Genomic DNA, 57671 nt, shown 5'->3' on the forward strand with positions numbered 1-57671 from the left:
TGGGCCGACTTCACCGCATCGCCGCGCGCCTGCGACAGCTTTTCCTCGCCGGCCTGCACCAGGCCGCGGTACAGCTGATCGAACTGCTGCGACACCACGGCGGAGGCGTCGAAACCGGTGCCCTGGTCAGCCGACAGCGTGGCGCCCCAGACGCGGGAGCGCGCCTCTTCGCCAGCCTCGTTGAAGAACTGGGCAAAACCACCCAGCAGATCAAGCTTGGTGAACACCAGGTAGATGGGCACCATCAGGCCAAAGGTGTTGCACACCTCGTGGATGCGCTCGCGCACCTGGCGGGCGTACAGGACGAAGCCCTCGCTATTGTGCTGCGCCAGCTCCGGCAGGCTGATCGCCACCATGATGCCGTTGACCGGCGCCTTGGAACGGTATTGCTTGAGCAGCTTGAGGAAGGCCAGCCATTCGCCGCGGTCTTCGCTCTCGGTGGCATAGCGGCCTGCGGTGTCCAGCAGCACGCCCTCGGTGGAGAAGAACCAGTCGCAGTTGCGGGTGCCGCCCACGCCCTGGATGCCGCTCTTGTCGCTGAAGGGGAAGCTCAGGCCGGATTGCAGAATGGCGGAACTTTTGCCCGCCGCCGGATGCCCGATGATCATGTACCAAGGCAACTCGTACAGCGCCGCGCTGCCGCGCGCGGTGCCGATATTGGATTTCTTCAGGGTGTCGATCGCGCCCAGCATGCGCTGGCGCAGCAGGGTGACCTCGGCGCGCTTGTCAGCGCTGGCGTTGATCACCGCCTCGTCCGCCTGGCGCCGCAGCATCCCCTCCAGCAAGCCGCCGGCGCGGCGCGCCAGCACCTGGCCGATCAGCAAGGCCAGCACCCATACGATCATCACCACGACGATCCATCCCAAGCGCGCTTCCAGCGACTTGAGCCCCAGCCAGGGCCCTAGCCACCAGATCAGGGCGATCAGGATCAAGAACCCGATGGCGGACGCCACCTTGGCATTGCGTAGCCAACCTTTGTTAAACACCGAATTCACCTTCCCTTAAAAGCCAAAAGACAATTATTTGTTCTTGTGCGCCAGCAAGGCTCGCAAGGAGCCTGCGCGTTCGACGTGGCCGTAGTCGCGGAAGCTCCACACCCCGCCCCATCCCAAGCCGGCGGCCTTCGACTCCTCGCCCAGCGCGGTATAGGCCTGCATTGCCCACGGATCCCGTTCCGAGATCACCACCTTGCCGTTGCGGACCGGCGCCAGATCTGCGGCCAGTCCATATTGGTGCTTGCTCTCCCCACCCTTGGCCTGGGTAACCTTGACGCTGCCGCCGGCCAGCCGGTTCTGCCGTTCGGCGCTGCGGAATCCCTCCAGCAGCACCATCGGGAAGCCGCGCGCCTTCATTTTCTCCATCACCCGCAACACGTCCTGCACGAAAGCGGGGTCCATCTTGCTCCAGTCGCGGTCGGCCTTGTCCAAAGCCAGAGACGGCTTTTCCGCCACCGCGTCTATGAAAGCCTCGGGCGGCAACGGTGGAGGCGGAACCAGCTTTTCCTCAAGCAGCGCCTGCCTGATCTGATTGCCATGAGCATATTCATTCGGGATGAACTTCGAATCCTGATGGTAGCCGCCAAAGTGCAGCGTAATTGCCACAACTCCTCCCACCAGTGACAAGGACAGCAGCGGGACCATCCACAGCAACCAGCGGTTTTGCAACCATCCGCGCGCGGCGGATGCCGCGCCGGGCAAACGCGACGGAGCCGCATCGGACCGGATGTCCTCCACCGGAACGAAGGTCGGATTCGACGGGATCGCAATCGGTGCCTGCTCGACTTGGAGCCTTGCTCCGCCAAGGAAATATCGCCAACCAAGCCAAAACAAAAGCAATACGATGCAAGCCACCACCAGTGGCACGATTAACGTCATTGGAATTTTTGATACAAACGATTGATGAACCAGCAAATTACGCGATATGCTTGATTTGATTTGTAAAGAAGTCAAGTGCCGGCGTCTAATTTGACAAGGCGCTCACAAGCAGAGACAAGCAAAATCTTTAGAATTAACCGTTGGATGTCGTCTTATTTCAGGTGTCGATTATATGGATTTAACTAAGCACTGGCAAAAAACTTGCTTGATGATCGCAGCGCTGGCGCTGCCCTTGCTCAGCGGCTGCGCGGGTCCGAAGAATATCACGCTGAGCAGTGAGGCCAGCGCTGCGCTGAATCGCGACAAACATGGCAAATCATTGTCCGTCGTAGTACAGGTTTACCAGCTGAAGTCGGATCAAGGATTCAAATTACTCACACCTGACCTTTTGGCCAGTGGCAAACCAATTTCAGATGTGATCGGCGCTTCGGTATTATCCAGCAAGGAGTTGATATTTGTTCCGGGCGGTAAGCAGGAACTGGATATGACGGTTCTGGAAGATGCCAATTATGTTGGCGTGATCGGCTATTTCCGTCAGCCGAATCCCCATTTCTGGCGTCTGCTTTACGACGCCGGCAGAGTCCGCAGCAAGGATCTTAAATTCAAAGTCGACGACTGCTATTTAAAGGCGATCAAACCTGAAGCCATTCCATTGCCGGACCAACCCAATACCGGCGCAGTCGATTGTTCCGCCGCGCGCAACTAGAATAGCGGGCATCATTTCAAAACCAAGCCAAGGTTCAAGCAGCAATGCTTCATGCACAAAGAATATTATGGGGCGAAGGCATGTTTCTTCGCCCGCAGCATTTTCAGCAACAGGCGCTATTCCAGGAGCAGACTCAATCCAGCCTGTTGCAGCTGACGCATCGCCATGTCTGGGGCATTCAAAAGCTGACACTGGACGAGGCCGCGCTCAGAGGCGGCATCGTCCGCGTCGACGAGTTGACCGCGCTGTTCCGCGACGGCGCGCTGTACCAGGCGCCCAGCCACGCGCCGCTGCCGTTGAGCCGCGACCTGACCGCCATGCCGCAGCTCGGCATCAAGACCACGCTGTACGCCTGCCTGGCGCAACTGCAGCCCTATGGCGGCAATAGCCGCAGCGGCGAGGCCAGCGCCCGCCCCACCCGCTTCCACAGCGATCACAGCGAAGTGTCCGACCTGTACACCCAGGCGCTGGCAGCCGACCTCTCCACCCTGCAGCTGGACATCAAGCTGATGCTGGAAGAGGAAAACCGCGATGGCTACGATGCCATCCCGCTGTGCCGGCTGGAAAAAGACGCCACCGGCCAATGGGGCGTCGGCAAGGACTTCCTGCCGCCGCTGCTGGCGATCGAAGGCTCCAGCGAGATGATGCAGATGTTGCGCCGGTTGCTGGACATCCTGCTGGTGAAGAGCCAGGCGCTGTCCGGCGCCCACCGCGAACGCGCCAAGAGCGTGATGGAGTTCGGCTCGGCCGACATCAGCTCGTTCTGGCTGCTGCACACCGTCAACCGCAATTTCGCCCGCCTGCGCCACCTGTCGCAATGCCAGCCGCTGCACCCGGAAGAGCTGTACATGGCGCTGGCCGAGTTCTGCGGCGAGCTGCAAACCTTCGCCACCCTGTATACCTTGTCGGACATCCCGGCCTACCGCCACGAGCAGCTGCACCAGGTGTTCCCGCAGCTGGACCTGCAGATCCGCGAACTGCTGGAAACCGTGGTGTCGGCCCGCTACAAGGTGATCCCGCTGCATTCGCCGCGGCCGTCCTTCCATATCGGCCGGCTGGAGAGCGACCGGCTGCTGGACAACGTCGACTTCTACCTATCGGTGCAAAGCGACCAGCCGGCCAGCCATATCCTCGACAACGTGCCGCTCAAGCTCAAGATCGGCGCGCCGGACGACGTCGAGCGCATTCTCAACTCGGCGATGCGCGGCGTCGGCCTGGTCCATTCGGCGCAAACGCCGTCGGCCATTCCGGTGCGGGTGGGTAACCACTATTTCGCGCTGGAGCCGGGCAGCGAGATCTACAGCCGCATGCTGCAATCGCGCAGCGTCTGCATCTACGTGCCGCAAACCCTGGCCAATATTTCCATCGAACTGATCGCGGTCTTCCGCTAATACCGACATGAACCAAGCAAGCACCCAAACCGCGGAACGCGCCATGGCCGTCGCCGCCCCCGCCGCGCCCAGCCTGCGCGAGATGCTGGAGGACGGCATCTACCTGCTGTTCCTGCTGAAGGAAGGCAACGCCCCCAGCAGCGCGGTGGAGTTCAACCGCCGCGTCGACCACTTCCTCAGCCAGTTCGAACGCAACGCCCGCAACTTCGGCAAGGATGGCAACGCCATCTCCCACGCCAAATACGCTTTCTGCGCGCTGATGGACGAAATCATCCTGTCGTCCGACTTCGCGCTGCGCGACGAATGGGAACGGATGCCCTTGCAGTTGCGCCTGTTCGGCGAGCACCTGGCCGGCGAAGGCTTCTTCAATCGCCTCGAACAATTGCGCAATGCGCCCGCGGAAAACATCGAGGCGCTGGAAGTGTTCTACACCTGCCTGCTGCTGGGCTTCCAGGGCAAATACCTGCTGGAAGGCGAAGAGAAGCTGGGCTATCTGATCCACAAGCTGAGCCAGGAAATCCAGCAGATCCGGGGCGGCAAGGCCGAGTTCGCGCCCAACTGGCAGCTGCCGCAGCGCTTCCAGGCCTTTGTCCGCCATGAGTTGCCGCTGTGGCTGTACTTCGCGCTGCTGGCCATCGTCGGCGCCGGCATCTTCGTCGCCTTCCGCTGGATGCTGGCCCGCCAGGCTGCCTCCGTATTCGGGCTATGAGCGGCAACCGCCACGCGCAAATCCTGCCTTCGGTGCTGGACAGGCTGCTGGACGACGCGCCCGACCTGAGCCACACCGAAGCCATCAGCCTGTTTGAACTGTCGCAGTTCAAGCAGGCGTTGGCGCGCGATCTGGAAGCCTTGCTCAACACCCGGCTGATGCCGCAGGACGAACTGTTCGAATCCTTCCCGCTCTCGCGCGACAGCCTGCTCAGCTACGGCATTCCCGACTTGTCCGGCATCAGCCTGCTCAACCCCGACGACCGCGAAGTGCTGCGCGAGCAACTGCGCCGCTCGATAGAACTGCACGAACCCAGGTTGTCGCGGGTACGCGTCAATCTGGATGCCCCCCGCGAGATGGAACGCCATCTGCGCTTCCGCGTCGACGCCGTGCTCAAGGTGCACCCGCACCGCCCGCCGGTGACCTTTGACGCCACGCTGCAGCTGTCCTCCAACGTATACAAAGTACACGGCTGACTAACAGCCTCTTATCGGTTCGATCATGGACATATCCAGCCTGCTAGCCAGCTTCGCCTCCGCCTTCAGCCAGGACCACCGCCTGCTCACCCTCGGCCTGGGCGACGGCCACATCGCGGCCGAGCAGTTGCTGCCGCAAAGCCTGGACGGCGAGGAAGGGGTGTCCAAACCGTACCGCTTCACCCTGACCTGCCTGTCGCCCGATGGCGCCATCGAACTCAAGACCCTGCTCGGCCAGCCGGCCCGCATCGGCATCGCCGACGCCCAGGGCGTGGAGACGGTGCGCTGCGGCGTGGTCTCGCAAGCGCGGCTGCTAGGCTCGGACGGCGGTTTCGCCAAGTATGGCCTCACGGTGGAGCCGCCGTTCGCGCTGCTGCGCCACCGCCGCACTTCGCGGGTGTTCCAGGACCTGACGGTGCCGGACATCGTCCAGCAGATCCTGCGGGAACACCAGGCCGCCAACCCCGCCTTCGCCCGGGGGCAGGCGCTGCAGATCCAGGCGGGCCCGGCGTCGCCGCGCAGCTACTGCCTGCAATACCGCGAGAGCGACTACGACTTCATCGTCCGCCTGCTGCACGAGGAAGGCTACGCCTGGCGCTTCGAGCATATCGACGGCGACAGTCCCCAGGTCAAGCTGGTGGTGTTCGACGACGCCTACAGCCTGCCGCCCGCCCCGCTCGAACGCGTGCGCTTCCACCGCAGTGACGCCACCGAAGAGGAGGACGGCCTCACCGGCTGGAACAGCAGCCGCCAGATTGTGCCCGGCCAGGTGGCGCTGGCCAGCTTCGACTACCAGCCGGTGTCCACCCGGCACACCGGCGACAGCAGCCAGATCGACCAGGGCCAGGGCGGCGGCGCGCTGCAATCCAGCCTGCAGGACTACGACGCCCAGGGCCTGTATTACGCCGGCGACGCCGACCAGCTGTCCCGCTACGCCCAGCTGCGCCAGCAGGCGCACGATCTGCAGGCCAAACAATTCGAAGGCACAGGCTCGGTCCGCGGCCTGACCGCCGGCCAGTGGTTCCGCCTCGACGACCACCCGGCGCACCAGGCCGACAGTGCCGAACAGCGCGAATTCGTGGTCACCGGCCAGACCTTGCGCGCCCAGAACAACCTGCCGGCCGACCTCACCCGCCAGTTGAACCAGTCCGCGCCCGGGCTGCTGGCCCTGGGGCTGGAGAGCGACGCCGCCGTGACCGCCGGCGCCCAGGCCGCGCCGTTCGCCACCACGCTCCAGGCCCAGCGCCGAGGCATTCCGCTGACCCCGGCCTACGCCCACACCGCGCAGGCCAAGCCGACCAGCCTGGGCGTGCAGACCGCCACCGTGGTCGGTCCGCCGGGCGAAGACGTCCACACCGACCAACAGGGCCGCATCAAGGTGCAGTTCCACTGGCAGCGGCCGGACGAACACCCGACCATCGGCGCCGGACTCGACGACAAGTCGTCATGCTGGCTGCGCGTCGCCATGCCCAGCGCCGGCGCCGGCTGGGGCCACCAGTTCATCCCGCGCATTGGTCAGGAAGTGCTGGTCGACTTCATCGAAGGCGACATCGACCGGCCGGTGATCACCGGCGTGCTGTACAACGGCAGCCACCCGACGCCCGACTTCAGCGGCGCCGGCTCGCTCCCCGCCAACAAGACGCTGTCCGGCATCAAGAGCAAAGAACACCAGGGCGGCGGCTACAACGAGCTGCTGTTCGACGATACCCCCGGCGAAGTGCGCGCCAAACTCAGTTCCGAATCCGGCAAGACCCAACTGAACCAGGGCTTCCTGACCCAGCCGCGCAGCAACGGCAAGGCGACGCCGCGCGGCGAAGGCTTCGAGCTCAGAACCGACCAGCACGGCGCCATCCGCGCCGCGCACGGCCTGCTGCTGTCCACCGAAGCGCAGAACGGCGCTGGGGGCAAACAGCTGGCGCGCGAGCACGCCCAGAGCCAGCTCGACGCCGCCCTCTCCCTCAGCCAGGCGCTGGCCGAAACCGCCACTGGCCAGCTGGCGGATACGATGGAAACCGGCCCCGACGAAATCGGCCCGGACAACGCCAAAACCGGCAAAAAGCCGGACGGCCACCTGCAACACCACGTCGACGCGCTGAAGGCCTGGGAAGCCGGCAGCAATACCGACAAAGACGGCAAAACGGCGAAAGAGCAAGCCGGCCGACAGCCGCTGCTGGTGCTGTCCGGCCCGGCCGGCATCGCCTCCCTGACCGAGCAAAGCCAGACGCTATTCGCCGGCAGCAACCTGAACCTCGTCGCCCAGCGCGATGCCAACCACACGACGGGGCGACGCTGGCTGCACAACGTCGGCCAGCACATCAGCCTGTTCGTGGCCGGGGTGAAAGACAAGGTGGCGCTGAAGCTGATCGCGGCCAAGGGCAAGGTGCAGATCCAGGCGCAGAGCGACGCGATGGAGATCACGGCGGATCAGGATGTCGCCATCACCTCCTGCAAGGACAAGATAATTGTCAATGCTGGCGACGAAATCCTGCTGACCGCAGGTGGAGCCTATATCCGAATCAAGGGCGGCAATATCGAAGTCCATGCGCCGGGCCAGGTGACGGTGAAAGGCGCCAGCCACACGCTGGACGGACCTGCCCGCATGGACTGGGCACAACCGCAGTACAAAAAGATCGTCTGCACCGAGCAGATCGATGCCCAATTGCTTACCCAAGCGCACCCAGAACTCAGCGGCAAGAAATACGTTTACTACTCCGCCGACACTGGCAAAAAACTCGCGAGCGGCGCCCTGGACGGCAGCGGCCAAACCGAGCGCATCCACCTGCCAGGCATCAACAACATCAAGGCCCTGATCGGGTCGGGCGAATGGGAAATCCTTTAATGAATCAACGATATGCTCTTGTCCTGATTGGCGCGCTCGCGCTGCCCGCCTTTCGCGCCGGCGCGGCCAACCAGCCGGAAGACACCACCGCGGCGCTGGGCTGGAATACGCTGCAAATCCACTCCAGCCAGACGCTGGCCGGAGCGGCACCCAACCAGTATTCAGCGAAGAATCTTTTCGATCCGGATCCGGCCAAAGCCTGGGTGTTCCATGCCGAAGAACGATATCCTCGCTCCTCTGAAATCAAAAATCCCGCAGTCTTGACGCTGACGCTGGCTCAGCCGAGCTCGCTGTTCGCCATCGCCCTGACTCCCGGATACCTCAAGTCGGCCGCCACCCAGTTCCAGAACGCCTCGCCCAAGAGCGTGTTGGTCAGCCTGTACCGCCCGCATGAAGACAAGCCATTTGAAACGCGCCGCTTCTCGCTGGCCTACCACGCGCGGGAATACTCGTTTCCTCAGTTGCAAAAAGAACTGAAAACCGTGGCTTTCAACGATCCGTCTGAGGATAGAATCACCGGCAAGTCGGACAATGCCCTGAACACCTCCGAGCGCCTGCTGCTGCTCAACGCCAGCGGAGCCAAAGTCGCCAAGATCACTCTGGAGATCCCCTCCATCGAAGCCGGCGCCAAATATACCGACACCGCCATCAGCAAACTCAGGCTGCTGGATCGACAGGCCAGTCGGAATTCGCCTGAATATGGCTTATCGCAGTACATCGCTCACAATCTGGATGCCGCCGCACATAGTCTGAGCGAGAACCAATACTGTCTCTCCTACACCGACAAGAACGCCTGGCCCCGGCTGCAGAACCATCCATGCGCTGGCCCCGCGCCGAAACTGCAGCAAGGCCAGGCCGACCAGGGCATAGACGACATCATTTTCACCCGCAAGGACCCAGCCACGCAGGAATATCAGGTGCCGCTCACCACGGCCTTGCGCGACGCCCACTCCACCCGCCAGAACGGCATGAAACGCATGCGCCTGGCAGCCGCCGACGTGGCGAACAACGAACTGATCCTGAGCAAGAACTCGCGTGGCGAACTGCGGGCGCTATCCGGTCTGACGCTGACCCAGGCATTTCTGGCAAACCGCACCGATGGCCTCGGCAAGGCCTATCTGCAACCGCAGGACAGTGCCTATTTCTTTTTCGCCTACTCTCGGTTGCAGTTCACCCCGGCCAATAGCGGCTACCAGTTGAGCGTGTACGGGCCTACCGGCAGCCAGGAGGCACAATGGGCGATCCGCTAGAAAAATACCAGGATTTCGACTTCGGCAAATATACCGAAGAGCAGAAGTACGACATCCTGCAGCGTGTGTTCGAGCACCATGCCGCCGCCAACGGCAAAAACAACGTCGCCGGCTTCTCCTTTGAAACCGACAGCGGCAGGATCAACCTGATAGGCGCGCGGGGGTTCGCCAAAGGCAAGGTAGTCAAGGATAGCAACAAGGTATTCGACGACACGCTGTTCGTCGTCTATAAAAACGCGTCCGGCCAGAAGAAGGTGGCCGAATTCGACTTCAACACCGAGCCTTACAGCAAAAGCAACGGGCAACTGGCAGGCCGGGTGCTGATCAACGGCCTGTACCAGTACCGGCTGGGCAATCACAAGATGTCGTCCTATCACTCGCATGCCAGCCTGGAGGAAATGGAGCAGACGCATCGCTTTGCCCAACGCCACAACTATCGGGCGCTGCGCATCGTCAAAGGACTTGCCTTCCACGCCCAGAACACTGGCAGCGCCAAAGCGCCCGAGTACGACTTCAATCCGGACAAGCCGGATGCGCCCACCGCGACCAACGAGCACAACATCCATTACGGCGGAGAAGGCCCCAACAACCGCACCAGCAACTGGAGCGAAGGCTGCCAGACGGTAAAAGGCCTGGACAACTATATCCGGCTGTTGAAAATCCTCGAGCAGGACTACAGCCTGGCAGGCACCATCAACAACGAGCTTATCGCCAAGCCGTCGACCGATGGCAAGCGGCCCGTGGTCTATGCCTTGGTCGACGGCCACCAGATCGCCGATGAAACCAAGATCCAAGTCAAATTTCTGGATCGCATCCTGCAGCCTATGATCAATGTCTGGTATGAAATCCGCCATGGCGACCAGACTATCAGCGGCAAGACCGATCACGACGGCGACACCGGCGCGCTGTACGGCCACGATCCCAAAGACAAGATCAATGTCAAGCTGCAGGGCCCAGTGGGCGACAGCAAGCAACTGCCTCCGGTGCAGGCCAAGGAAAGCGCATTCCACAAATATATGTGCGTCATCAGTCCCAAAGTGCTGTGCGACGGCCTGGCGCGCCCGGACGCGGAGCAGAGCCAACCCGAAATAACGAACACCCAAGCCAAAAGCCACAAGCATCACAACAAACAACGCAAGCCGGTTTCCAAGATAGAGGTGCCCAAGAATCGCAACCCGCTGGAAACGCCGATACCGGATGATGAATTCGAGGACTGCAACGCGCTGACGCTGGAACAGATCACCAGCATCCTCAAGAACAACAATCCAGTGCTGGTGGATACCTACAAGGCTGATGAGCTGCTTTACAAGGCGGCTCAAAACTACAAGCTGAACCCCAAGGTGCTGCTGGCGACGATGAAGCAGGAACAGGGCTGGGCCAAGAACGGCCGCTACAACAAGCTGATGGGCGTCGGCCCCGGCGGCGATCCAACATCCATGGGCGTAGAGCAGTCGATCAACAAGTCGGCCCAGACCTATCGCAAACAGTTCGACGACGGCAAGAAAAAGCTCTCTTCGTTCAAAATCAACTTCGACCCCAATTCCCACGAAGTCGCAGCGGTGGGCAGCGGCGGGGCCTCAGTCAGCGAGGACGAGGTCGTGGCGATGAAGGAAGGCTATCGGTACACGCCGCGCACCGCCTCTGAATACGCCAAACTGCACTACACGCCGTGGACCTATTTTCCGCCTCAGCGCAGCCGTCCTTACGATACCTGGGTGAAAACTTTCCGGAGCTTCTGAGATGAGAATCAAATTCCTGATCGGCATAGGCGCGTTGCTGCTGACGCAGCACGCGCTGGCCGCCTGCGACAAGGATGACTGGCAGGCGCTGGTTCGCCAGGCAGGCGCGCAGGCTGTCGCCGACTATATCCACAGCAAGCACTGCGACCTCGAGCAGTCGCTTGACGACGTTTCCAAGACCCCGCTGGTCTACGCCATCGATGCGAAGAACCGCGCAGCTGTAGAGGCACTGCTGCAAGCCGGCGCCAACGCCAACGTCGACGGCTACGATGGCAACACCCCGCTGTTCTACGCGGTGTCCAGCAAGGATCTGGGCATAGTCCAAGATCTGGTAGCCAAGGGCGCCGACGTCAACGCCGCCACCCGCACCAGCGAAATCACCGTGCTGATGGCTGCGGTGCTGGACTCCACGCCCGCCATAGCCGCCTATCTGGTGGCCCAAGGCGCCTCGCTGACCGATACCGACAAATATGGCCATCAGGCCATCGACTATGTCGGCAAGCTGCCGGCCAAGCGCCAGGCCGCGATGCGCGCCGCGCTGAAGAAACCATGACCGGCAGGCCTGCCTAGCCGGCTTGCCGGCGGCCAAACAAAAACGGGGAGCAGCGCAAGCTGCTCCCCGTTTGGCATGGAACGGTATCGATCTAGCGGTAGCTGCCGGCGTCCGCGGTCATCACCACCCTGCCGCCCGGCTTGGGCGTCTGCCCGTCCAACGCCATCATCACGGAAAGAGACGTGATGGTGATGATGGAGAAGAAGAACACCTGCCGCGCCCAGGCGCGATCGTCGGTTTCCCGCCTGTAGCCCGACAGCGCCATCTTCAGCCACCACAGGCTGGTGGCGCAAGCCACCGCCAGGTAGCCGTAGCCGGCATAGCCGCCCAGCACCAGCATCACGGTCGCCACCGCGAAGGCCAGGATGTACAGCACGATCTGCTGCTTGGCCTTGGAGATGCCCTTGACCACCGGCAGCACCGGGATACCGGCCGCTTCATAGTCCTTGAAGCGGAAGATGGCGATGGCGTAGGAGTGCGGCATCTGCCACAGGCTGAACATCACCAGCAGGATCAAGGCGCCCATGTCGAAGCGGCCGGTGACGGCGCAGTAGCCGGCCACCGGCGGCACCGCGCCGGACAGGCTGCCCACCAGGGTGCCATACACCGAGTTGCGCTTCATGTACAGGCTATACACGCCCACATAGATGATGAAGCCGAACATCACACAGGCGAAGGCCAGCGGATTGGTCCAGCGCCACAGCGTGTAGAAGCCGGCCAGGCCGAGCACCAGGCCGTGCGTCAGCGCGGCCTTGGTGCTCATCGCGCCGGTGACCAGCACCCGTTTCTGGGTGCGGGCCATCTTGGCGTCGATGTCCTGGTCTATGCAGTTGTTGATGGCGCAGCCGGAGGCCACCACCAGCGACAAGCCGGCCACCGTGGCCAGCAGCAGCAGCCAGTCAACCGGACCCTGCGCCGCCAGCAGGAAACCGCCGGCGGCCGAGATCAGATTGCCGAAGATGATGCCCGGCTTGGTGACCTGAAAATAACGCTTGAGCTTCAAGGCGTTCTCACTCAGCGCATCATCAGCGCGTCGGCGGTGTAGATGATCCAGATCGACAGGCCCACCAGCAGCACGATCACCATGCCGGTGAACAGGAAGGAGATGCTGTTGAGCTTGCCTTCCTTGCTGAAGTCCAGATGCAGGAAATACTTCAGGTGCACGATGATCTGCACCACCGCGAACGCGAAGATGCCGATGAAAGTGGCCTGCTTGGTCAGCGCGCCGCTCATCACCATCCAGAACGGGATGGCGGTGAGGATCACCGACAGCAGGAAGCCGATGGCGTAGCTTTTCACGCTGCCGTGGCTGTTGTGCGCATGCGCTTGGCTCATCACATGGCTCCTTTCAGATACACAACGGTGAACACGCAGATCCACACGATGTCCAGGAAGTGCCAGAACAGCGACAGGCAGTTCAGGCGGGTCATGGCGCGGCCGGTCAGGCCGGTTTTGGCCACCTCCAGCATCATCACGCCCATCCACAGCAGGCCTGCGGTCACGTGCAGGCCATGCAGGCCCACCAGGCCGAAGAATGCCGACAGGAAGGCGCTGGTCTGCGGGCCGTGGCCCTCGGCGATCAGGTGGTGGAATTCATTGATTTCCAGGCCGATGAACGCGGCGCCGAACAGGAAAGTCACCGCCAGCCAGCCCAGCACTGCCGATTTGTTGCCCTTGTGGCCAGCGATCATCGCGAAACCGTAGGTGATGGAAGACAGCAGCAGCGCCGCAGTCTCCACCAGCACGTACGGCAGCTCGAAGATTTCCTTGCCGGAAATGCCGCCCGCCACATTGCGGAACAGCACTGCGTACGCCGCGAACGCCGTCGCGAACAGGATGCAGTCGGTCATCAGATAGAACCAGAAGCCCAGCACGGTCTGCGAACCGCTGTCGTGGTGCTCATGGTCGTCATGCGCGTCGTGCGCTTGCTCTACATAAGTCGTCATGTTTGATCCAGCCTCTTACACGGTGGTGGTCGGACGCGCAGCCTTCTTCGGCTTGGTCTGATCACGCTCGGTGTAGTTGTCCACATCTATGCCCAGCTTCTCGAAGCGGGCGCGCTCGATGGCTTCCACTTCTTCCGCCGGCACGTAGTAGTCCAGGTCGTTGTCGTAGGCGCGCACCAGCATGCAGCCGACGATGCCCACCAGGCCGACGATGGCCATCCACCAGATATGCCAGATCAGCGCGAAGCCCAGTACGGTGGTGAAACCGCCGATGTACAGGCCTACAGCGGTGTTGCGCGGCATATGGATCGGCTCGTACGACTTCGGCACGGCGTAAGCGATGCCCTTTTCCTTCATGTCGGTGAAGGCGTCGATGTCATGCACTTGCGGCAGCTTGGCGAAGTTGTAGAACGGCGCCGGCGAGGAAGTGGACCATTCCAGGGTATGGCCGTTCCACGGGTCGCCGGTCTCGTCCACCAGCTTCTTGCGGTCGCGGATGCTGACAGCGATCTGCAGCAGCTGGCAGCCGATGCCGATGGCGATCAGCACCGCGCCGAAGGCGGCGATGTACAGCCACGGCTCCCAGGCCGGGTTGTCGGTGTGGTTCAGTCGGCGGGTCATGCCCAGGAAGCCCAGCACGTACAGCGGCATGAAGGCGAACATGAAGCCGAGCTGCCAGAACCAGAACGAAGCCTTGCCCAGCTTGGCATTCAGCTTGAAGCCGAATACCTTCGGGAACCAGAACGACACGCCGGCGAGATAGCCGAACACCGCGCCGCCGATGATGGTGTTATGGAAGTGGGCGATCAGGAACAGGCTGTTGTGCAGCACATAGTCGGCGCCCGGCACAGCCAGCAGCACACCAGTCATCCCGCCGATGGAGAAGGTGACGATGAAGCCCAGCGTCCACAGGATCGGGGTTTCAAAGCGCAGGCGGCCCTTGTAGATGGTGAACAGCCAGTTGAACAGCTTCACGCCGGTCGGGATCGAGATGATCATGGTGGCGATGCCGAAGAAGGCGTTCACATTGGCGCCGGAGCCCATGGTGAAGAAGTGGTGCAGCCATACCATGAAGCCCAGCACCGAGATCGCGCCGCTGGCGTAGATCATCGACTTGTGGCCGAACAGGCGCTTACCGGAGAAGGTGGAAACCACTTCCGAGAAGATGCCGAATGCCGGCAGAACCAGGATGTAAACCTCGGGGTGGCCCCAAGCCCAGAACAAGTTCAGGTACATCATGGCGTTGCCGCCGGCTTCCGCGGTGAAGAAGTGGAAGCCCAGATAGCGGTCCAGGCTCAGCATCGCCAGCGCGCCGGTCAGAATCGGGAACGAGGTGGCGATCAGCACGTTGGCCCAGGTGCAGGTCCAGGTAAAGATCGGCATGTCCATCAGCTTCATGCCCGGGGCGCGCATCTTGATCACGGTCACCAGGAAGTTGATCGCGGTCAGCGTCGTCCCGATGCCCGATATCTGCAAGGCCCAGGTGTAGTAATCCACCCCGACGTCAGGACTGAAGCCCAGCTCGGCCAGCGGCGGATAGGCCACCCAGCCGGTGCGGGCGAAATTGCCCACGCCCAGCGACAGGTTGACCAGGATCACCGCCGAAACCAGCAGCCAGAAGCTCAGCGAGTTCAGGAAGGGGAAAGCCACGTCGCGCGCGCCGATCTGCAGCGGCACCACGATGTTCATCAGGCCAGTCATGAACGGCATGGCCATGAAGATGATCATGATCACGCCGTGGGCGGTGAAGATCTGGTCGTAGTGTTCCGGCGGAAAAATGCCGTGGCTGCCGCCAGTGGCCACCGCCAGCTGGGTACGCATCATCAGCGCGTCGGCGAAGCCGCGCAGCAGCATGATCATGGCGACGATGATATACATCACGCCGATTTTCTTGTGATCAACCGAAGTGATCCACTCTTTCCAGAGATAGCCCCACTTGCCGAACTTGGTGATCAACGCGAACAGCACGATGCCCATCAGGCCGGCGCCGGACAGCGCCCCCATGATGATGGGCTCGTGGTACGGAATCGCGTCCAGAGTCAGTTTACCTAACCACATCAATCGTTACTCCTTGACAACCGGCGGGGTGATGGCTGCGCACAGTTCTTTGGTCATTTTGGCCAGCTTGATGGCGTCATCGCTGTCGGCCAGCGACGGACGACCGGCCATGTACTTGTGCACGACGGCTTCAAACAGGTAAGGCGTGGTTGAAGCGTAGTGGGCCACCGGGTTGTTCTCGCTAGGCTTGAGCAACTGCAGGTAGGCCGGCGCGTCCAAGGTTTGGCCAGAAGCTTTCGCCTTGGCTACCCAAGCGTCGAACTCGGCCGGGGTCTTGGTGGCGATGGCATTGAACTTCATGCCGGAGAAGCCGGCGCCGCTATAGTTGGAGGAGAAACCCTTGTAGGTGCCCGGCTCGTTGGCGACCAGGTGCAACTGGGTCTGCATGCCGGCCATCGCGTAGATCTGGCCACCCAGCTGTGGGATGAAGAAAGCATTCATCGCCGCGTCGGAAGTGATCTTGAAATTCACCGGCACGTCGGTCGGGAACACCAGCTCGTTGACGGAAGCGATCTGCTGTTCCGGATAGATGAACAACCATTTCCAGTTGAGGGCCACCACCTGAACCTCGATCGCCTTCTTGTCCGATTGCAGCGGACGGTAGGGATCCAGCTCGTGCGTGCTCTTCCAGGTCAGCGTCGCCAGGAAGGCGATGATGACGCAGGGAATCAGCCAGACCACGATCTCGATCTTGGTCGAGTGCGACCATTTCGGTTCGTAAGCGGCGTCCTTGTTGCTGGCGCGGTACTTCCAGGCGAATACCAGGGTCATTACGATTACCGGGATCACCACCAGCAGCATCAGCGCGGTTGCCGTAATGATCAGGGACTTCTGCTCTGCGGCGATATGGCCCTTGGGATCGAGAATGCCGCCTTGGCATCCCGAAAGCAGGGCAACCACCACAGGAGAGAGCCCCCACATCAGGCGGGAGGGTCTATGGTTTCTCATCTTACGACTTTTCGGGTTAAAAATCCTTCAACGCGCCGATGCGCAACAGGCGTTGCGAGCCATGCTCCAACGCCAGCGAAATGTTCGCGCCGGGCCTCCTCCTCCTCCCTTGCGGGTCGAGGCCGGCGGAGCCGGGCAAAACAACAGACTTTCAGGGCTCGCGGATTCCACGAGTGAACGGCGCGCATCCGTTTCCACGGCGGATACACTCCGGATTGGAAGCGACTCCACAATCGCTTCCGGGCGATGACGTGACGGCAGAACGCTTACTGTCCGAGTGAAACGCCGGCGAAGGCGCGGGAAGACAGGGGTTCGGCAACACAACATCTGCCCGGCGACATGCACCGGGCGGGCGTATTAAAAACAGTTTTGCCTGATATTTCAAGAGCCTTGATCAGGATCAAACCCTCCCCCCACCGGATATGCAACACGATTGATCCTGGTCAATAACGAGGAATCGGCAAATCTGTAGCAGAGACAATGGTTTAGGACAATGTGCTTAACGTGATCCGCGCAAACCATGTGTTGCAAATTGTTACAAAAAATATCCTCACAAAAATGGATTTGCATACCACAGAACAATTCATTGCGCCGCCAGTAAAAATATCGCTGAAAAATTGCGCGAAATTCGCACAACTTTCCCATGAGAAGCCATGGAATGACGCAACAATATTCCAATAACAACCGAGTGGCTGTCCGCTCGATCATCGCCCATCCCGAGCAGACGCAAAAAAGCCGAATCGTTGTCGATTCGGCTTTTTTCTGAAACTTGGTTGCGGGGGCAGGATTCGAACCTACGACCTTCGGGTTATGAGCCCGACGAGCTACCAGACTGCTCCACCCCGCGTCAGAGAAATGCATCATAAATTAACTTTACATTTACGTCAATAGAAGAGCTTAAACTATTTTTACCAGCGGGCTCCAGGCAGACTCGCACTCATGCGGGAATACGACCCCAGCGCAGCCGCTCCCGCTTATGCAGATTTTGAAAATGCCAATCGAGTGAATAAACTCCGTCAACGCCGGCTAACGCTTCGACTCCCAGCCAGGGGTTGGCTCAGTGGCTTTACCCCCCCACCGCGGCCCTGGTTCATATCACGCCAATGCTGTGCCGAAAAGCAGCGGCAGAAAACGCTGGCATCATCCGCGACTATGCAGACCTTGAAGCTTACTCAACAAGATCATATGGCAGACCTATATAATTTTCAGCAATGGATTTAAGCCCCGCAGCCGAATTCATATAGTAATCAAATTCAGCCCGCTGCATCTTTCTCTCAAAAGCTGCATGATCCGGGGTGACGGACGTATGCAGCAGCGAGGTCATAAACCATGAAAAACGAGTGGCTTTCCATACCCGACGCAAGGCAATGTCGGAATATCGCCCAATCAGATCCACTCGGTTTTCGTGGTAAGCCTTTTTCAGAATACGGTATAGGGTGCAGACATCGCTGGCTGCCAGATTCAGTCCTTTGGCACCGGTGGGGGGGACGATATGCGCAGCATCGCCCACCAGGAACAATTTTCCATATTGCATCGGCTCCGCCACGTAGCTGCGCAGCGGAGTAATGCTTTTCTCTAATGATGCGCCAATAATCAGGCGCTCCGCCAAGCTTTGAGGCAACCGCCTTTTCAACTCGTCCCAAAACCTGGAGTCCGGCCAATCGTCCAACCTGTCGGTAAGCGGCACTTGCAAATAATAACGGCTGCGCGAGGCGGAGCGCTGGCTGCACAAGGCAAAGCCGCGCTCATGATTGACATAGACCAATTCGTGATGCACAGGCGGCGTATCCGACAACAAGCCTAGCCAGTTGAATGGATAGACGCGCTCATACTCGGTCAAGATTTCCTTTGGAATGCAATGACGCGACATGCCGTGATAGCCATCGCATCCCGCGATGTACTCGCACGCTAATCTAAATGGCTGGCCCTCATGCGTGAACGTCACGTATGGCTGCACTCCCGTGACATCATGCAATTGAACATGCTCGGCCTCATAAAAGCTCGCACCGCCGCTTGCGCGCCGAGCCTCCATCAGGTCTCGCGTCACTTCGGTTTGGCCATAGATCATCACCGAACCGTCACCAGTCAACCTCTTTAGATCGATACGATCGCGCGATGAGTCAAACACCAGCTCCAAACCTTCATGGACAATGCCCTCCATGTCGATGCGATGCCCTACCCCAGCCTCTCGCAACAGATCCACCGTCCCTTGCTCCAACACTCCGGCCCGGATGCGGCCTTGCACGTATTCTGCGCTTTTCTTTTCAAGAATGACGTTATCGATGCCGGCCTGCTGCAACAGCTGGCCAAGCAATAATCCAGATGGCCCGGCACCGATAATGGCCAGTTTGCACGTGATCTCTCGACAAGCCATTGCGTGGGAGTTTTCTAGCATCTCGCCATCAGCCTTCAGACATCATGATCTTGCCGGCTCCTCTACGCGCGTAATTGGCCTGCAGCACGGCCAAAGCCAACACAGCAATCATCGCGGGGATAGCCAGCAGACCAAAAAAACCGGAAAAACCCAATTGCCAGCTCATTAGCTCGGCGCCAATCAAAGCCCCGAAAATACCGCCAAATCGGCCAAATCCCAACATCCAGGACATGCCTGTGGCGCGGCAATGCGTAGGGTAGAAATCGGCAGCCAGGAAGCCCATGGAAGTTTGCCCGGCATTCATCGTGCCGCCAGCCAGGAAAATCAACAGGCTTAACAGCTCTAGATCATGCGCTCTTCCTACGGAGAACAGCAAAACCCCAGTCAATAGAAAGGTTGTCATCACGACACGCCGGGGATTGAGCTTGTCCATCAGCCAACCGGCAATCACCGTGCCAATGGCGCCGCCCAATGGGAAAAGCGCCGTCAACAACACCGCCTTGCTGGTGGTGAAGCCAGCGTCTTTCATCAACAAGGGCATCCACCCGGTCAGCAAGTAGAAAATCAGCAAACCCATAAAATAAGTCAGCCATAGCATCAGCGAGCCCAACAGATAATCTCTCGACAAGATCTGGCCGATGGCCGAATGCCCAGAGACTGGCTTATCCTCTACACAGGTGAGTCGCTGTATGCCGTGCAATGGATCCTGCATGACGCGCGCCATCGTCCGAAACACTTTTTCCATCGGCTTGCCGCTCATCAGCATATAACGCACAGACTCAGGTAGCCACAGCAGCAGCAAGCCCGCAAGAACCAAAGGCGCCCAGCCCCCCACCAGCAAGACACTGCGCCAGCCGTAGGCGGGGATCAGCCATGACGCAAACAATCCGCCCAAAGCCGCGCCCGCGGGAAAGCCACAGAACACGATGCTCATTAGCAGCGCACGCCTTTTACTTGGCGCGAACTCCGCAATCAGTGTCAACCCATTAGACATGGCCGCTCCCAAGCCCAAGCCTGTAGCAAAACGATAAGCCGTCAGCAACTGGATGGAGTCAGCGGTTGCCGTAACGAGATTCCAGCCGCCAAAAAACAGGACCGATACGATCAGCACCATTCTTCGTCCGAAACGGTCAGCCAAGGGGCCGGCGAAAATGGCTCCTGCTGCTAGGCCGAACAACGCTGCGCTGATCACAGGAGCCAACGCTTGACGCGTAACGCCCCAATCGGTGATGAGCGACGGCGCAATATAGCCGATTGCGGCAGTATCAAAACCATCCAGAACGACAATCAAGAAACACAACGTCAACAACAGCCATTGATAGGGTGAAAACCGTCGGCTATCGATAAGATGTTGTAGATCGACCGAGCCTTTCAAATCCATGATGATGTCTCCTGCCGGATACAGGTTGTAGGAAGCCCGCCCGTATGCATATTAATATCCATTGGATGTTGCCGGCGCATGCGCCTGGAACAACTCGGTTAACAGCGCGTCATGTTCAAGAAGCTCAAGCGCGACATCATATCCGTTTGGGATTGCACTGGCCTCGTAGCCGACAATGCGGGCGATCACCTCGCGCGAACGGTCCTCCCCCCTTGCCTGGAACTCAACCACCACCACCGCTTCCTCCTGAAGCTCCGACATGCCAGAAATCACGATTGCCCCGGTGCGCTCATCGCACAGATCCGCGACGAACCCCCCGGACCTGGCGTCCAGCACAAGCGGCACCCGCAACAGCTTCGCACGCGGCATGCGCGGCGCATGCGGACGCAGTCGTATCTGTCCCGCGCCTTCTAGCATTTGCACTTGGCATGCGAGTCGATGCGCTGGCGCAGACAATCCAAATACCGCCAGCACGCTTCGCTCATGGGCATCAGCCACCGCCAGCATCTCAGCCCCGTCCAGCACGGCAACCCGACACGTTCCGCAGTTGCCGCGCCGACAGTGGAATGGAACCGGCGCCCCCGAGACATCGCACGCACTCGCCAATGAGGTGCCTTCAGCTATCTGTGCTGTCTGCGGGTTTTCTGGAGGATTTTCAAAAATAATGGTCGGCATATTGATCTCGCCCATCTTCGGACATAAGAAATACAATCGGCGCAGACTGTCGTTTCAGGACCAATCCGCGCCAACGCAACGCGGTATCAGGAAATCTGAGGTTCTTGATCGCGCTCAAACTGCCTAATAGCCCTGCGCGCATCGTTATGGTCATATTGAGCGACCTTGAACTTGCGCAACTCCTCAGCCTTGGCAGCAGGCTCGGCGCCAAATGGACGATCTCCTTTGACCGTCACGCGCTCCATAAACCTGCGTTGCGGGTAATAATCGTGTACTGCAGCATGCTGCACCGAACGGTTATCCCAGAAGACAACCGTATTGGGCTGCCAGTGATGGCGGTACTGGTATTCCAGCACAGAGGTGGCGCGGAACAGCCTATCCAGCAACTCGCGGCTTTCCCTCTCCTCCATGCCCTTGATGAAGCGGGTATAGTGCGGATTGACGAACAAGGCCTTTTTCCCGGTCACCGGATGCACGCGCACCACCGGATGGCTCATAGGCGGGAAGCGCTCTTCGCAGCCACGCAGCTGGCGCTTGCCCTCTTCGGTATCGGGGAACAGATACTTGAACGAGGCGAAATCGTGCACTGCCTCCAGACCCGACAAGAATTGCTGCATGCGCTCGGACAGCGCTTCATAAGCGGCGCTCATGCTGGAAAAGCAGGTATCGCCGCCGATTTCCGGCACAATCTTGGAATAGAGCATGGTGCCCAAAGGCGGGCATTCACGGTAGGTTTCGTCAGAGTGCCAACGATCCGTCAACACCGGAGGATTGCCTTCCTGATTATCGAAAACGATCAACTCCGGAACCTTCTCGTCGTTTTCAGCAAAAGGATGCACCGTCAATTCGCCAAAGTACCGCCCAAACCGCATCAGGTCTTCGCGGGATAGATCCTGATTGGGGAACACAAGCACCTCATGCTCGGCCAATGTATCCGCCAGCGCTTGGGCACAGGACGGACTCAAAGGTTGGCTCAGGTCCACTCCGGTCACCTCTGCGACAAAGTACCGGCTCAGTCGGCGCACCTGAAAGGGAAGGCTCTGCTCCAGCTTGCTTTCATTAACCATATCATTGCTTTCTTTTTTACGGATGAGAGGAAAGCCCTGCGCCGACAAGCGGAGCGGTCGCCGCGGCCAAACGAGGGCAGGTAGTCGCGGCAATCACAATCAGCGACAACGCACACAGGATGATCGGTGCAAACGCCATGGCCGGCCGGCCCGCAATATCCCACGCCAGCCCGCTGACAACCGGGATGATGACTGCGCACGAGTAGCCAATCGTCAACATGGCCGAAGTGGTTCGGTGCACATCATCCGATGCGGCCAACTGCGGCGGCAGCGCCAGCATCATGATCAACACTATGGCGGAGGCAAAACCGACGGCCGCCGCGCCGCTCACCACCATCAAGTCATTACCCAGCACGATAGAAAACACTGCTAGCAAACACAGCAGCCCGCAACCGACATAGGGCCAAGTGCGACGCTCCAGTCCGCGGCCAAACATCAACAGGAGGATAGAGGCCGGTATCTGTCCAAGATTGAGCGCCGTCAATGCCAGCCCGGTCACGCTCTCGTGCCCGATGGCGTGCAAGAATCGGGGGATGAAGAAATTGGTGGAAAAATATGTGGCGTTGATGCATCCCATCATCAGGCCAAGCCGCCAAACCAACGTGTTGCGCCAATCAGGCCACCATTTTCGCGGCGTGGACGGCGCCGGCGCGTCGGACGAGGGAGCGAACACGAACATCAGCGCCGCGATAATCGCGCAAGCCGCGCCCCACACGGCAAAATCCAAGCGCCAGCTGCCGACCAGCGGCAATACGACTGACAGCGTCAACGCAACCGGCAACACTTCGCCCATCAACAAGCCGTTTATATAAACAGCCGTGGCGAACGCGATGCGCTTTGGCGCCCAGGCACGCACCAGCGAAGGCATGGCTGGCTGCATGAAAGCCACACCCAATCCGGTGACCGCGGTCGCCGCATACAGCCAGGAAGCTGTCGGTGCGGCCCCCCGCAGAATGGAGCCTGCCGCGGTCACCAGCAGACCAATGATCAGTGTCGAGAATGCGCCAAAACGGGCGATCAATAGCGATCCTGGCACCGCCGCGCAGGCGAACAGCGCGGCCGGAATGCCGGACAGCAAGCCGATTTGCGTCTCGGACAGCCCCAGATCGTCATGAATGAAAGAAATGACCGGCGGTGGTGCCAGAATGGTCAAACGCAAGCCTGCGCCGGCCAGCCACAACAAAGCCAGCGCGACAAAGATATTGCTTGCGGCACCCGTTTGCTGCACAGCGGAACCACTATTGGACACGAGAAAGCTCCTATCGCAATTGAACTGTTGGCGCGGCGATCCGAAACGGGCCGCCTCGGACACTCACACCACGCCCTGCCGATGCAGATCCTTAATGCGGGAAGCCTCCATCCCCAACCACTCAGACAGAATCCGATCGGTATGCTCGCCATGGTCAGGCGCGGTAAAACGAACCTCTGGCCGGCCACCGCAACCCTCCAGATGCAAAGGCTGCCCAAGCAAAGGCACGGTGCCCAAACGCGGATGCTGCCCTTCCTCGGTCATACGCAGCGATTGCATTTGCGCGTCCTCCATGGTCTGGGCGATCGTGAACATCGGTCCGCAGGGAATTCCTGCAGCATTCAGTTTCTGTTGCAACGCCGCGCTGCTGTACTCGCGCGTCTTGCTCGACAATATCTCGCACAGCCCCTTCCGGTTGACGGACCGCAGGGCCGTATCCGCATACAACGGCTCAAAGGCGAGCTCCGGAATGCCCAACACCTCGCACAACGCGCGGAACTTCTGATCTTCCGCCGCCGCGATGTTGACATGGCCGTCCAGAGTGGGGAACAGGCCGGTCGGCATCAAGGTGGGATGATCATTGCCGGCAGCATGCGGCGACTCACCGGTGCTCAAATAGCGCACTACCTGGAAATCCAGCATCGAGACCAGCGATTCGAGCAAGGAGGTATGCACCCACTGGCCCTCTCCGGTGCGCTCGCGGTGATAAAGCGCCATCAATACCCCCTGGGACAGCACCATGCCGGCACTGATGTCGGCAACCGCGGCTCCGGCGCGCACAGGAGGCTGCCCTGGGAAGCCGGTGACGGACATGAAGCCGGACATGCCCTGTATGGTCTGATCCACCGCAGGCAGCGTCTGATATGGCCCCTTTTGACCAAAGCCGGAAATGCTGCCGTAGACGATGCGGGGATTGACCTCCCGCACCGTCTCATAGGCAACGCCCAGCCGATGCTTGACTTCCGGGCGGAAATTTTCCAACACCACATCCGCCTTGCGTACTAGCTCGTAGAAAATGGCTCTCCCCTCTTCGCTTTTCAGGTTGAGGGACAAACTCATCTTGTTTCGGTGAAGATTTTGATAATCAAAACCTTCCCGGCTGCCGCCCATGCTGTCGCCCAAATCCGCGGGAGCGTCGATCTTGACGACGGTGGCACCAAAATCTCCCAGCAAACGGGAAGTCACCGGTCCTGCGCGGTGGCGCGTCAAATCCAATACCACCACCCCTTCCAGAGGCAGATACGACATGGGGAAAGTCCTCTTTGCAAACTTAAGGTCCAGCAAGGCGCGTCCTGTAAACCGCGCCGCCGGCTCAAATGGGGAATACCAGCGAATCCGGCATCACCGATGCATCGATCACCAGCAACCGTTGCTTGAACTTCAGCGCGCCCGCTTGCCTCACTACGACATCGTGGGCACAACCACTTGCCAACAACCGGGTCGGTTCGTCGCCCACGCTCTCATACACCAGAAAAGACGCGCGCGTTTTCATTCCCTCGCCATCCACATCGCCGTCCACCACGCGAATGCCGCTCAACATGCGGCGCTGGCACCGATTGCGGTACATCACGGTTTTTTGCAACGCCAGCGCGCGGTCGCGGATCATTGCCTGCCCCTTGCACAAAACCAGGCTCAATGGCATGTCCCGTTCCAGATTGTCGCGCGTGGTAATCCGATACAGGCTTGCATCCACGAAAAAGCTCGGCCAGTGATCAATCCGCCCTTCATCCAGCGCTTCGCAATAATGCGCGTACAGATACTCGACCTCTGCGGCAAGCAAGTAACGATCTGACGGTATTGTCATACACCTGTCATTCCATGATTTTTTGATAATATTGATAGAAGGCACGAATCGCGGATTCAGTCAGCATGTGGTCCGCGCTTCTCGTTCCCTCCCCGGCCTCCAGCACCGCCGCCGAATCGGGTGCGCTGCGGGCGCCGGCTTGCGAAATGGCCAACACCTCGTTGTCATCTATCGTGACCAACCCCGACGGCCCCAGCATATTGGCCTGCAACAGCCGCTTCTCCAGCAACTCGGGCGTATCCGACTCATAGCCGAAAAATGTCCAGGTTTTAACGCAGGCGTTCGGTCCATCGGGACGCACATGGCGCATGGCCAGACAATTCAATTGTTGCAAAACGATCAAATTGGGCCAGATGGTGAGGATGGCACCGGTGCCATCCTCGTATTCGCGCTGATGCGCGATGATACGGGCATCCTCCAGCTGAAAATCGCCGCCGGCGGACGGACGCTGCTCTACGGCCTCCTGGGTGGCGCGCTTGAAACTGGCGGTAGACACCAGCACGCTGCTGCGGCCAAGCTCATCGATTTTGACTGCCGTTTCCTGATCGGAACGCCAAATGCCGAAGGTGACGAAAAACGAATGCAGCAAGGCCGCATGAAACGGGTCTTTCAGGTTTTCGATCTGCAGCTTCCAGTTTGCCTCCACGCGGTGTCGCATGGTGCCAATCACTCGCAATGGCCTGCCATCACAGACACGATCGAGATAAGCTAGGATGGTCGGCCCCAGGTACTCCTCCAGCGGCTCCACATCCTCGGAAAAACTGGCGAATACCACCCCATTGCGCTCCGCCACCTTCAGTTGCTCGAGCCCATGCTCATCGGCCTTGAAACAAGCGGACATGCCGCCTTTGCCATTGATGCCGCGCCGGAACGGAATGCCGACCAGCCGCCCATCCAAGCTGAACGACCATTGATGGTAAGGACAGGTAAACACCTTGGCATGGCCACGCGGTTCATGACAGACCTGAGCATTGCGATGCGTGCAGCGATTGACGAACACGCGCAAAGCACCTTCGCGGTCGCGCACCAGCACCACCGACGTGCTGCCAACATGGCTTTGGATGAAATCACCGGGTTGAGCCACTTCCGCGGCCAAACCCACATAATTCCAAGTTCGCCCGCGGAAGATGCGCTCCTGCTCACGCTCATAAAGCGCCTGATCGGTATAGACGGCCGCAGGCACGCGGCGCGCGCCCTCAGATGGCCACTGCATCAGCGATGGCATGGCGGCTATCCTGTTCTGCGTTGGTCGCGGCGGCTCCGCCGGCATTATGCACGGTCAAATCCGCGATACGCGCCATAACTGCCATCAGCATGGCCCAGCCTTGGTGCTGGACTTCAAACAACGCGGATCCGTCGTCGATAGACAGCTTCCTTAAAAAGGCATATCCCATTTCGACATGGCCATCATCCACCACCGAATGAACGTCAAAATGCCCCTTCACCTCGCTCTGGGCCAATGCTGGCTGCACATGCTTGTAGAAGAAAGTGGCGGACGCCTCGACGACGACATGGCTGAGCACTACTTTTTCCGCTTCGCCGATATGTTCCATCTTGGACGCAAACCAAGAACAGGTGGCCTCCAGCAACGGATCGAATATAGTTTGCAAATCGTCGCGGCTCTTCGCCAAATCCTGGTTGTGTCCCAGTTCCTCATAGAGATGCAACCACGCCAGCTCCTCAAAACCCTTTTGCTTCGACGTGATGGCGCGTGTCAGCACCATTTTCTGAAAATAGTTCGACCATACCTGGAAACAGTCCAGGAAGCGCCGCCTTATGCCCTCATCATCCAGCAGGCCATTGCGCACCATGGCAAACAAACGGTGCTTATCAAAGCGCTCCATATATTCTTCGTTCTTGCGCAGCAACTTCTCAACCACATTGTCATTGCCATGGCGCTGATCCAACTCGGACGTGAATGTCGCCCAGGGGTCGGTGATGTCCTCATACAATCCGCGCGAATCGAACTGGATGGACAACCCCCAAAAACCATTGGGCGGCATGCCGATGAAGCCATGCAGCTTGCCCGGCGGAACGAGCAGGATATCGCCGGCATTCATCGTTTCTCGCACATCGCCCAAAGTGCGAGCTCCGCCTTCGCACATGAGAATCATCGACTCTACCGGATGAATATGCTCATCCAGACGCTCGCCAGCCTCCAGCCTTACCCAAGCCATGGAGATGCGATTGTCCTTCGGGAGAAACTGCGTCAATGAGGCGTTCTTGGTGAAGTCCTTGACGTGTCCCAGCCAATGCTCGATGCCATCCACCACCACCGTGCGCATAGACGGAATATCGTCACGACGCACCAACGTCACATCAGACATTTCTTGCAACATGATTTCTCCTGACTGACTGCCGCCAATGGAGGCGGTCCATCACATTAAAAATTCAATTGACATACATTATCACAATAAAAAATTACATTCAACATTTTATTGTCATTAAAAATATTAAATTATTGTTTTATGTCATTAAATGATTGATGCGATCATCAATGTGCCAAGATGCAGGCTGCGCATTGCCGTGAAAAATTGACCCAGCAAGACGTTCTGCTTGTGGACAAGAAGCCTATGAGCCAGCGATGAGGAGTGGTAGCGCGGCCTGGGGAACAAGTAGCCCGAGCTCAGGAATCGGCAGCGACCGACAAGGAGATAACTCGCTTAACCGCCGCCACAAAATCTGGAAAAGCAAAAGGCCAACTTCTAAGAAGTTGGCCTTTTGCTTAATATTTGGTTGCGGGGGCAGGATTCGAACCTACGACCTTCGGGTTATGAGCCCGACGAGCTACCAGACTGCTCCACCCCGCGTCAGAGAGATTGAATATTAAATAGATTTTTCAAATACGTCAATTGTTTTTTAAAAATATCTGCAAATTATCGCCAGCAATAAAAAAGGCGGCCGGCGCCGCCCCCTTCCCTGCAAAGCCCGCTTACTTCTTCTCGCTGCGGGCCTTGGCGATCAACTCGTTCATCACCTGGATCATGCGATCCGGCGTGCTGGTCACCACCACATACTTGCCGTTGACGATGACAGTGGGGGTGCCCTGTATCTGGTAATCGCGGGTGATCTTGGTCGCGCGGGCCACCTGCGCGTTGATGCCGAAGGAATTGTAGGTTTGCAGCAACTTGCCGCTGTCCACGCCCTTCTGCTGCTTGATCCAGCTGGCGAACTGCTTGGAATCGGACAGATCGACTCTTTGCTTGATCTGGGCGTCGAAGGCCGCGCGATGCAGTTTGTCGAAAGTGCCGGTGGCGTTGAAAGTGGCGAACATCCGCGCGAAGCCTTCCATCGACTTTTGCCAGACGATCTGTTCCTTGCGGAAGCTCACATCAGCCGGCAACTTGCTGGCCCAGGACTGGAAAGCCGGATCATCGTCATAGCAGTGGATGCAATGGTAGGAAAAGAACTCGATCACTTCCACCTTCTTGGGATTGGCCACCGGCTGCGGCGTGCTCAACAGCGTGTAATCCTTGCCCAGTTCGATGGCGGCATTCGCCATGCCGCTCACCGCCAGCAACACCATCAGCAACCATTTCTTCATCTTGTTTTCCCGTATTTTGAGATAGCGACTATTCGGCCTTCACCACATTGGCGTTGATGCCGTCCTGTTTCAACTGAGCACGGATGCGGTCCACCTCATCCTGGCGGACGAGCGGCCCCACTCGCACCCGGTGCACCATGCCCTTGTCCGGCACATTGACGGACTGGATCTTGGCCTCCACTCCCAACAACGCCAGTTTGGCTTTCAGGTTGTCCGCATCGTCCTGGTTCTGGAATGCGCCCAACTGCAGATAAACTTTTTTGGCAGGCGTCGAGGGGGAAGGTTCCGCAGCGCGGTTGCCTTTGGCATCGGACGTCACCGCGTCCACCTGGCCAGGCAGAATCTTGTAGAAATCGAAGCGCTGGTCGTCTTTTGCGCTTTTGGCTTGCGCGGCCGGCTTCGGCTTGGCCTCATGCGCAACCGCCGGCGGCGGCAGAGGCACGGTGTCGGTGGAGTCCAGCGTCGCCTGCGGCGGCTGTTGCTGCGCAGCCGGCGGCGTGGTCGGCGCAGTGGCGGAAGCGGCATCGGAAATGCGGGTTCCCGGCGCCAAAAGTTCGGTCGGCGCCTGCGAGGCGGCGTCCGGCTTGTGTTCGCCCTTGGCCTGGAACGGCGCCGGCGAACGATTGAGATACATTGCCAATCCCACCGCCACCGCCACACCAACGATCAGGCCGATGATGATGCCCGCCATCATGCCGCCGCCGCCGCTGCGCGACGAAGACGAATTGCTGCGTCCACGCGAGGGACGGGGGGAGTTTTTCAGATCTCGATTAGCCATTCACCACTACCGCTATGTCAAACGGACGGCAAGCATGCCATCCGGGTTGGATTGAGAATTCTATCAGGCATTGCCCTGCATCACGCGCCGGAGCTGAATCGCCTGCAATACATGGTTACGGCCTATCTTCGCCTCGCCCTGCAAATCGGCGATGGTGCGCGAAACCCGCAGTATCCGATGATACGCGCGCGCCGACAAGCCAAGCTGCTGCAAGGCCTTGCCCAGCACGGCCAGAGCGTCCGCATCGGCCTGGCAATGCTGTTCCAGCGGCAGCCCCTGCAAAGCCGAGTTCAAGCCGCCCTGGCGCTCCAGCTGACATTGTCTGGCCGCATGCACCCTGGCCCGCACCCGCTCGCTGTTTTCGCCCGGACTCGCCGACTGCAGTTCCGCCGCGCTCAATGCCGGCACCTCGACATGCAGATCTATCCGGTCCAGCAAGGGACCGGAGATTTTACCCCGATATCGCCCCACCTGCTCGGGCGTGCACTGGCAACGGCCCGAAGGATGGCCATGGTAACCGCAGGGGCAGGGATTCATCGCCGCCACCAGCTGGAACCGGGCCGGGAAACTGGCCTGGCGCGCCGCGCGCGAGATATGGATCACGCCGCTCTCCATCGGTTCGCGCAACACCTCCAGCACCCGGCGGTCAAATTCCGGCAGCTCGTCGAGAAACAGCACGCCATGATGCGCCAGGCTGATCTCACCGGGCCTGGGGTCGCTGCCGCCGCCCACCAGCGCCACCGCCGACGCGGTGTGGTGCGGGGCCCGGAACGGCCGCACCCGCCACCTGGCCGCGAGAAAACCCTGCGACCCCAACGACAGCAGCGCAGCGGACTCCAGCGCCTCCTGCTCCGACAAGGGCGGCAGCAGGCCGGGCAGCCGCGCGGCCAACATCGACTTGCCGGTGCCGGGAGGCCCCATCAATAGCAGGCTGTGGCCCCCCGCCGCCGCAATTTCCAGCGCACCGCGGGCAACCGTCTGGCCTTTGACATCCTGAAGATCGGGATAGTTCGGCCAATCGCGCCCGCCATCCGCGACGAAGGGCTGCAAGGGCTGCAGGCCGTTGAGAAAGGCGCAGGCCTCAAGCAAGGACTGCACGGCGTAGATGCTGGCGTCCGCCAGCACCGCCGCCTCGACCGCGCTGGCCGCCGGCAGGATGAAGGCGCGCCCCGCTGCATGGCACTGGCAAGCCATCGCCAACGCGCCGCGCACCGGCCTCAAGGCGCCGCTCAACGCCAGCTCGCCGGCAAACTCGTAACGGGAAATGTCCGGGTTCTGCACCTGGCCCGAAGCCAGCAGGATGCCGATGGCGATGGGCAGGTCGAAGCGGCCGGAATCCTTGGGCAGATCCGCCGGCGCAAGATTGACGGTGATCTTGCGGGCGGGGAATTCAAAGCCGGAAGTCAGGATGGCCGCGCGCACGCGGTCGCGGCTTTCCTTCACCTCGGTATCGGGCAGACCAACGATATTGAAGGCCGGCAGCCCATTGGCGAGGTGCACCTCGACGGCAACCTCCGGGGCATCCAGCCCGGACAGGGCCCTGCTCGCCACCAGCGCCAGCGTCATGACGGCTCAGGAGTGGCCGAGTTCCGACTGCTCCTCCACGCGGGCCGCGGCCTCGTTGGGGAAGGCCGCCGCTTCCACCCTGGCCAAGCGGGCCTCCAGCGCGGCCAGTTGTTCGCGGGTGCGGGCCAGCACCGCCTGCTGGACATCGAATTCTTCGCGCGTCACCAAATCCATCCTGGAAAAGGTGGAAGCCATCATGGCCTTCACGTTCTTTTCCAGATCCTTGGCCGGGCTGGCGGCGATGGTTTCGCTGATCTTGGCGCTGATTTCTTCAAACAGTTTCTGGCTCAACATGGTGATCACTCCTGCGTGTGTCGTAACTTAAAGCGAGTGTAGCAAAAAGCCGCGCGCGGCTCGCGCTTTCCTGTCCCCATGGGCATCCTCGTCCCATACCACTTGTCTGCCGGACATCGCCACCGCACCCCTCCGGCATGGCGCAGCGCAGCATCGCACCAAAACAGTGCAGATTAAACAGGCAATGCGCACAAGGAAAGTGCCTGAATGGCCAGAGCAGTCCATTTTGCAGTGCACCACAATTCAGAGAACGCCCGCCAGGCCCTGGCACGATTCATGCGTATCCGTGATGCAGCCAATGTTGTCCCTCACTTGATCGTCCGAGAAGGAACCGCCATGAAACTCGTTACCGCCGTGATCAAGCCATTCAAGCTTGACGAAGTCCGAGAAGCCCTGTCCGCCATCGGCGTGCAAGGCATCACCGTATCCGAGGTAAAGGGCTTTGGCCGCCAGAAAGGCCATACCGAACTCTATCGCGGCGCGGAGTACGTCGTGGACTTCCTGCCCAAGGTGAAGCTGGAAATCGCCATCGACGACGCCCTGCTCGATCAGGTGGTGGAAGCCATCGAGAAGTCCGCCCGCACCGGCAAGATCGGCGATGGCAAGATCTTCGTCTATGAGCTGGAACAGGTGATCCGCATCCGCACCGGGGAAACCGGCGCCGACGCGGTCTGAACCGTCTGCAAACTGGGGAAACCATAATGAAAAAGACACTCGCTGCAATGACTTCCGGCCTTGCCGCCCTGTCGCTGCCCGCTCTGGCCGATGCGCCGGCCGGCCCAGCGGTGGCCGCGGTCAAGGTGATCAACTCCGGCGATACCGCCTGGATGCTGACCTCCACCGCCCTGGTGCTGTTCATGACCATTCCCGGCCTGGCGCTTTTCTACGGCGGCATGGTGCGCAAGAAGAATGTGCTGGCCACGCTGATGCAAAGCTTCGCAATCACCGCCCTGGTCACCATCCTGTGGACCGTGATCGGCTACAGCCTGGCCTTTACCGTCGGCACGCCCTATATCGGCGACCTCTCCCGCTTCATGCTGGACGGCATGGTATTCATGAAGGATGCCGGCAAGCTGGCGGTGCACCCGCTGGCGGGCACCATCCCGGAATCGGTGTTCATGACCTTCCAGATGACCTTCGCCATCATCACGCCGGCGCTGATCACCGGCGCCTTCGCCGAGCGGATGAAGTTCTCGGCGATGCTGATCTTCATGGCGCTGTGGTCGCTGCTGGTCTACGTGCCGGTGGCGCACTGGGTTTGGGCGCCCGGCGGCTGGATGGGCGACAAGGGCGTGCTGGACTTCGCCGGCGGCACCGTGGTTCACATCAATGCCGGCGTGGCCGGCCTGGTGACCGCGCTGGTGCTGGGCAAACGCGTGGGTTTCGGCAAGGAAGCGATGCCTCCGCATAACCTGATCCTGACCCTGGTCGGCGCCTCCATGCTGTGGGTGGGCTGGTTCGGCTTCAACGCCGGTTCCGCCGGCGCCGCCGACGGTCGCGCCGGCATGGCGATGGTCACCACCCAGGTCGCCACCGCGATGGCTGCGCTGGCCTGGATGTTCGCCGAATGGATCACCAAGAAGAAGCCTTCGGTATTGGGCATCGCTTCCGGCGCGGTAGCCGGCCTGGTGGCCATCACGCCGGCCGCGGGCTTCGTCGACGTCAAGGGCGCTCTGATCATCGGCCTGGCCGCCGGCGTGGTGTGCTTCTGGGGCGCCACCGGCCTGAAACACATGCTGGGCTATGACGACTCGCTGGACGCCTTCGGAGTGCACGGCGTCGGCGGCATCCTGGGCGCGTTGCTGACCGGCGTGTTCGCAGTGAAGGACATCGGCGGCGCCGACGGCAGCCTGGCCACCCAGGCATTGGGCGTCGGCGTCACCATCGTCTACTGCGGCGTCGTCACCTTCATCCTGCTGAAACTGGTGAATCTGGCGGTCGGCCTGCGCGTGGCGGAAGACGAAGAACGCGAAGGACTGGACGTGGTGCTGCACGGCGAGCGGGTGGAATAAGCCGCCGGCAGAGCAACGATTGTTGTGTAAGGGACTTGCGGGGCACTTGTGCCCCGTTTTTTTTGCGGATCGCACAAGAAAAAACCGGCGCGGCGGCCGGTTTGACTGGTGACGGATGCAGGCTTACTTGACGATGCGCAGGCTGGGGCGGCCGCTGGGGCGGTTCGGCCCCGGATCGTCGCCTTCCGGAGCCGGCTGGCCGTCGGCCTCCGCCGGCTTGGAGCCGGACTCGACCTCGGCGACCGGCTCGACATCGAAACCCATTCCTTCACCGGTTTCCCTGGCGAAAATCGACATCACATTGCCGATCGGCACCCAGATGTCGCGCGACACGCCGCCGAAGCGGGCCGAGAACGACAGCCAGTCGTTGTCGATGCGCAGGTTCTTGGTGGCGCCGTCGGCGATATTCAGCACGATCTCGTTGTTCTTTACGTACTCGAGCGGCACATCGGTACGGTCATTGACCCACACCACGACGTAGGGGGTATAGCCGTTGTCGCCGCACCACTGGTGCAGCGCGCGGATCATGTACGGCTTGGTGCTGGAGCTCATCGCGTCACCTTACTTGCGCATGGCCTTTTCGGACGGAGTCAGCGAGTCGATGAAGGACTGGCGCTGGAAAATGCGTTCGGCGTATTTCAGGATAGGCGCAGCGCTCTTGCCCAGATCGATGTTGTAGTGCTCCAGGCGCCACATCAGCGGGGCGATGGCCACGTCTATCATCGAGAAGTCGTCGCCCAGCATGAATTTCTGCTTGGAGAAGATGGGGGCGATGGTGGTCAGGCCGTCGCGGATCGCTTCGCGCGCCTTGGTGGCTTCCTTGCCGGTAGCGCCGGCTTCCAGCGTCTTCACGTAAATGAACAGCTCGTTCTCGAAACGATGCAGGAACAGGCGGGCGCGAGCGCGCATCACCGGATCGGCCGGCATCAGCTGCGGGTGGGGGAAGCGCTCGTCGATGTATTCGTTGATGATGTTGGATTCGTGCAGGATCAGATCGCGCTCCACCAGAACCGGCACTTCGTTGTACGGGTTCATCACAGCCAGATCTTCCGGCTTGTTATGGATATCCACATCGATGATTTCGAAATCCATGCCCTTCTCGAAGAGCACGATACGGCAGCGCTGACTGAACGGGCAGGTGATTCCGGAGTAGAGGGTCATCATGGCGGAAATAATCCTTGACTAACATTGAATTGATGTAGCAGCGCATTCTAGCACCTTCCCGCCCCCATTTGCCAGCATTTCAATACAACATCATGATTATAAAAGAAAAAAAGGCGGAATCGCTTCCGCCTTTCTCATTCGATCGCAACCGGCTCAATGCACGTCGCGCCAGTACTCCTTCTTCAACAGGTAGACCAGCGGGAACAGCAGCAGGCCCAGGAACATCAGCACCACATAGCCGATCTGCTGGCGCTGCACCTGCGCCGGCTCGCCCATGAACACCAGGAAGTTGGTCAGATCGGTCATCCGCCTGTCGTACTCCACGGTATTGGCCTTGCCGTTCTCCAGCTTGGTCAGCGTGCCGGCCTTGACCAGCTGCAGCTTGTGCACCTCGTTGCCTTCCGCGTCCTTCTCGGTCTTCAACTGCTGCTCGCCCTGCCATTCCCAGAAGATGTGCGGCATGCCTACCTTGTCGAACACCAGATTGTTCCAGCCGGTGGGGCGGGTAGGATCGCGATAGAAGCCGCGCAGATAGCTGTACAGATAGTCGGCGCCGCGCGAGCGGGCGATCAGCGACAGATCGGGCGGGGTGGCGCCGAACCAGGCCTTGGCGTCCTTCTTGTCCATTGAGATGTTCATCTGGTCGCCGATCTTGGCGCCTTCCGGCAGCAGGTTGGCCTTGATCTGCTCTTCCGTGAGGCCGATGTCCTCCAGCCGGTTGTAGCGCAACATGCTGGCCGAATGGCAGGACAGGCAGTAGTTGACGAAGATCTGCGCGCCGCGCTGCAGGCTTTCGGTGTCCTGGATATTGATGTCGGCCTTATCCAGCGCGGGGCCGCCCTCGTTGGCCAGCGCGGGGGCCGCAAAGGGCAGCATCAGCGCCAGGGCCGCGATCAGGTGACGGATTTTGTTTTTCATGAGTCCTTTCCCCTTGCTTACACGTTCATGGCGAACAGCGCCGCCAGGAACACGGTCAACAACACCAGCACCACGAACTGGATCTGCCGCTTGGCATTGGTGTCGGTGACGCGGTCCGGCACCGGAATGCTGCCGATATCGTTCTTGGTGTAGAACGGCATGCCCAGGAAAAAGGCGAAATAGACCGCCGACAATATCTGCGAAATCATCGTGCGCACAGCGGTCGGCGGCATCGCGCCGAGAATGCCCAGACCGATGAAGGCGACGATGAATAGCACCAACGCCACCTTGAACTTGGGGCCGCGGTAGCGGATGGACTTGATCGGCGAACGGTCCAGCCACGGCAGGAAGGCGATCAGCACCACCGCCGCGCCCATCGCCAGCACGCCCCACACCTGGGTGCCGGCAAACGACGGAATGGCGCGCAGGATGGCGTAGAACGGCGTGAAGTACCATACCGGCGCGATGTGCGGCGGCGTCTTCAGCGGATCCGCCTGGTCGAAGTTGGGGTGCTCCAGGAAGTAGCCGCCCATTTCCGGCAGGAAGAACACGATGGCGGAGAACACGATCATGAACACCACCACACCCAGAATGTCCTTGATCGAGTAGTACGGATGGGAGTAGATGCCGTCCAGATACAAGCCGGTGTCCGGGTCCTTCGGCTGCTGCTTGATCTCGACGCCGTCAGGATTGTTGGAGCCCACTTCGTGCAGCGCCATCAGGTGGGCGACCACCAGCGCCAACAGCACCAGCGGCACCGCAATCACATGCAGCGCGAAGAAGCGGTTCAACGTGGCGTCCGACACCACGAAGTCGCCGCGAATCCATAGCGACAAATCCGGTCCGATCACCGGGATGGAGCCGAACAGGTTGACGATCACCTGCGCGCCCCAGAACGACATCTGTCCCCAGGGCAGCAGGTAGCCCATGAAGGCCTCTGCCATCAGGCACAGGAAGATCAGCGTGCCGAACACCCACACCAACTCGCGCGGCTGCTTGTAAGAGCCGTAGATCAGGCCGCGGAACATGTGCAGATACACCACCACGAAGAACATCGAGGCGCCGGTGGAGTGCATGTAGCGAATGATCCAGCCGCCGGCCACGTCGCGCATGATGTATTCGACCGAGGCGAAGGCCACCGGGATGCCGGCGCCGTTCAGCGTGGCGTCCGGCTTGTAGTTCATGGTGAGGAAGATTCCGGTGACGATCTGCAGCACCAGCACCAGCATCGCCAGCGAACCGAAGAAGTACCAGAAATTGAAATTCTTGGGGGCGACATACTTGCCCCATTGGCTTTCCCACAGGGCTGTCAGCGGAAAACGCTCGTCCACCCAGTTGAGCAGCTTTTGTGCTTTGTTCATTTTTCGCCCTCAGCTTATTTGTCGTCGCCAATCAGCAGGCGGGTGTCGGACATATATTTGTGCGGGGGAATTTCCAGGTTCTTCGGAGCCGGCACTCCCTTGAATACCCGGGCGGCGAGGTCGAACTTGGAACCATGACAGGGGCAGTAGAAGCCGCCCAGCCACTCCGGCCCCAGATCCGCGGGCGCGAGATCGGGCCGGAAGGTTGGCGAACAGCCAAGATGGGTGCAGATGCCTACAGCCACCAGATATTCGGGTTTGATCGAGCGGTGCTCGTTCTGGCAGTACTTCGGTTGCTGGTCCACTTCCGACTGCGGGTCGACCAGCTTGGGGTCGTTCTTCGGCAGGTTTTTCAACTGCTCCGGCGTGCGGTTGAGAATCCACACCGGCTTGCCGCGCCATTCGACATTGATCTTCTGCCCCGCCTCGATCTTGCCTATGTCGACTTCGACCGGCGCGCCGGCGGCTTTGGCCCGCTCGGACGGGAAGAAACTCAGGAAAAATGGCGTAGCCGCGCCGACCACCGCAACACCCCCAACAGCGCTGGAAGCGATCGTCAAAAACCGACGGCGCCCCGTATCGACTTGCTGTTCACTCATTACAGTCATCCTCAATCGTGGAAATCGAGCCCTAAACCGCCAGATTTTACCCGATTACTAGTAGGGACTTGAAGCTTCTATGCAAATAAATTGACCTTGACGCCAGCAAGATGCTTAAACAGGATTGAAGACGTCAATAAATTCGACGTTTATGCCAGAGACCTGCATCAAACGCTCGCCCAGCGCCTTGATCCCAAAGCGTTCCGTGGCATGATGTCCCGCTGCGATAAATGCGACATCGCTCTCCATCGCCATGTGGTAATTCTGTTCGGATGCCTCGCCGGTAATGAAGGCATCCACCCCGAGCGCGACGGCATCGGCGAAGAAACCCTGCGCGCCGCCGGTGCACCAGGCGACCTTGCGCACCGGCTTGTACGGCCGCCCCAGCAACTGCGCCGCCCTCCCCAGCCTGGCGGAAACGTGGCCGGCAAACGCCTGCGCATCGCCCGCGCCGGTCCAGTCGCCATGCCACAGCAGGCCCTGCTCTCCCGCCTGCCCTTGCGCCGCCAGCCCCAGCGCCTGGCCCAGACAGGCGTTGTTGCCCAGTTCCAGATGCCCGTCCAGCGGCAGATGGTAGGCCAACAGGCTGATGTCATGCTGCAGCAGGGTGCGGATTCTTTGCTTCTTCATGCCGCAAATGCGCGCGTCCTCGCCTTTCCAGAAATAGCCGTGGTGCACCAAGATGGCGTCGGCACCCCGCGCCGCCGCGGCATCGATCAAGGCCTGCGACGCCGTCACGCCGGTCACCACTTTGCCCACCTCGGCCCGCCCCTCCACCTGCAAGCCATTGGGCGCGTAGTCCTTGTAGCGCCACGGCTCCAGCCAGCCATCCAGCAAACCCTGCATTTCGCTCAACAACATTTTTCTCTCCTTTCAATATCAGCTATTCAGCTTATTTTGCCAGACGCATGCGACATTCAAGCCGAAAAAACAAAAACCCCGCCGAAGCGGGGTTTGCTATTCAAGCCTGGAAGGCTGGGCTTACATCATGCCGCCCATGCCGCCCATGCCACCCATGTCCGGCATGCCGCCAGCAGCCGGCTTGTCTTCCGGCAGCTCTGCGATCATGCAGTCGGTGGTCAGCATCAGGCCGGCTACCGAAGCCGCGTGCTGCAGCGCGGAGCGGGTCACCTTGGCCGGGTCCAGCACGCCCATTTCCAGCATGTCGCCGTATTCGCCGGTAGCAGCGTTGTAACCGAAGTTACCCTTGCCTTCCAGCACCTTGTTGACCACAACCGACGGCTCGTCGCCGGCGTTCTTGACGATCTGACGCAGCGGAGCCTCGATGGCGCGCAGCACGATCTTGACGCCAGCTTCTTGCTCGACGTTGTCGGTCTTCAGGTTTTCCAGCGAAGCACGGGCACGCAGCAGGGCTACGCCGCCGCCGGCAACCACGCCTTCTTCAACGGCGGCACGGGTCGCGTGCAGCGCGTCTTCAACGCGGGCCTTCTTCTCTTTCATTTCCACTTCGGTAGCCGCGCCAACCTTGATCACGGCAACACCGCCGGCCAGCTTGGCCACGCGCTCTTGCAGTTTTTCACGGTCGTAGTCGGAAGAAGCTTCTTCGATCTGCTTGCGGATTTCACCCACGCGCGACTGGATCACGGCAGCTTCGCCGGCGCCATCGATGATGATGGTGTTTTCCTTGCCCACTTCGATGCGCTTGGCTTGGCCCAGCATCTCCAGCGTGGCTTTTTCCAGGGTCAGGCCCAGCTCTTCAGCGATAACGGTACCACCAGTCAGCACGGCGATATCCTGCAGCATGGCCTTGCGACGGTCGCCAAAGCCCGGAGCCTTGACCGCAACCACCTTCAGGATGCCGCGGATGGTGTTGACCACCAGGGTAGCCAGCGCTTCGCCTTCGACGTCTTCGGCGATGATCAGCAGCGGGCGGCCCGACTTGGCCACTTGCTCCAGTACCGGCAGCAGGTCGCGGATGTTGGAAATCTTCTTGTCGAACAGCAGCACGAAGGGATTGTCCAGCGCGGCAATCTGCTTGTCCTGATTGTTGATGAAGTACGGGGACAGGTAGCCGCGGTCGAACTGCATGCCTTCTACCACGTCCAGCTCGTTGTTCAGGCTCTTGCCGTCTTCAACGGTGATCACGCCTTCCTTGCCGACCTTTTCCATCGCATTGGCGATGATTTCGCCGATGTCGGCGTCGGAGTTGGCGGAAATGGAGCCTACTTGGGCGATTTCCTTGGAAGTCGCGCACGGCTTGGCGATCTTGGCGATCTCGCCTACCAGCGAAATCACGGCCTTGTCGATGCCGCGCTTCAGGTCCATCGGATTCATGCCGGCGGCAACATACTTCATGCCTTCCTGCACGATGGCCTGAGCCAGCACAGTAGCGGTGGTCGTGCCGTCGCCGGCCACGTCGGAAGTCTTGGAAGCCACTTCCTTCACCATCTGCGCGCCCATGTTCTCGAACTTGTCCTTCAGTTCGATTTCCTTGGCAACAGACACGCCGTCCTTGGTGATGGTCGGCGCGCCGAAGGAGCGGTCCAGTACCACGTTGCGGCCTTTCGGGCCCAGGGTCACTTTGACGGCATCCGCCAGAACATTGACACCGGCAACCATCTTGGCACGAGCGGAATCACCAAATTTAACGTCTTTAGCAGCCATTCTTTAACTCTCCAGAATTCTGTAATGTGAAGTGCAGGTAAGGGTCGGATTACTCGACGATGCCCATTACGTCTTCCTCGCGCATCACGAGGACTTCATCGCCGTCGACCTTGACGGTCTGACCGGAGTACTTGCCAAAAATCACTTTGTCGCCAACCTTCAGCTCCAACGAACGGCGTTCGCCATTCTCCAGGATCTTGCCGTTGCCGACGGCCAGAACCTCGCCCATGTCCGGCTTCTCAGCCGCGCTGCCCGGCAGAACGATGCCGGAAGCGGTCTTTTCTTCAGCCTCGAGGCGCTTGATAACAACACGGTCGTGCAGGGGACGGATTGCCATTAGATCTCTCCTAATGCAGTAGCTGTTTGAGAGTTGAAAACCAGAATATTCAGGTTGCACACGAGAGGTTTAGCACTCGTGGCTTGCGAGTGCTAATAATAGGGACGACACCGAGGCTTTTCAAGAGGGGCAGCACCCCTCTTGACAAAAGATCAGCGGGAGGAGGTAGAGCGGCGCAGCACCAGCCAGCGCGGCGTACGGAAGCGGATGATCATCCGGTACAGCGAAACGTACGCTACAGTGAACAACAGGCAGAAGCCCATCAGCACATAGGTGTGGCGCCAGAACAGCATCGCGGGGACCACCGAGATGCAGGACAGCGCCCACAGATAGGGCGAAGTCAGGCTGTTGCGTAAAGTCAGATGCCCCGCGTCCTTGGAACCCACCATCCAGCGGACAAGGCGCTTGTAGACCAGCATATGCAGATGCAGGCCGTCCGGCATGCCAGGCGATATCCCGCGCAGGAATTTCTTGCGATAGATCGAATACAGCGTTTCGAACACCGGATAAATCACGCAAAGCAAAGGAAACCATGGCGAAACTTGCGGATGCCTGCCCACCAACAGCACCGCGACCTCCGCAATCATGAAGCCCAGCAGATACGCGCCGCCATCGCCGGCAAAAATCAGCCCGCGCGGGAAATTCCAGAACAAGAATCCAGACAGCGCTCCGATCATCGCGAAGCAGACGCCCAGCAACATCACGTCCTGAACTTTGAATGCCACATAAGCCATGGCAAGGAAAATAAAAACAGCCACCACACCGGACAGTCCATTGTATCCATCAATGATATTCACCGCGTGGGCCACTCCCCCAACGGCAATCACCGTGAATAAAAAGGAAACCAAGGGGACATTAACCAAAAAACTATCAATGAAAGGAATATCTACCCGATGCAAGCCAGCCCCAAGAACAAAATAGCCCAAACCGGCAGCGGCAAAAGTAGCGAATAGACGAGGCAGCGGCCCCACCTTCTTAGTCATGTCCTCAACCAAACCGGCAATGAAAGCTGGCACTCCCACCCAAAAAAATAGCAATGCCCTTCCTTCATCCAACGACCAGGCCAATACACCACAACCAGCCAGTAATCCTGCCGCCAACGGCAGTCCTCCAACTCTGGGCACTGGAAGTGCATGAAATTTCTGCACGCCACCAAGGTCGTGATCCAGTGTAAAACGCTCATGCAGATGGCTGAAATGAATCAGGAACATCGCAACAAACAGTGACAGAAAAGTTGAAATTATCAGGATTTTCAGCATAATTCCCGCCAACTGGTTTGATTGAGAAAGCCACGATAGGCAGCTACCTAGGCGGCCACTACCCAAGCGCTAACGCAAAAGCTGTTCAAGCTCAGATTTGTGCGGCATGGCTACCCTTCCCACCTCAATACATATGGCCTGCATCACAGCCATGCACGCAGGACCATTCAAACCACAAACTCCAGACCAGAGTGGAAAACACAATCATCAAAGCATGAAAAATTCACAACAACACAACTTACCAGCATGTCAGATGCACGTTTTTCAATATAGTCCAAGTAAAATTTCTTAAATACGATTTCTTACTCATACCGTATGAACGATCGTCCTTTCATGTTGAAAACTGACAAGAAGATCAGCCTCACCGATCGACCCACCATGCCAGTTTGAAATAAAAAATCACCAGAAAACAACACAAAACAATCAAAAAATCACATAAACTTAAAAAATCTAGAAATTCAATGCCACATCCAGACCAAACCACAGTAGAAACGACCGCTGCCTTCACAAAATATTGCACGCACCTAAAGTAAAATGACAAAGACCTGTACATAAAATTCTTACTTGATGATGTACCATAAAAATCCATCCAAAATAGTTATCAACCGGTAATTTCCACAACTCCACGGAGAGAAACCACATGGCCAAAATTGGCTTATCTGAAAAACAGACTATAATTACTCGGCCCTATAGAGCTAGATAATAGCCAAAATAGATTCAGCTACGCACCAAGATAATTCAATATAAAATTAAAACAATTCAGTCACTCTTGCAGCATGCAACTGTTTTGTTTTAACCCAACGCCGCCGCAAAAAAGAAATAACTATCTTCAAGATAGCACCAGTCTGGCGGCAGCTAATTTCATTCGCTTCACGCCAACCTAAACATGTATTGCATTTGAAAAAACGAGCAGCTTATACAGCGATTTTTGCCGTGCCACATTGATCATACATGATGGCTTACAATTAAGATTTAGCATGCAAATTAACCATATCAAACTGGCATTCAAACATATGCAAAAAGTTAGTGATCCAAATTAATTCACAGCACGCCAGAGCTTTGAAAAACTCCTCAATCGACAATCATCAAGCTTAGCATCTGACTAGGCAAGATGACTGAAAACCGAAATAAAAAACAAGCCAACTCATCGACACATCGCAAACCTGCACATTAAAAAATCGGCGCAAAGCAATAATAAAAACCAGAAAAACTGGTGCCGGCACGGAAAATTCCAGCAGGTGTTGCTATAGAAAACTAGAAATCACGAAACTAGGAATCACTACGATTATCAACAAATCGTTTCGACACAGGAAAATTGCACTGGCAAACAAATCATAGTCTACTGAAAAATAGTCAGCCATTTGAAAACACCGGACCTTGGCTAGTGCAAGAGGAAACCTTGATTTTTTCACAAGCAGACCATACTAGCGCAGCCTTACACAATACATAGCAGCAGCTGTTAATCAGCATTGCCGAATAAACCAAACCCTACTTCTGCAGAAACATGATACGAAACCTCTAGCAGCAACCACGATCAAGCTATTACACATTCAGGTCTTAAAGACAGGCACTATCCAATCATCGAGAACAAGATTTACAAAGCAAATTGCATAGTTGATGCTATAAATTTAACTAGGTAGCTGTGCTTACGTCCCACGATGCCGCAGGTTCACCACCGCCATGTTTGGAGGATAAACCGGACAGGGACTGTCTCATCGACGGGTCATGACGGCGACAGTTACGATACAGCTACTGGACGCAAATATAACGGGCAGGTCCCGACGATCTGTTGCCCCAAGAGGCAACAAAACCAAGATTTGGATTCTTGTATATGACACAGGGGGATTTTCAGCCATGCCGATCAGCCACGCCCATTCTTCGACAGGATGCTCGAAGACTCTCTACTCATGCCCAAAAATCATGCATGGGCTATCATTCGGTTTCGATGCAAATTGTTACCGCCCACTGACAATTGACATCCGACCCCATCCTGTCTTGCCCGACCCCAAGGCTGCCGACACAAACGCTCAAGCAACCACGCGTTGGCCTTCATTCCCTATTTGGAGCGGACCACCTCAGCCAGTCATACTGCGAGGCTCCGGGCTGTTGCATTGACAAGATGAAAAACGCAAGCACTAATCAACATACGGTTCAACCAACCTTAGTCCATCCGTCTCTTGCAAAATTTGCCGAGGAGGAAATATTGAAATGAAAGCCGTTATTCTTGCAGGCGGACTAGGTACCCGCATCAGTGAAGAAACCGCCGGCCGGCCCAAGCCAATGGTGGAAATCGGCGGCAAACCCATCCTATGGCACATCATGAAAATCTATTCCCACTACGGAATAAATGACTTCATCATTTGCTGCGGCTACAAGGGCTACGTCATCAAGGAGTATTTCGCCAACTACTTCCTGCACATGTCGGATGTCACCTTCGACATGTCGAACAACTTCATGGAGGTGCACCAACGCTATGCTGAACCATGGCGCGTCACTCTAGTGGATACCGGCGAGCACACGATGACTGGCGGACGGCTGAAGCGGGTGAAGAAATATCTGCAAAACGAGGACGCGTTCTGCTTCACCTATGGCGATGGGGTCGCGGACATCCATATCGGTCGCTTGATCGATTTTCATAAAACCTACGGTGCCAGCGCCACCCTGGCGGCGGTCCACCCCCCCGCCCGTTTCGGAGTGCTGGATATCAAGGACAATCTGGTCTCGACCTTCCAGGAGAAGCCGAAAGGCGATGGCGGCATGATCAACGGCGGCTTCTTCGTGCTGTCGCCGTCGGTCATCGACCTGATCCAGGATGACTCCACCGTGTGGGAGCGGGAGCCGTTGGAATCGCTGGCCCGAAATGGCCAGTTGACTTCCTTCGCCCATGACGGTTTCTGGCAGCCGATGGACACCCTGCGCGACAAACAGCATCTGGAAGATCTGTGGAAAACCGGCCAAGCTCCGTGGAAAGTATGGGAATGAACAGTAATTTCTGGAAAAACAAACGGGTATTTCTTACCGGGCACACCGGCTTCAAAGGTAGTTGGCTGACCCTGTGGCTGCAATCGCTCGGCGCCGAGATCACCGGCTACTCGCTGGAGCCCGCCACCGAACCCAATTTGTTCAGCATCGCCGGGGTGGCCGAAGCCATGCAGGCCTCGGTCATCGCCGACATCCGCGACCTTGACCGTTTGCGCGCGGAAATGGACCGCGCCCGGCCGGATATCGTGTTCCACTTGGCGGCGCAAGCGCTGGTGCGCCGCTCCTACGTCGACCCGGTGGGCACCTACGCCGCCAATGTAATGGGCACCGTCAATCTGCTTGAGGCGGTGCGGACAACGTCATCAGTGCGCGCCGTGGTATGCGTCACCAGCGACAAGTGCTATGAAAACCGCGAATGGCCATGGGCATATCGCGAGAACGAGGCGATGGGAGGTTACGACCCATACAGCAGCAGCAAGGGCTGCGCGGAGCTAGTGGCAAACGCTTACCGCAACTCGTTCTTCAATCAGGCCAGCCATCCGCGACATGGCGTGGCGCTGGCCACCGCCCGGGCCGGTAATGTCATCGGCGGCGGCGACTGGGCGCAAGACAGGCTGATTCCGGACTTCATCCGCGCCATCGCCGCCGGCGAAGCGCTGGTCATCCGCAATCCGGAAGCCATCCGGCCATGGCAACATGTGCTGGAACCACTGGCCGGTTACCTGCTGCTGGCGGAAAAGCTGCACCAGCAAGGGCAAGATTTCGCTAGCGGCTGGAATTTCGGCCCTTACGAGCGCGATGCCCGCCCGGTGGAGTGGATCGCCGCGCAACTGACTCGGCAATGGGGCCAAGGCAGCGGCTACCAGGTACAGCGCGATGCCAACAGCGCCCACGAAGCGCACTACCTGCGGCTGGATTGCGCCAAAGCCAGGCAGGGCCTGGGCTGGCAGCCGCGCTGGTCGTTGCGGGACACCCTGCAGCGCATTTGCGACTGGCATCGGCAACACCTGGCCGACGCCGACATGCGCTCGGTCTGCCTGCAACAGATCCATGCCTATCAGGAAACCGCCACCGCGGAATGACACGATATATTCCGCGCGCCGCGCCAACGGCGCGCGTCTTCACCGAATTTGGATGAGATATGGAAAAAACCCAACAACTTCGCCAACAAATTGCCCAGTTGGTCGCCGAGTACGCGGAAATCGCGCTGGCCCCCAAGCCATTCGTCCCCGGCCAGACCGTAATCCCGCCGTCCGGCAAGGTCATCGACTCGGCCGAGCTGCAACACATGGTTGAAGCGTCTCTGGACGGCTGGCTCACCACCGGCCGCTTCAACACGCAGTTCGAGAAGCAGTTGGCCGACTTCCTCGGCGTCAAGCACCTGCTGACCACGAATTCCGGCTCCTCCGCCAATCTGCTGGCTTTCTCCGCGCTGACCTCGCCGCAACTGGGGGAACGCGCCATCCGCAAGGGCGACGAAGTGATAGGCGTGGCCGCCGGCTTCCCCACCACAGTCAATCCCATCATCCAGTTCGGCGCGGTGCCGGTGCTGGTCGATGTCGACATCCCCACCTACAACATCAAGGCCGAGCTGATCGAGTCGGCGATCACCAGCAAGACAAAGGCCATCATGCTGGCCCATACCCTTGGCAACCCGTACAACCTGCGGATAGTGCGCGACATCTGCAACCGGCACAATCTCTGGCTGATCGAGGATTGCTGCGACGCGCTGGGCTCCACCTACGATGGCCAGCTGGTCGGCAGCTTCGGCGACATCGGCACCCTCAGCTTCTACCCCGCACACCACATCACCATGGGAGAAGGCGGCGCGGTCTTCACCAACAACGATCAACTGAAAAAGATCATCGAATCCTTCCGCGACTGGGGTCGCGACTGCTACTGCGCCCCCGGCTGCGACAACACCTGCGGCAAACGCTTCAACTGGCAGCTGGGCAGCCTGCCGCACGGCTACGACCATAAATACACCTATAGCCACTTGGGCTACAACCTGAAGATCACCGATATGCAAGCCGCCTGCGCGCTGGCGCAGCTGGGCAAGCTGGAACACTTCATCGCCGCGCGGCGCAGCAATTTCGACTACCTCAGCGAGCGGCTGCGGTCCTGTGAGGAATTCATCATTCTTCCCAAAGCCACCGAGCACGCCAATCCCTCCTGGTTCGGCTTCCCCATCACCATCCGGCCGGATAGCGGCATCGAGCGGGTAGAGCTGCTCAAGTATCTGGACGAATACAAGATCGGCACCCGCCTGCTGTTCGCCGGCAACCTGACACGCCAGCCCTATATGCAGGGCCAGAACTATCGTGTGCACGGTGAGCTGGCCAATACCGACCTGATCATGAACCATACCTTCTGGATCGGCGTGCACCCGGGACTGACGCGCGACATGCTCGACTATGCAGTCGACAAGCTGGAAACCATCATCGGAGTGAATTTCTAAGGAGCAGGCAATGGAAAAGACCAGACTCTCTGTCTACAGCTTGGCGGTAAGCGAAAACTTCTCCTTCCTGAAGCAGGCGGTCAATATCCAGGAAGCCTATCTGCGCGCGATACCGGTTGCAGGCGGCGGCTGCCTGCTGCCGGTATGCGAAATGCACAAGCGGGATGCCACTCTCTTGCGTCTGCTGACCGAATGGCGCAACCGCAATGTGGCGGCCTATCCAAACCAGTTCACCGCCAGCGAGGAAAGCACCCGAGACTGGCTGGACCAAGAGCTGTTGGCGGTCAAGGACAGGATGCTGTTCCTGGTGGTGAGTCCCACCGGCCAAACCTTGGGCCATCTGGGCTTCAGCGGCTGCCACAACTCCGACATGATGTTCGAGATCGACAACGTGGTGCGCGGCGTCGCCGATGCCGGACCGGACATATTCGCCAGAGCCATGACCGCCCTGATCGAATGGGCCAGGAAAACCATCAACGTCAACGGCTTCTTCCTGCGTGCGATGAACGACGATCACGATGCCATCGCGTTCTACAAGAAGAACCACTTCGTCGCGGAGTCCAGCATCCCGCTGGTCGCGGTGAAAGACGGCGATCGCGTCAACTACCGCGAAGCGCTGCCGACGGAGACCGCCAGCAAACATTTCATGCGCATGGTGTACAAGGCCCCGGCGCACGAGGTGGGTGAAAAACTGATCCTCACCGCCGGCCCATCGATCTCCGCCAAGGAGGCCGTCTACGCCTTCGACGCCGCCCTCAGCGGCTGGAACGGCAATTGGTCCAGATACCTCAGCCGTTTTGAGAAGAGCTTCGCCGAATACGTAGGCGTCAAGCACGCGCTAGCCACCTCCAGCTGCACCGGCGCGCTGCAGATCGCGCTGATGGCGCTGGACATCGGCCCCGGCGACGAAGTGATCGTCCCCGACCAAACCTGGGTGGCCACCGCCAACGCGGTGCGCTACGTCGGCGCCATTCCGGTGTTCGCCGACATCGAGCTGGATACCTGGAACATCGACGCCCGCTCGGTGGAGACCCTGATCACCGGCAAGACCAAGGCCATTGTCGCCGTGCACATGTACGGCCACCCCGCCCGCATGAGCAATATTCTGGCGGTGGCCAGGCAATACGGCCTCAAGGTGGTCGAGGACGCCGCGCCGGCGATCGGCGCCGAATGGCAAGGAAAACGCTGCGGCAGTTTCGGCGATTTCGCCGCCTTCAGCTTTCAGGGCGCCAAACTGATGGTCACCGGCGAAGGCGGCATGCTGGTCACCAACGACGACGACCTGTACGCCAAGGCCTACAAGATCTGGGACCAGGGCCGCAACCCGTCCCGCACCTTCTGGATCGACGAGGACGGCGTCAAGTTCAAGATGTCCAATATCCAGGCTGCGCTCGGGCTCGGCCAATTGGAGCGCGTGGACGAGTTGATCGAGATGAAGCGCCGCATCTTCGAGTGGTATCAGGAGGGACTCGAAGGCGTGCCGCACATCAGCCTGAACCAGGAGGTGGAAGGCGCCCGCAGCATCTATTGGATGAGCAGCATCCTGCTGGACAAAGATGCGCGCATCGGCCGCGATGCGCTGATGCAACAGCTGAAAACCAGAAACATAGACTCCAGGCCGGTTTTCCCCGCCATCAGTCAGTACCCGATCTGGCCCAGGGAGCAACCTCCGCAGTCCACCGCAATGCATGTCGGCCTGCAGGCGATCAACCTGCCTAGCGGCGTCTGCCTGAGCCGCGACGAAGTGGCCTACGCCTGCAAGCATATCCGCAGCATCCTGCTGGGATAAGCGCAATGGAGAACTCCATCGCCCTGGCGCGCGCCATCCGCGCCACCGCATTGCAGATGGTGCATGACGCGCGGGCATCGCACATCGGCAGCGCGCTATCGATAGCCGACATCCTGGCCGTGCTGTACCGCAATCACCTGCGCTTCGACCCCGCCGCCGCACGGGATCCGCTGCGCGACCGCTTCATTCTCAGCAAGGGTCACGCCTGCGTCGCGGTTTACGCCGTCCTCGCCGCCATCGGCGCGCTGAGCCCAGAAGAGATTGCCAGCTACGGTCAGGACTTCTCGCCGCTGATGAACCACATTAGCCACAAGGTGAACGGCGTCGAGTTCTCCACCGGCTCGCTGGGCCATGGCCTGCCGTTCGCGGTGGGCAAAGCCATGGCCGCCAGGATGCGCGGGCAGACCTGGCAAAACTACGTGCTGTTGGGCGATGGCGAAATGGATGAGGGCAGCAACTGGGAAGCGCTGATGTTCGCTTCCCATCACCGGCTAGACAATGTGGCGGCCATCATCGACTGCAATAATCTGCAGAGCCTCACCACGGTCCGCGCCACGCTAAATCTGGAACCGTTGGCCCAGAAACTGGAAGCCTTCGGTTGCCGGGTATTCGAGGCCGACGGCCATGACCATCAGACGCTGGACCAGGTCCTCCGCGCCATCGCCGCAGTAAGGGGCCAGCCCTCGGTATTACTCGCCCATACCGTTAAAGGCAAAGGCGTCAGTTTCATGGAAAACAGCGTGGACTGGCATTACCGCAGCCCGGACAAGCAGCAGTTGCAACAGGCGCTGGAAGAACTGGGAGCGCAGCATGCGTAACGCCTTCATCGATGAGCTGGTCAAACTCGCCGCAGTCAATTCCAATATCGTGCTGATGGTCGGCGATCTCGGCTATGCGGTGGTGGAGCCGTTTGCCGAACGGTTTCCCGATCGTTTCATCAATGCCGGCATCGCCGAGCAGAACATGATGGGCATGGCGGCCGGAATGGCCTCCGAGGGCTGCCACGTCTTCGCCTACAGCATCGCCAACTTCCCTACATTCCGCTGCGCCGAGCAGATACGCAACGATGTCGACTACCATAATCTAGCGGTTACCGTGGTCAGCGTCGGCGGCGGCCTGGCCTACGGCAATCTCGGCTATTCCCACCACGCGGTGCAGGACTACGGCCTGATACGGATGATGCCCAATATGACCATCGCCGCGCCCGGCGATCCGATGGAAGTGCGCGCCTGCCTGCGCTACCTAGCCAGCCATCCCGGCCCATCCTACCTGCGCCTCGGCAAGGCCGGCGAGCCCTGCCTGCACCAGCAGGTGCCGGATGTCGCGCCGGGCCAGTGGCTGCCCATCATGCAACGCGACGGCTCATCCACCCTGTTGTCCACCGGCGCCGCAGTCGCCAGCGCCATCGCATGGCTGGACACTCCCGCCTTCGCCGGCCACTCACTCTACACGATGCCGCTGTGGGGCATGGCCGCCAAGTCGAAACAACAGCAACAGCTGTCGGATTGGGACGAGGTCGTAACAGTGGAGGACCATATTCACGACGCCGGCTTCGGCAGTTGGCTGATGGAAGCCGCCGCGCCTGCCGGCCTGACCGGCAGGATACGCAGCCGCGCGCTGTCATCGGAGATATTCGGTCAGGTGGCTAACCAGAAAACCCTCAACAAACTGGGCGGACTATAGTGATACTGGCGCTGAAAAAGGCATTCGGCCTTGATCGGGCAATTCTATACGTATTGCTCAATCGCGGCTGGACCCTGCTGGCGGGGTTCGCCACGCTTTATCTGATCTCCATCACGATGAGCAAGGCGGAGCAGGGCTACTACTACACCTTCTCCAGCATTCTGGCCCTGCAGATCTTTTTCGAGCTGGGTTTCAGCGGCATTATTGCCCAGTTCGCCAGCCACGAAATGGCCAAGCTACACTGGCGCGGCGGCGACCTCACCGGCGACCCACAGGCTCGCCAGCGCTTGCTGTCGCTGTTCAAGCTGGCCATCAAATGGTACGGCGTGATCTCGTTGCTCACCGTTTTCCTGCTCAACACCGCCGGCTTCTATTTTTTCAACAGCTCCGCCAGACAATCCGGCGTCGACTGGCATCTACCCTGGATGCTGCTGACCATGGGCGCCACGCTCAATCTCTTTCTCAGCCCTCTGCTCGCCCTATTCGAAGGCAGCGGACTGGTCGCCAATATCAGCGCGCTGCGCCTGATGCAATCCATTGTCGCCTACAGCAGCGGCTGGTTGCTGCTGCTGAATGGCGGCAAGCTGTACACCGCCGCCGCGATTTCCATCGCCACTGCCGGCGTAGGATTTTACTGGCTCATCAAAAACTATGGCGTCTTCTTCAAGACTCTGATGCAAAATTTGCATCACAGGGACTGCAGCCAGATATCGTGGCGTCAAGAAATCTGGCCGATGCAATGGCGCATCGCGCTGAGCTGGCTCAGCGGCTATTTCATATCCCAGTTGTTCACGCCGCTGGCCTTCCGCTACCAGAGCACCGAGGCCGCCGGTCAGTTGGGCATGTCGCTCAGCGTCGTCACCACCATGTCCACGGTAGCCAGCGCCTGGCTAACCACCAAGCTGCCCGGCTTCGGCGTGCTAATCGCCAGCCGCCGCCCCGAAGAGTTGCTGTCGCTGTTCCGCAAGAGCAGCTTACAATCCATCGCCGTTCTGCTAGCCCTGCACAGTCTGTTTTTCAGCCTGCTGCTGGCAATGCGCCATTACCAGTTCACCCTCACCAGTCGCCTGCTGGATCCCATCGACATTCTATGGCTGTTGCTCGCAGCACAAGCCTGCCACATCGTATTTCTTCAGGCCGCCTATATCCGCGCCCACAAAATAGAGCCCTATTTGAAACATGCCATTCTGCTAGCAACCCTGATTTCCAGCTCCAGCTATTATCTAATCCAGCATTATTCAATCAGGGAAATGCTTGCCATCTACGCCATCATTTGCGGAACTGTAGGTGTAGGATACTCCAGCTATATTTATACTAACTTCAATAACAGAAAAATGGCGGGACAATAAAATGAGCAAGCCGTTATTATCAATATGCATTCCTACATTCAACCGTGCATCCTATTTGAAAAGACTCTTGGATGACCTGTTGCCAGCGCTCTCACACCATCACGGTCTAATCAGCATTTTCATTATAGACAACGCCTCCACAGATCAGACCCCTATGTTGTGCGATAGCTATATCCAGGCTGGCCATGCTCTAAATTACATCCGAAATGAGAGCAATATTGGCGCAGACGCCAACGCGGTTCGCGCATTCGAGCATGTAAATGGTATATATGGTTGGATATTGGGCGATGACGAGTACGTCTATGACCAGACCGTGGACACCATCATCGATACATTGAAAAGCCAGCAACTGGCCCTACTTTATCTGAAAAGCGAGCCTTGCACAAAAGACGCCATCGCACAGAAAAAACCAAGAAGCCAAGCGGTCTCCTATTACACCTCCAATATGGAGTTTTCCCATAAAATTGGGATTTACTTCACATTCATCTCTGGGATCATATTCAATAAACAGCAAGCCATGGCGGATGACATGCTCTGCTCCAATATCCGCTATGGAACCTTTATTCCCCAACTGGCCTGGGTGCTGCCTTTGCTGAAACAGGGAAAAAATTTTGCCAGCAGCCAGGCCTGCCTCATTGCGGCCGAGCCCAACAATACCACTGGCTATAAGCTGTTTGAGGTTTTCGGTATCAATCTAAAATTATTGGTAGATACCTTTCTGCCTGGCCAGCCACGATTGAAGAAGGCCATCCTGAGTTCGTCGATGTGGTTCTTGGCCAGCTTTTTTTATGGCAATCGCGGCAACTTCAAACATGAGAATCCCAAAACTGCATTCGACCAGGCATTTGGAGAGTTGCTCACCTACCGCTGGCTCGTTAGGCCACTGCTGATATACCAGAACTTCCTTTCCAAGCTGTGCGTTAAAATTATCTGCCGCTTTAGAAAAAACGTTCTTCAGCAGGCATGATATCCATACGCAATCGGCCAGCAGGATACATATTTTCATGAAAATACTGGTCATAAAGCTATCAGCCCTGGGGGATATCCTCGCCACCAGTCCATTGTTTCGACTGATCAAGGAGGCGAACCCCGGATGCGAAGTTCACCACCTGGTGATGAGGCAATGCGCGGGGGCATCGGAAAGCAACCCGCATATCGATAAACAGATCGTCATCGATATGGTCCCATCCGGCAATCACTTGAAAGACGCCCTGACTCTGCAGCGACTATGGTGGCGGCTTTTGATCGGTAGCTATGACATCGCCGTCATCCTGCACCGAAATGCCTTGTTCCAGCTATTATGCAAAGCGGCCGCCATCGGCAAGCTAGTCGGCTTCACGGCTCCGCGGTTCAACCTGCTGCAGCATGCGCAGGCATTCTCAATGCAGGGCAACCGCACGCTGCAGGAGGCCCGACTATTGCGACAAGCCGGCCTGATCGACAGGATGCCGGATCGTCTGGAATTCCATCCGGCGCCAGAAAAAGTGGATGAGAGGAAATTTGCCGGGCTGCCACGCGACTACATCGCAATCAATCCTGGCGGCGGCAATCCACATGCGCCGGCCGACAACAAGATATGGCCGGCCGGCAACTATATCCAGCTGATAAAAGAACTGGACCGGCCTGTCGTGTTGCTAGGCAGCGGCGACAAGGACAAGGAAATCTGCGAAGTCATCGCCGGCGCCTGCGGCCAGCAGACCATCAATCTGGTAAACCGCCTGAATTTGCACGAAGCGGCGCAAGCCATTCGCCAATCGAGGCTCTACATAGGCAACGACAGCGCCTTGCTGTATATCGCCGCCGCGCTGCGGGTACCACTGATCGGCCTGTACGGCCCGACCCCCGCCGATGCCTTCCTGCCTCTGGGCGGGCCATGGCATCAGCTCAGCGGCAAAACCGGGTGCTCTCCGTGCTACAGCTCGCTGGAAGGCGCGCGCTCACCCATGTACTCATGTTTAAACAATATCTGCATGCAAGCCATCTCTACCGAGCAAGTATTGGCAAAAACCAGACTCATCCTGACGAGCGGAAAGCTGGCCTGACATGAAATTACAGACCCTGAAATTCCTGGACAAGCTGCTATCCGCCGCGATCATGAGGTTGCCGCGCAACCGCGCCAAACCACCGTCGCACCCTCCGCGCCGGATATTGCTGATCAAGCTTTCTGCGATGGGCGATGCATTCTGCCTGCTCCCGGTCGCAAGGCGCTTGGCCGCTGCCTTTCCCGACGCCAAGATAGACTGGCTGACCACCGACCGCTCCAATCCAAACCTGTTCAAGAATTTGCCGTTCCTGCACGATACCCTGATCGTTCCCACCCATGCCCGCGCATTGCTGGTCTGGTTGCCTAAATTGTTCTACGCGATACGCAAATACGATATCGTGATGGACTTCGATCAGTACTACCACCTATCCGAACTGCTCTCCTGCGGCGGGAAAATCAGCGCAGGCTTTATCACCTCGCTAAAAGGCAAAACCTTCTCCCTCGCCATTCCATACGATCCGCAGCTCAATGAAAAAGTGCTGTTTCACAAACTGGCCGAGCGGGCAATGGAGCATTATGGCGTGCCCGCGGCGCCTAGCCGTGGCTTCTATCTACCTGAACTGCTGGATAACTTCATCCCCTCCCAGTCTTTGCAACACTTGGCCGCAGAGATCAAGAAGCACCAATTGCCGGTAGTGGTCCTGTACGCCGGCTCCAGTTTGAACGCCTCGTTTCGGCGCTTGGGCATCGAAAAATACCTCGCCATCATCGAACAGACCTGCAACCGCCACATCTTCGTGATCGCGGGAGGGCCTGAAGAGTTGGCGCTGAAGCCGCATTTCCAGCTCCAGCATCCAAATGTATACAATCTAATTGGAACATTGAACTTGCTGGAATGGGCCTGGCTATTCCGCCATGTCGCCGATCTGCTGCTGGGCAACGACGGTGGCCTGCTTCACGTTGCGGAAAGCCAGTCCACGCCGATGCTGGCCATCTTCGGTCCCAGCCTGTTTCGAAAATGGGGATCGATCAACCCGGAGTCACGCGGCATCGAAACGGACCTGCCGTGCAGGCCGTGCTTGAAGAACTATCTCGGAATAGTCCCGACCCGTTGCCAGTTTTCAACGGTCAAGTGCCTGGACGCGATCGAAGTGGCGACCATTATTTCCAACATGGAAAACATGCTGGAAAAGAAGGCGCGCCAACACATACTGATCAGCCCCTGACGACATGAAGCGAATCTATCTGCCCTTGTCCCGTTTCCTCAGGCGCGCCCTTCCCAGGCTGCGGCCCTACTGGTTTCACTTCCTGACCGGATTGCGTTTTTTCCGGATGGGCCGGATGAACAAGGTGTACGGTGTGGAGAACATCCACCTTGGTAATAAAGTATCTATCGGCGACTTCTGTTGGCTGGAAGCCGTCGACCGTTACGGCAGCCAGCAGTTCACGCCCCTACTGGAACTGCGCTCCGGAACCAGCTTGTCCGACGCCGTCCATATCAGCGCGGCTACCCGCATCGTCATCGGCGAGAATTGCCTGCTGGGCAGCCGCATCTACATCGGCGACCACTCACATGGCGCAGGCAGGCCGGATCCCGCATCGTTGCAAGTACCTCCAGGACAGCGTGCGCTTGCCAATATCGCAGCGATCGACATCGGCGCCAATTGCTGGATCTGCGACGGCGCAGTCATCCTGGCCGGCTGCCGTATCCATTCCGGCTCCGTCATCGCGGCCAATGCGGTCGTCAGATTGCAAACAGACGAGCCGGCGCTGATCGCCGGCAACCCGGCCAAAGTCATACACTATTTCAGGCAAGCACAATGAATACAATAACCGTCGCAGTACCAGCCTATTCGCGCCCCGATGAACTGAAGCAGTTGATCGATTCGGTCCTTAACGCCGATGTCCTTCCCGATGAGTTGCTGATCTGCGAAGACAAGTCGCCGAGGCGCGTGGAGATCCGCACCATGATCGAAACCATGCGTCCGCGGTTCGCCGCCAGCATCTGCGCGCTGAACTACATCGAAAATGAAGACAATCTCGGCTATGACGGCAATATCCGCAAAATCATCGCATCGTCCACCTCAGACTACGTGCTGATCCTTGGCGACGATGATGTCCTGTTCCAAGAGGCCATCCCTAAAATACGCACGTTTGTGCAGCACCATCCGCAAGTGAATTTCATTTCACGCACCTTCAGTCGCTTCTCCGAGCAGCCTCAAAACATCATCAACACCACCTGGATACGCACCGTCGACAGCGTCATCAAACCCAACAACTCCGACCCGAACATCGTTTTCCGGCTATGCGGCTTCGTCGGCGGTCTGGTGATCAATCGCCAGTGGGCATCGGGTTTGGCAACCGAGAAATACGACGGCTACCTGTACTATCAATTCTATCTTGCCTGCATCGCCTATCTGAACGATGGCATCGGCTATATCGCCTCCGCCATCGTCGGAGGCCGCGCTGGCAATCCGCCACTGTTCGGTGCCGCGGACAGTGAAAAGGACACCCATATTCCTGGGTCGTACAGACCCAAGGGCCGCGCCAAAATGTGGCAGGGCTTGCTGGTCATCGCAGCGGACATCGACAAGGTTAACGGATCGAACATTTATCCTTACATTCGCAATGAGCTCGCCAGCCGACAGGCCTACCACATCTTCGAAATGATGCCGACGCAAGGCCGGATCGCCACGCTGGATCTTTTCCATGAGCTCAGAAAGCTCAAACTAACCCACAAGGCCATGCCATGGCTGCTGACTAGCTACATTCTGATCTTCGGTTCCTATGCCCGCATCGGCTTCGCGCTGGGCAGACGTTTGCAATTCGCCATCGAACAGCACGCCGGCTTTAAACTGTAATGCCGCACAGCGGCCCAGATCAGGAACTCGCACCATGAGAAAAACTGCGACCTTCTATTTCTACTTCGTCTGCCTGTACTGGTATCCGGCAACCGTCATGCAATGGGGCAGCTATGGCGCAGTCGGAGAAAATACCCCGATGTGGTTCAAGTTATTGCGCATCATCCTGCTAGCGCTGCTGATTCAGTTGTTGCTGGCACGGCTCACCCTCGACAAGAAATTCATCTCCCCGCTGATTTTCTCGATTTACTGCATATTCTCGACTCCGGATATCGTCACCATCACCAATGCCGTTACCTTCATCGCCTGTATCGCGATCTGCCTGAAAATTGACATTCGCGCCGTCAACTGGAAACGCCACATCGGCATAGTCAGTTGCATCGGCTATCTCACGGCTCTACTTGAAATTATTGGGGTTGTCGTCTCACCTCATTCCTACGATGGAACGTTGCGAATTGTAGCAACCTACGGTGGACCGAATAACGCCGGCATCATCTTATCTGGCTTTGCACTGTATCACTTCATGCAACTGCGTAAAAACCGAAAAATCGCTGATTTTCTACACTTCATGATCTGCTCGATCCTCGTACTACTGACAGGTTCGCTAAGCGCACTGATCGCCTACCTGATTTGCATGATCGCATTGTCACCGCGGCTCTTGCTGCTGGTGCTGCCAGCAGCGATAGCCGCCAATTCCATCAGCGATTTCATCTCATTCAAGATTGAACAATTCATCAATCTATTCAACAGCAACGCGGAAACCATCAGCACCTTCAGCGACCGCCTGGACAACATCCAGATGATATGGGGCTCATTCAACGCCTCACTCGGCAGTGCATTGTTTGGCACAATGCGGACGTCCGAAAGCGATTACTTGAATATCCTTTCACAATATGGGCTATTTGGCTTGTCTCTCTTTCTCATTGCCATCCCCGCGCTGGGGGTGGATATTTTCCTGACACTGGGATTATTACAAGGTATTTTTACTCCATTCATCTTTTCTTTCCCCAGCTTCGCGATTCTACTCCTGCTCAGCAGGATATATCAAAAAGAAATAAATGAGCCAAAC

General features: G+C 58.7%; 52 protein-coding genes and 2 tRNA genes (1 of these 54 running past the window's edge). 23 read left to right on the plus strand and 31 right to left on the minus strand.

The annotated features are described in order from the left end of the window. Together BI344_RS06760 and BI344_RS06765 are read right to left on the minus strand one after the other, a co-directional pair. Positions 1-986, minus strand: a 986-nt coding sequence (locus BI344_RS06760) for a type VI secretion protein IcmF/TssM N-terminal domain-containing protein (protein ID WP_277620429.1), incomplete at its 3' end; no start/stop codon positions are given. Between the two features lie 33 nt (positions 987-1019). After that, positions 1020-1949 (minus strand): M15 family metallopeptidase, encoded by a 930-nt coding sequence (locus BI344_RS06765; protein WP_241499268.1) that lies wholly within the window; start codon positions 1947-1949, stop codon positions 1020-1022. A gap of 133 nt (positions 1950-2082) precedes the next feature. Between BI344_RS06765 and tssJ the strand changes: the two genes are divergently transcribed. From tssJ to BI344_RS06805, 8 genes are read left to right on the plus strand one after another with little or no spacing between them, the layout of a single operon-like run. Further along, positions 2083-2580 carry a type VI secretion system lipoprotein TssJ gene (gene tssJ / locus BI344_RS06770; protein WP_071112225.1) on the plus strand — a complete coding sequence of 166 codons (498 nt, stop codon included), beginning with the start codon at positions 2083-2085 and terminating at the stop codon, positions 2578-2580. A gap of 44 nt (positions 2581-2624) precedes the next feature. Next, positions 2625-3971: a type VI secretion system baseplate subunit TssK gene (tssK, locus tag BI344_RS06775; protein WP_071112226.1), complete on the plus strand. Its 1347-nt coding sequence runs from the start codon at positions 2625-2627 to the stop codon at positions 3969-3971. Between the two features lie 7 nt (positions 3972-3978). Further along, the gene (icmH, locus tag BI344_RS06780) at positions 3979-4680 is read left to right on the plus strand and encodes a type IVB secretion system protein IcmH/DotU (RefSeq protein ID WP_071112227.1); all 702 of its coding nucleotides are present in this window, start codon (positions 3979-3981) and stop codon (positions 4678-4680) included. Then, positions 4677-5156 carry a type VI secretion system baseplate subunit TssE gene (gene tssE, locus BI344_RS06785; RefSeq protein WP_095210792.1) on the plus strand — a complete coding sequence of 160 codons (480 nt, stop codon included), beginning with the start codon at positions 4677-4679 and terminating at the stop codon, positions 5154-5156. Before icmH ends, tssE begins: the two co-directional genes overlap by 4 nt. A gap of 25 nt (positions 5157-5181) precedes the next feature. Beyond that, positions 5182-7995 (plus strand): type VI secretion system Vgr family protein, encoded by a 2814-nt coding sequence (locus BI344_RS06790; RefSeq protein WP_083370108.1) that lies wholly within the window; start codon positions 5182-5184, stop codon positions 7993-7995. Then, entirely contained in the window at positions 7995-9245 is a 1251-nt protein-coding gene (locus tag BI344_RS06795; RefSeq protein ID WP_071112228.1) for a hypothetical protein, read from the plus strand. The genes BI344_RS06790 and BI344_RS06795 overlap by 1 nt, the downstream gene beginning before the upstream one ends. Continuing rightward, entirely contained in the window at positions 9230-10984 is a 1755-nt protein-coding gene (locus BI344_RS06800) for a hypothetical protein (protein ID WP_071112229.1), read from the plus strand. Before BI344_RS06795 ends, BI344_RS06800 begins: the two co-directional genes overlap by 16 nt. A 1-nt stretch (position 10985) precedes the next feature. Further along, positions 10986-11537 (plus strand): ankyrin repeat domain-containing protein, encoded by a 552-nt coding sequence (locus tag BI344_RS06805; RefSeq protein WP_071112230.1) that lies wholly within the window; start codon positions 10986-10988, stop codon positions 11535-11537. 91 nt (positions 11538-11628) lie between these two features. Here BI344_RS06805 and cyoE read toward each other — a convergent pair whose 3' ends face one another. From cyoE to BI344_RS06905, 20 genes are all read right to left on the minus strand, one after another. Continuing rightward, positions 11629-12540 carry a heme o synthase gene (cyoE, locus tag BI344_RS06810; protein ID WP_071112231.1) on the minus strand — a complete coding sequence of 304 codons (912 nt, stop codon included), beginning with the start codon at positions 12538-12540 and terminating at the stop codon, positions 11629-11631. Positions 12541-12551: 11 nt separating this feature from the next. Then, the gene (gene cyoD / locus BI344_RS06815) at positions 12552-12872 is read right to left on the minus strand and encodes a cytochrome o ubiquinol oxidase subunit IV (protein WP_071112232.1); all 321 of its coding nucleotides are present in this window, start codon (positions 12870-12872) and stop codon (positions 12552-12554) included. Then, positions 12872-13483 (minus strand): cytochrome o ubiquinol oxidase subunit III, encoded by a 612-nt coding sequence (gene cyoC, locus BI344_RS06820; protein WP_071112233.1) that lies wholly within the window; start codon positions 13481-13483, stop codon positions 12872-12874. Before cyoC ends, cyoD begins: the two co-directional genes overlap by 1 nt. Before the next feature lie 15 nt (positions 13484-13498). After that, positions 13499-15541, minus strand: a complete 2043-nt coding sequence (gene cyoB, locus BI344_RS06825; protein WP_071112234.1) for a cytochrome o ubiquinol oxidase subunit I — start codon at positions 15539-15541, stop codon at positions 13499-13501. Between the two features lie 6 nt (positions 15542-15547). Then, a complete protein-coding gene (gene cyoA / locus BI344_RS06830; RefSeq protein ID WP_071112235.1) occupies positions 15548-16489 on the minus strand; it encodes a ubiquinol oxidase subunit II in 942 nt (313 codons plus the stop codon). A gap of 770 nt (positions 16490-17259) precedes the next feature. Next, positions 17260-17336, minus strand: a tRNA-Met gene (locus BI344_RS06835). A 321-nt stretch (positions 17337-17657) separates the two neighbouring features. Then, on the minus strand, positions 17658-18884 hold the full coding sequence (pobA, locus tag BI344_RS06840) for a 4-hydroxybenzoate 3-monooxygenase (protein WP_241499269.1): 1227 nt from the start codon (positions 18882-18884) through the stop codon (positions 17658-17660). A gap of 7 nt (positions 18885-18891) precedes the next feature. Further along, positions 18892-20244, minus strand: coding sequence for an MFS transporter (locus BI344_RS06845; RefSeq protein WP_071112236.1), 1353 nt, complete (start codon positions 20242-20244; stop codon positions 18892-18894). A gap of 51 nt (positions 20245-20295) precedes the next feature. Next, entirely contained in the window at positions 20296-20934 is a 639-nt protein-coding gene (locus BI344_RS22740) for a 2Fe-2S iron-sulfur cluster-binding protein (protein ID WP_139166912.1), read from the minus strand. A 71-nt stretch (positions 20935-21005) separates the two neighbouring features. After that, positions 21006-21986, minus strand: coding sequence for a TauD/TfdA dioxygenase family protein (locus tag BI344_RS06855; RefSeq protein WP_071112238.1), 981 nt, complete (start codon positions 21984-21986; stop codon positions 21006-21008). Positions 21987-22002: 16 nt separating this feature from the next. Next, positions 22003-23235 (minus strand): MFS transporter, encoded by a 1233-nt coding sequence (locus BI344_RS06860; protein WP_204378029.1) that lies wholly within the window; start codon positions 23233-23235, stop codon positions 22003-22005. A gap of 63 nt (positions 23236-23298) precedes the next feature. Continuing rightward, positions 23299-24483 (minus strand): CaiB/BaiF CoA transferase family protein, encoded by a 1185-nt coding sequence (locus BI344_RS06865; RefSeq protein WP_071112239.1) that lies wholly within the window; start codon positions 24481-24483, stop codon positions 23299-23301. 64 nt (positions 24484-24547) lie between these two features. Continuing rightward, a complete protein-coding gene (locus BI344_RS06870) occupies positions 24548-25039 on the minus strand; it encodes an aromatic-ring-hydroxylating dioxygenase subunit beta (protein WP_139166913.1) in 492 nt (163 codons plus the stop codon). A gap of 7 nt (positions 25040-25046) precedes the next feature. Then, complete coding sequence (locus BI344_RS06875) at positions 25047-26264, minus strand: aromatic ring-hydroxylating oxygenase subunit alpha (RefSeq protein WP_206600338.1); 1218 nt, start codon at positions 26262-26264, stop codon at positions 25047-25049. Next, a complete protein-coding gene (locus BI344_RS06880; RefSeq protein WP_071115819.1) occupies positions 26236-27378 on the minus strand; it encodes a cupin domain-containing protein in 1143 nt (380 codons plus the stop codon). Before BI344_RS06880 ends, BI344_RS06875 begins: the two co-directional genes overlap by 29 nt. 394 nt (positions 27379-27772) lie before the next feature. Next, positions 27773-27849: transfer RNA gene (locus BI344_RS06885), tRNA-Met, on the minus strand. 122 nt (positions 27850-27971) lie between these two features. Then, a complete protein-coding gene (locus tag BI344_RS06890; protein WP_071112242.1) occupies positions 27972-28583 on the minus strand; it encodes a thiol:disulfide interchange protein DsbA/DsbL in 612 nt (203 codons plus the stop codon). A 28-nt stretch (positions 28584-28611) separates the two neighbouring features. Continuing rightward, a complete protein-coding gene (locus BI344_RS06895) occupies positions 28612-29361 on the minus strand; it encodes an SPOR domain-containing protein (RefSeq protein ID WP_071112243.1) in 750 nt (249 codons plus the stop codon). Positions 29362-29424: 63 nt separating this feature from the next. Further along, complete coding sequence (locus BI344_RS06900; protein ID WP_071112244.1) at positions 29425-30927, minus strand: YifB family Mg chelatase-like AAA ATPase; 1503 nt, start codon at positions 30925-30927, stop codon at positions 29425-29427. Positions 30928-30933: 6 nt separating this feature from the next. Continuing rightward, positions 30934-31221, minus strand: a complete 288-nt coding sequence (locus BI344_RS06905) for an accessory factor UbiK family protein (RefSeq protein ID WP_071112245.1) — start codon at positions 31219-31221, stop codon at positions 30934-30936. 336 nt (positions 31222-31557) lie between these two features. Here BI344_RS06905 and glnK point away from each other — a divergent pair, with 336 nt between their 5' ends. Beyond that, positions 31558-31896 (plus strand): P-II family nitrogen regulator, encoded by a 339-nt coding sequence (gene glnK, locus BI344_RS06910; RefSeq protein WP_071112246.1) that lies wholly within the window; start codon positions 31558-31560, stop codon positions 31894-31896. A 26-nt stretch (positions 31897-31922) separates the two neighbouring features. After that, the gene (locus BI344_RS06915; protein ID WP_071112247.1) at positions 31923-33233 is read left to right on the plus strand and encodes an ammonium transporter; all 1311 of its coding nucleotides are present in this window, start codon (positions 31923-31925) and stop codon (positions 33231-33233) included. Positions 33234-33356: 123 nt separating this feature from the next. Here the strand turns inward: BI344_RS06915 and BI344_RS06920 are convergent, their stop codons facing one another. The 9 genes from BI344_RS06920 to BI344_RS06960 form a co-directional block, all read right to left on the minus strand. After that, entirely contained in the window at positions 33357-33785 is a 429-nt protein-coding gene (locus BI344_RS06920) for a ClpXP protease specificity-enhancing factor (RefSeq protein WP_071112248.1), read from the minus strand. A 9-nt stretch (positions 33786-33794) separates the two neighbouring features. Next, positions 33795-34397 (minus strand): glutathione S-transferase N-terminal domain-containing protein, encoded by a 603-nt coding sequence (locus tag BI344_RS06925; protein WP_043579283.1) that lies wholly within the window; start codon positions 34395-34397, stop codon positions 33795-33797. 153 nt (positions 34398-34550) lie between these two features. Continuing rightward, positions 34551-35315, minus strand: a complete 765-nt coding sequence (locus BI344_RS06930) for a cytochrome c1 (RefSeq protein ID WP_071112249.1) — start codon at positions 35313-35315, stop codon at positions 34551-34553. 17 nt (positions 35316-35332) lie between these two features. Then, complete coding sequence (locus BI344_RS06935) at positions 35333-36676, minus strand: cytochrome b (protein ID WP_071112250.1); 1344 nt, start codon at positions 36674-36676, stop codon at positions 35333-35335. Positions 36677-36690: 14 nt separating this feature from the next. Continuing rightward, positions 36691-37275, minus strand: coding sequence for a ubiquinol-cytochrome c reductase iron-sulfur subunit (petA, locus tag BI344_RS06940; protein WP_071112251.1), 585 nt, complete (start codon positions 37273-37275; stop codon positions 36691-36693). A 114-nt stretch (positions 37276-37389) separates the two neighbouring features. Continuing rightward, positions 37390-38136 carry a Nif3-like dinuclear metal center hexameric protein gene (locus BI344_RS06945; protein WP_071112252.1) on the minus strand — a complete coding sequence of 249 codons (747 nt, stop codon included), beginning with the start codon at positions 38134-38136 and terminating at the stop codon, positions 37390-37392. Positions 38137-38256: 120 nt separating this feature from the next. Beyond that, a complete protein-coding gene (gene groL / locus BI344_RS06950; protein ID WP_071112253.1) occupies positions 38257-39900 on the minus strand; it encodes a chaperonin GroEL in 1644 nt (547 codons plus the stop codon). Positions 39901-39949: 49 nt separating this feature from the next. Next, the gene (gene groES, locus BI344_RS06955; protein ID WP_071112254.1) at positions 39950-40237 is read right to left on the minus strand and encodes a co-chaperone GroES; all 288 of its coding nucleotides are present in this window, start codon (positions 40235-40237) and stop codon (positions 39950-39952) included. A 152-nt stretch (positions 40238-40389) separates the two neighbouring features. Then, positions 40390-41496 carry an MraY family glycosyltransferase gene (locus tag BI344_RS06960; RefSeq protein WP_071112255.1) on the minus strand — a complete coding sequence of 369 codons (1107 nt, stop codon included), beginning with the start codon at positions 41494-41496 and terminating at the stop codon, positions 40390-40392. A 2208-nt stretch (positions 41497-43704) separates the two neighbouring features. Between BI344_RS06960 and rfbF the strand changes: the two genes are divergently transcribed. The 13 genes in view from rfbF to BI344_RS07025 are tightly spaced (at most 59 nt apart) and all read left to right on the plus strand, a layout consistent with a single transcriptional unit that may run on beyond the window. Then, positions 43705-44478, plus strand: a complete 774-nt coding sequence (gene rfbF, locus BI344_RS06965) for a glucose-1-phosphate cytidylyltransferase (protein WP_071112256.1) — start codon at positions 43705-43707, stop codon at positions 44476-44478. Continuing rightward, positions 44475-45560: a CDP-glucose 4,6-dehydratase gene (rfbG, locus tag BI344_RS06970; RefSeq protein WP_193430965.1), complete on the plus strand. Its 1086-nt coding sequence runs from the start codon at positions 44475-44477 to the stop codon at positions 45558-45560. The genes rfbF and rfbG overlap by 4 nt, the downstream gene beginning before the upstream one ends. Before the next feature lie 59 nt (positions 45561-45619). Continuing rightward, complete coding sequence (gene rfbH, locus BI344_RS06975) at positions 45620-46936, plus strand: lipopolysaccharide biosynthesis protein RfbH (RefSeq protein ID WP_071112258.1); 1317 nt, start codon at positions 45620-45622, stop codon at positions 46934-46936. Between the two features lie 10 nt (positions 46937-46946). Further along, the gene (locus BI344_RS06980; protein ID WP_071112259.1) at positions 46947-48725 is read left to right on the plus strand and encodes a bifunctional GNAT family N-acetyltransferase/PLP-dependent aspartate aminotransferase family protein; all 1779 of its coding nucleotides are present in this window, start codon (positions 46947-46949) and stop codon (positions 48723-48725) included. Between the two features lie 5 nt (positions 48726-48730). Further along, a complete protein-coding gene (locus BI344_RS06985; RefSeq protein ID WP_071112260.1) occupies positions 48731-49543 on the plus strand; it encodes a transketolase in 813 nt (270 codons plus the stop codon). Further along, positions 49536-50408, plus strand: coding sequence for a transketolase family protein (locus BI344_RS06990; RefSeq protein WP_071112261.1), 873 nt, complete (start codon positions 49536-49538; stop codon positions 50406-50408). The genes BI344_RS06985 and BI344_RS06990 overlap by 8 nt, the downstream gene beginning before the upstream one ends. Before the next feature lie 53 nt (positions 50409-50461). Further along, on the plus strand, positions 50462-51757 hold the full coding sequence (locus BI344_RS06995; protein ID WP_139166914.1) for a hypothetical protein: 1296 nt from the start codon (positions 50462-50464) through the stop codon (positions 51755-51757). Between the two features lies 1 nt (position 51758). Next, the gene (locus BI344_RS07000; RefSeq protein WP_083338803.1) at positions 51759-52724 is read left to right on the plus strand and encodes a glycosyltransferase family 2 protein; all 966 of its coding nucleotides are present in this window, start codon (positions 51759-51761) and stop codon (positions 52722-52724) included. Between the two features lie 37 nt (positions 52725-52761). Next, entirely contained in the window at positions 52762-53799 is a 1038-nt protein-coding gene (locus tag BI344_RS07005) for a glycosyltransferase family 9 protein (protein WP_083338802.1), read from the plus strand. Position 53800: 1 nt separating this feature from the next. Beyond that, entirely contained in the window at positions 53801-54967 is a 1167-nt protein-coding gene (locus tag BI344_RS07010) for a glycosyltransferase family 9 protein (RefSeq protein ID WP_071112265.1), read from the plus strand. 4 nt (positions 54968-54971) lie between these two features. Next, complete coding sequence (locus BI344_RS07015) at positions 54972-55565, plus strand: acyltransferase (RefSeq protein WP_083370110.1); 594 nt, start codon at positions 54972-54974, stop codon at positions 55563-55565. Then, positions 55562-56602 carry a glycosyltransferase family 2 protein gene (locus tag BI344_RS07020; protein ID WP_071112267.1) on the plus strand — a complete coding sequence of 347 codons (1041 nt, stop codon included), beginning with the start codon at positions 55562-55564 and terminating at the stop codon, positions 56600-56602. Before BI344_RS07015 ends, BI344_RS07020 begins: the two co-directional genes overlap by 4 nt. A 34-nt stretch (positions 56603-56636) precedes the next feature. Then, on the plus strand, positions 56637-57671 hold the 5' portion of the coding sequence (locus BI344_RS07025; protein ID WP_071112268.1) for a hypothetical protein. The gene runs 51 nt beyond the window's last position; the window shows 1035 of its 1086 coding nt (coding positions 1-1035); the start codon lies at positions 56637-56639; its stop codon lies off the right edge, out of view.

Source organism: Chromobacterium sphagni, from assembly GCF_001855555.1.
In the GTDB taxonomy this organism is placed as follows: domain Bacteria; phylum Pseudomonadota; class Gammaproteobacteria; order Burkholderiales; family Chromobacteriaceae; genus Chromobacterium; species Chromobacterium sphagni.

Excerpts from the sequence above, each read along its gene's own strand:
- glnK (WP_071112246.1), top strand. The coding sequence starts at position 31,558 with ATGAAACTCGTTACCGCCGTGATCAAGCCATTCAAGCTTGACGAAGTC.
- BI344_RS06790 (WP_083370108.1), top strand. The coding sequence starts at position 5,182 with ATGGACATATCCAGCCTGCTAGCCAGCTTCGCCTCCGCCTTCAGCCAG.
- BI344_RS06915 (WP_071112247.1), top strand. The coding sequence starts at position 31,923 with ATGAAAAAGACACTCGCTGCAATGACTTCCGGCCTTGCCGCCCTGTCG.
- cyoD (WP_071112232.1), bottom strand. The coding sequence starts at position 12,872 with ATGAGCCAAGCGCATGCGCACAACAGCCACGGCAGCGTGAAAAGCTAC.
- BI344_RS06875 (WP_206600338.1), bottom strand. The coding sequence starts at position 26,264 with ATGCCATCGCTGATGCAGTGGCCATCTGAGGGCGCGCGCCGCGTGCCT.
- BI344_RS06880 (WP_071115819.1), bottom strand. The coding sequence starts at position 27,378 with ATGTTGCAAGAAATGTCTGATGTGACGTTGGTGCGTCGTGACGATATT.
- BI344_RS07020 (WP_071112267.1), top strand. The coding sequence starts at position 55,562 with ATGAATACAATAACCGTCGCAGTACCAGCCTATTCGCGCCCCGATGAA.
- tssK (WP_071112226.1), top strand. The coding sequence starts at position 2,625 with ATGCTTCATGCACAAAGAATATTATGGGGCGAAGGCATGTTTCTTCGC.
- BI344_RS06960 (WP_071112255.1), bottom strand. The coding sequence starts at position 41,496 with ATGCTGAAAATCCTGATAATTTCAACTTTTCTGTCACTGTTTGTTGCG.
- BI344_RS07000 (WP_083338803.1), top strand. The coding sequence starts at position 51,759 with ATGAGCAAGCCGTTATTATCAATATGCATTCCTACATTCAACCGTGCA.
- pobA (WP_241499269.1), bottom strand. The coding sequence starts at position 18,884 with ATGCTAGAAAACTCCCACGCAATGGCTTGTCGAGAGATCACGTGCAAA.
- BI344_RS06890 (WP_071112242.1), bottom strand. The coding sequence starts at position 28,583 with ATGAAGAAATGGTTGCTGATGGTGTTGCTGGCGGTGAGCGGCATGGCG.
- BI344_RS06945 (WP_071112252.1), bottom strand. The coding sequence starts at position 38,136 with ATGTTGTTGAGCGAAATGCAGGGTTTGCTGGATGGCTGGCTGGAGCCG.
- petA (WP_071112251.1), bottom strand. The coding sequence starts at position 37,275 with ATGAGTGAACAGCAAGTCGATACGGGGCGCCGTCGGTTTTTGACGATC.
- rfbG (WP_193430965.1), top strand. The coding sequence starts at position 44,475 with ATGAACAGTAATTTCTGGAAAAACAAACGGGTATTTCTTACCGGGCAC.
- tssJ (WP_071112225.1), top strand. The coding sequence starts at position 2,083 with ATGATCGCAGCGCTGGCGCTGCCCTTGCTCAGCGGCTGCGCGGGTCCG.
- BI344_RS07010 (WP_071112265.1), top strand. The coding sequence starts at position 53,801 with ATGAAATTACAGACCCTGAAATTCCTGGACAAGCTGCTATCCGCCGCG.
- BI344_RS06855 (WP_071112238.1), bottom strand. The coding sequence starts at position 21,986 with ATGGTTAATGAAAGCAAGCTGGAGCAGAGCCTTCCCTTTCAGGTGCGC.
- tssE (WP_095210792.1), top strand. The coding sequence starts at position 4,677 with ATGAGCGGCAACCGCCACGCGCAAATCCTGCCTTCGGTGCTGGACAGG.
- BI344_RS06800 (WP_071112229.1), top strand. The coding sequence starts at position 9,230 with ATGGGCGATCCGCTAGAAAAATACCAGGATTTCGACTTCGGCAAATAT.
- BI344_RS06870 (WP_139166913.1), bottom strand. The coding sequence starts at position 25,039 with ATGACAATACCGTCAGATCGTTACTTGCTTGCCGCAGAGGTCGAGTAT.
- BI344_RS06805 (WP_071112230.1), top strand. The coding sequence starts at position 10,986 with ATGAGAATCAAATTCCTGATCGGCATAGGCGCGTTGCTGCTGACGCAG.
- groL (WP_071112253.1), bottom strand. The coding sequence starts at position 39,900 with ATGGCTGCTAAAGACGTTAAATTTGGTGATTCCGCTCGTGCCAAGATG.
- BI344_RS06895 (WP_071112243.1), bottom strand. The coding sequence starts at position 29,361 with ATGGCTAATCGAGATCTGAAAAACTCCCCCCGTCCCTCGCGTGGACGC.
- icmH (WP_071112227.1), top strand. The coding sequence starts at position 3,979 with ATGAACCAAGCAAGCACCCAAACCGCGGAACGCGCCATGGCCGTCGCC.
- BI344_RS22740 (WP_139166912.1), bottom strand. The coding sequence starts at position 20,934 with ATGGGCGAGATCAATATGCCGACCATTATTTTTGAAAATCCTCCAGAA.
- BI344_RS06930 (WP_071112249.1), bottom strand. The coding sequence starts at position 35,315 with ATGAAAAACAAAATCCGTCACCTGATCGCGGCCCTGGCGCTGATGCTG.
- BI344_RS06845 (WP_071112236.1), bottom strand. The coding sequence starts at position 20,244 with ATGGATTTGAAAGGCTCGGTCGATCTACAACATCTTATCGATAGCCGA.
- BI344_RS06980 (WP_071112259.1), top strand. The coding sequence starts at position 46,947 with ATGGAAAAGACCAGACTCTCTGTCTACAGCTTGGCGGTAAGCGAAAAC.
- BI344_RS06865 (WP_071112239.1), bottom strand. The coding sequence starts at position 24,483 with ATGTCGTATCTGCCTCTGGAAGGGGTGGTGGTATTGGATTTGACGCGC.
- BI344_RS06935 (WP_071112250.1), bottom strand. The coding sequence starts at position 36,676 with ATGAACAAAGCACAAAAGCTGCTCAACTGGGTGGACGAGCGTTTTCCG.
- BI344_RS07015 (WP_083370110.1), top strand. The coding sequence starts at position 54,972 with ATGAAGCGAATCTATCTGCCCTTGTCCCGTTTCCTCAGGCGCGCCCTT.
- BI344_RS06920 (WP_071112248.1), bottom strand. The coding sequence starts at position 33,785 with ATGAGCTCCAGCACCAAGCCGTACATGATCCGCGCGCTGCACCAGTGG.
- BI344_RS07005 (WP_083338802.1), top strand. The coding sequence starts at position 52,762 with ATGAAAATACTGGTCATAAAGCTATCAGCCCTGGGGGATATCCTCGCC.
- BI344_RS06900 (WP_071112244.1), bottom strand. The coding sequence starts at position 30,927 with ATGACGCTGGCGCTGGTGGCGAGCAGGGCCCTGTCCGGGCTGGATGCC.
- cyoB (WP_071112234.1), bottom strand. The coding sequence starts at position 15,541 with ATGTGGTTAGGTAAACTGACTCTGGACGCGATTCCGTACCACGAGCCC.
- groES (WP_071112254.1), bottom strand. The coding sequence starts at position 40,237 with ATGGCAATCCGTCCCCTGCACGACCGTGTTGTTATCAAGCGCCTCGAG.
- BI344_RS06985 (WP_071112260.1), top strand. The coding sequence starts at position 48,731 with ATGGAGAACTCCATCGCCCTGGCGCGCGCCATCCGCGCCACCGCATTG.
- rfbF (WP_071112256.1), top strand. The coding sequence starts at position 43,705 with ATGAAAGCCGTTATTCTTGCAGGCGGACTAGGTACCCGCATCAGTGAA.
- rfbH (WP_071112258.1), top strand. The coding sequence starts at position 45,620 with ATGGAAAAAACCCAACAACTTCGCCAACAAATTGCCCAGTTGGTCGCC.
- BI344_RS06925 (WP_043579283.1), bottom strand. The coding sequence starts at position 34,397 with ATGATGACCCTCTACTCCGGAATCACCTGCCCGTTCAGTCAGCGCTGC.
- cyoA (WP_071112235.1), bottom strand. The coding sequence starts at position 16,489 with ATGAGAAACCATAGACCCTCCCGCCTGATGTGGGGGCTCTCTCCTGTG.
- cyoC (WP_071112233.1), bottom strand. The coding sequence starts at position 13,483 with ATGACGACTTATGTAGAGCAAGCGCACGACGCGCATGACGACCATGAG.
- BI344_RS06905 (WP_071112245.1), bottom strand. The coding sequence starts at position 31,221 with ATGTTGAGCCAGAAACTGTTTGAAGAAATCAGCGCCAAGATCAGCGAA.
- BI344_RS06990 (WP_071112261.1), top strand. The coding sequence starts at position 49,536 with ATGCGTAACGCCTTCATCGATGAGCTGGTCAAACTCGCCGCAGTCAAT.
- BI344_RS06795 (WP_071112228.1), top strand. The coding sequence starts at position 7,995 with ATGAATCAACGATATGCTCTTGTCCTGATTGGCGCGCTCGCGCTGCCC.